The organism is Acidovorax sp. SDU_ACID1 (assembly GCF_045291395.1).
Lineage (GTDB): Bacteria > Pseudomonadota > Gammaproteobacteria > Burkholderiales > Burkholderiaceae_C > MR-S7.
The window spans coordinates 4,705,065-4,762,735 of sequence record NZ_CP152342.1 but is presented as its reverse complement, the minus strand read 5'-3'; the positions used below and the strand labels follow the sequence as shown (position 1 = coordinate 4,762,735).

Annotated in this window: 44 protein-coding genes, 1 tRNA gene and 4 pseudogenes (2 of these 49 cut by a window edge); 21 read left to right on the top strand and 28 right to left on the bottom strand. The window is 67.3% G+C overall.

The genetic code is table 11. The features are described 5' to 3' along the window. Nucleotides 1-66 (bottom strand) — tRNA-Arg (locus tag AAG689_RS23180); it reaches 11 nt to the left of the window's first position. A 54-nt stretch (nt 67-120) separates the two neighbouring features. Between AAG689_RS23180 and AAG689_RS23175 the strand changes: the two genes are divergently transcribed. Continuing rightward, entirely contained in the window at nt 121-528 is a 408-nt protein-coding gene (locus AAG689_RS23175; RefSeq protein WP_406623968.1) for a hypothetical protein, read from the top strand. 26 nt (nt 529-554) lie between these two features. Here the strand turns inward: AAG689_RS23175 and AAG689_RS23170 are convergent, their stop codons facing one another. From AAG689_RS23170 to sucC, 16 genes and pseudogenes are all read right to left on the bottom strand, one after another. After that, nucleotides 555-1,910, bottom strand: coding sequence for an IS5 family transposase (locus AAG689_RS23170; protein WP_406626394.1), 1,356 nt, complete (start codon nt 1,908-1,910; stop codon nt 555-557). Between the two features lie 128 nt (nt 1,911-2,038). Beyond that, nucleotides 2,039-3,028, bottom strand: a complete 990-nt coding sequence (locus AAG689_RS23165; RefSeq protein WP_406623967.1) for a glycosyltransferase — start codon at nt 3,026-3,028, stop codon at nt 2,039-2,041. Further along, on the bottom strand, nt 3,009-3,398 hold the full coding sequence (locus AAG689_RS23160; RefSeq protein WP_406623966.1) for a GtrA family protein: 390 nt from the start codon (nt 3,396-3,398) through the stop codon (nt 3,009-3,011). Before AAG689_RS23160 ends, AAG689_RS23165 begins: the two co-directional genes overlap by 20 nt. A gap of 34 nt (nt 3,399-3,432) precedes the next feature. Beyond that, the gene (locus AAG689_RS23155) at nt 3,433-3,774 is read right to left on the bottom strand and encodes a hypothetical protein (RefSeq protein WP_406623965.1); all 342 of its coding nucleotides are present in this window, start codon (nt 3,772-3,774) and stop codon (nt 3,433-3,435) included. Between the two features lie 13 nt (nt 3,775-3,787). After that, complete coding sequence (locus AAG689_RS23150; RefSeq protein WP_406623964.1) at nt 3,788-4,930, bottom strand: hypothetical protein; 1,143 nt, start codon at nt 4,928-4,930, stop codon at nt 3,788-3,790. A gap of 2 nt (nt 4,931-4,932) precedes the next feature. Further along, nucleotides 4,933-5,988 (bottom strand): FAD-dependent oxidoreductase, encoded by a 1,056-nt coding sequence (locus AAG689_RS23145; protein ID WP_406623963.1) that lies wholly within the window; start codon nt 5,986-5,988, stop codon nt 4,933-4,935. Nucleotides 5,989-6,011: 23 nt separating this feature from the next. Beyond that, nucleotides 6,012-6,527 (bottom strand): annotated as a pseudogene (locus tag AAG689_RS23140) (NAD(P)-binding protein); the annotation flags it as partial. 67 nt (nt 6,528-6,594) lie between these two features. Continuing rightward, nucleotides 6,595-7,029: a GtrA family protein gene (locus tag AAG689_RS23135; protein ID WP_406623962.1), complete on the bottom strand. Its 435-nt coding sequence runs from the start codon at nt 7,027-7,029 to the stop codon at nt 6,595-6,597. A 414-nt stretch (nt 7,030-7,443) separates the two neighbouring features. Next, a complete protein-coding gene (locus tag AAG689_RS23130; RefSeq protein ID WP_406623961.1) occupies nt 7,444-9,375 on the bottom strand; it encodes a hypothetical protein in 1,932 nt (643 codons plus the stop codon). A 31-nt stretch (nt 9,376-9,406) separates the two neighbouring features. Then, nucleotides 9,407-9,895 carry a pilin gene (locus tag AAG689_RS23125; protein ID WP_406623960.1) on the bottom strand — a complete coding sequence of 163 codons (489 nt, stop codon included), beginning with the start codon at nt 9,893-9,895 and terminating at the stop codon, nt 9,407-9,409. 338 nt (nt 9,896-10,233) lie between these two features. Further along, a complete protein-coding gene (locus tag AAG689_RS23120; RefSeq protein ID WP_406623959.1) occupies nt 10,234-10,872 on the bottom strand; it encodes an FHA domain-containing protein in 639 nt (212 codons plus the stop codon). 52 nt (nt 10,873-10,924) lie between these two features. Continuing rightward, nucleotides 10,925-11,731 carry a Stp1/IreP family PP2C-type Ser/Thr phosphatase gene (locus tag AAG689_RS23115; protein ID WP_406623958.1) on the bottom strand — a complete coding sequence of 269 codons (807 nt, stop codon included), beginning with the start codon at nt 11,729-11,731 and terminating at the stop codon, nt 10,925-10,927. Then, nucleotides 11,728-12,987 (bottom strand): protein kinase domain-containing protein, encoded by a 1,260-nt coding sequence (locus AAG689_RS23110; protein WP_406623957.1) that lies wholly within the window; start codon nt 12,985-12,987, stop codon nt 11,728-11,730. Before AAG689_RS23110 ends, AAG689_RS23115 begins: the two co-directional genes overlap by 4 nt. 375 nt (nt 12,988-13,362) lie before the next feature. Then, nucleotides 13,363-14,046, bottom strand: coding sequence for a TerC family protein (locus AAG689_RS23105; RefSeq protein WP_020228808.1), 684 nt, complete (start codon nt 14,044-14,046; stop codon nt 13,363-13,365). A 152-nt stretch (nt 14,047-14,198) separates the two neighbouring features. Continuing rightward, nucleotides 14,199-15,092 carry a succinate--CoA ligase subunit alpha gene (sucD, locus tag AAG689_RS23100; protein ID WP_406623956.1) on the bottom strand — a complete coding sequence of 298 codons (894 nt, stop codon included), beginning with the start codon at nt 15,090-15,092 and terminating at the stop codon, nt 14,199-14,201. Between the two features lie 17 nt (nt 15,093-15,109). Then, nucleotides 15,110-16,270: an ADP-forming succinate--CoA ligase subunit beta gene (gene sucC / locus AAG689_RS23095; RefSeq protein WP_406623955.1), complete on the bottom strand. Its 1,161-nt coding sequence runs from the start codon at nt 16,268-16,270 to the stop codon at nt 15,110-15,112. 151 nt (nt 16,271-16,421) lie between these two features. Here sucC and argC point away from each other — a divergent pair, with 151 nt between their 5' ends. Beyond that, entirely contained in the window at nt 16,422-17,333 is a 912-nt protein-coding gene (gene argC / locus AAG689_RS23090) for an N-acetyl-gamma-glutamyl-phosphate reductase (RefSeq protein ID WP_406623954.1), read from the top strand. A gap of 95 nt (nt 17,334-17,428) precedes the next feature. Here argC and dprA read toward each other — a convergent pair whose 3' ends face one another. Further along, on the bottom strand, nt 17,429-18,589 hold the full coding sequence (gene dprA / locus AAG689_RS23085) for a DNA-processing protein DprA (RefSeq protein ID WP_406623953.1): 1,161 nt from the start codon (nt 18,587-18,589) through the stop codon (nt 17,429-17,431). A 19-nt stretch (nt 18,590-18,608) separates the two neighbouring features. After that, entirely contained in the window at nt 18,609-19,808 is a 1,200-nt protein-coding gene (locus AAG689_RS23080; protein WP_406623952.1) for a LysM peptidoglycan-binding domain-containing protein, read from the bottom strand. Between the two features lie 202 nt (nt 19,809-20,010). Here AAG689_RS23080 and def point away from each other — a divergent pair, with 202 nt between their 5' ends. The 8 genes from def to AAG689_RS23040 all read left to right on the top strand — a co-directional run bounded on the left by def (nt 20,011) and on the right by AAG689_RS23040 (nt 25,677). Next, nucleotides 20,011-20,523 (top strand): peptide deformylase, encoded by a 513-nt coding sequence (gene def / locus AAG689_RS23075; RefSeq protein WP_020228814.1) that lies wholly within the window; start codon nt 20,011-20,013, stop codon nt 20,521-20,523. Continuing rightward, nucleotides 20,520-21,005: a hypothetical protein gene (locus AAG689_RS23070; RefSeq protein WP_406623951.1), complete on the top strand. Its 486-nt coding sequence runs from the start codon at nt 20,520-20,522 to the stop codon at nt 21,003-21,005. Before def ends, AAG689_RS23070 begins: the two co-directional genes overlap by 4 nt. Next, nucleotides 21,002-21,964: a methionyl-tRNA formyltransferase gene (gene fmt / locus AAG689_RS23065; protein WP_406623950.1), complete on the top strand. Its 963-nt coding sequence runs from the start codon at nt 21,002-21,004 to the stop codon at nt 21,962-21,964. The genes AAG689_RS23070 and fmt overlap by 4 nt, the downstream gene beginning before the upstream one ends. Then, on the top strand, nt 21,961-22,710 hold the full coding sequence (locus AAG689_RS23060) for an AzlC family ABC transporter permease (protein ID WP_406623949.1): 750 nt from the start codon (nt 21,961-21,963) through the stop codon (nt 22,708-22,710). The genes fmt and AAG689_RS23060 overlap by 4 nt, the downstream gene beginning before the upstream one ends. Continuing rightward, nucleotides 22,707-23,042, top strand: a complete 336-nt coding sequence (locus tag AAG689_RS23055) for an AzlD domain-containing protein (RefSeq protein ID WP_020228818.1) — start codon at nt 22,707-22,709, stop codon at nt 23,040-23,042. Before AAG689_RS23060 ends, AAG689_RS23055 begins: the two co-directional genes overlap by 4 nt. Nucleotides 23,043-23,100: 58 nt before the next feature. Beyond that, nucleotides 23,101-24,294: a phosphoglycerate kinase gene (locus tag AAG689_RS23050; protein WP_406623948.1), complete on the top strand. Its 1,194-nt coding sequence runs from the start codon at nt 23,101-23,103 to the stop codon at nt 24,292-24,294. 145 nt (nt 24,295-24,439) lie between these two features. Beyond that, complete coding sequence (locus tag AAG689_RS23045) at nt 24,440-25,126, top strand: hypothetical protein (protein WP_020228820.1); 687 nt, start codon at nt 24,440-24,442, stop codon at nt 25,124-25,126. Further along, entirely contained in the window at nt 25,123-25,677 is a 555-nt protein-coding gene (locus AAG689_RS23040) for a FlgO family outer membrane protein (protein ID WP_024001517.1), read from the top strand. The genes AAG689_RS23045 and AAG689_RS23040 overlap by 4 nt, the downstream gene beginning before the upstream one ends. A gap of 82 nt (nt 25,678-25,759) precedes the next feature. Here the strand turns inward: AAG689_RS23040 and AAG689_RS23035 are convergent, their stop codons facing one another. Further along, entirely contained in the window at nt 25,760-26,662 is a 903-nt protein-coding gene (locus AAG689_RS23035; protein ID WP_406623947.1) for a DMT family transporter, read from the bottom strand. Between the two features lie 62 nt (nt 26,663-26,724). On the opposite strand from AAG689_RS23035, the gene pyrF reads away from it, so the two are divergent. The 5 genes from pyrF to AAG689_RS23010 all read left to right on the top strand — a co-directional run bounded on the left by pyrF (nt 26,725) and on the right by AAG689_RS23010 (nt 32,690). After that, on the top strand, nt 26,725-27,549 hold the full coding sequence (gene pyrF / locus AAG689_RS23030; protein ID WP_406623946.1) for an orotidine-5'-phosphate decarboxylase: 825 nt from the start codon (nt 26,725-26,727) through the stop codon (nt 27,547-27,549). A 15-nt stretch (nt 27,550-27,564) separates the two neighbouring features. Next, nucleotides 27,565-28,458, top strand: coding sequence for a LysR family transcriptional regulator (locus AAG689_RS23025; RefSeq protein WP_406623945.1), 894 nt, complete (start codon nt 27,565-27,567; stop codon nt 28,456-28,458). Nucleotides 28,459-28,582: 124 nt separating this feature from the next. Continuing rightward, nucleotides 28,583-29,575, top strand: coding sequence for a Bug family tripartite tricarboxylate transporter substrate binding protein (locus tag AAG689_RS23020; protein WP_406623944.1), 993 nt, complete (start codon nt 28,583-28,585; stop codon nt 29,573-29,575). After that, nucleotides 29,572-30,546, top strand: coding sequence for a succinylglutamate desuccinylase/aspartoacylase family protein (locus AAG689_RS23015; RefSeq protein WP_406623943.1), 975 nt, complete (start codon nt 29,572-29,574; stop codon nt 30,544-30,546). Before AAG689_RS23020 ends, AAG689_RS23015 begins: the two co-directional genes overlap by 4 nt. 197 nt (nt 30,547-30,743) lie before the next feature. Beyond that, the gene (locus AAG689_RS23010; RefSeq protein WP_406623942.1) at nt 30,744-32,690 is read left to right on the top strand and encodes a methyl-accepting chemotaxis protein; all 1,947 of its coding nucleotides are present in this window, start codon (nt 30,744-30,746) and stop codon (nt 32,688-32,690) included. A gap of 149 nt (nt 32,691-32,839) precedes the next feature. Here AAG689_RS23010 and AAG689_RS23005 read toward each other — a convergent pair. Continuing rightward, nucleotides 32,840-33,760, bottom strand: a pseudogene (locus AAG689_RS23005) (mandelate racemase/muconate lactonizing enzyme family protein); the annotation flags it as partial. A gap of 143 nt (nt 33,761-33,903) precedes the next feature. Beyond that, nucleotides 33,904-34,902 (bottom strand): Bug family tripartite tricarboxylate transporter substrate binding protein, encoded by a 999-nt coding sequence (locus AAG689_RS23000; RefSeq protein ID WP_406623941.1) that lies wholly within the window; start codon nt 34,900-34,902, stop codon nt 33,904-33,906. A 94-nt stretch (nt 34,903-34,996) separates the two neighbouring features. On the opposite strand from AAG689_RS23000, the gene AAG689_RS22995 reads away from it, so the two are divergent. Beyond that, nucleotides 34,997-35,932: a LysR family transcriptional regulator gene (locus AAG689_RS22995; RefSeq protein WP_406623940.1), complete on the top strand. Its 936-nt coding sequence runs from the start codon at nt 34,997-34,999 to the stop codon at nt 35,930-35,932. Nucleotides 35,933-35,982: 50 nt separating this feature from the next. Here the strand turns inward: AAG689_RS22995 and uvrA are convergent. Continuing rightward, nucleotides 35,983-38,999, bottom strand: a pseudogene (gene uvrA / locus AAG689_RS22990) (excinuclease ABC subunit UvrA). 281 nt (nt 39,000-39,280) lie between these two features. On the opposite strand from uvrA, the gene AAG689_RS22985 reads away from it, so the two are divergent. The 5 genes and pseudogenes from AAG689_RS22985 (at nt 39,281) to AAG689_RS22965 (ending at nt 48,517) form a co-directional block, all read left to right on the top strand. After that, a complete protein-coding gene (locus tag AAG689_RS22985; protein WP_406626393.1) occupies nt 39,281-41,290 on the top strand; it encodes an EAL domain-containing protein in 2,010 nt (669 codons plus the stop codon). Nucleotides 41,291-41,603: 313 nt separating this feature from the next. Further along, on the top strand, nt 41,604-44,756 hold the full coding sequence (locus AAG689_RS22980) for a beta strand repeat-containing protein (protein ID WP_406623939.1): 3,153 nt from the start codon (nt 41,604-41,606) through the stop codon (nt 44,754-44,756). A gap of 133 nt (nt 44,757-44,889) precedes the next feature. Further along, nucleotides 44,890-46,067, top strand: a pseudogene (locus AAG689_RS22975) (MFS transporter). Between the two features lie 77 nt (nt 46,068-46,144). Next, entirely contained in the window at nt 46,145-46,687 is a 543-nt protein-coding gene (gene ssb / locus AAG689_RS22970; protein WP_406623938.1) for a single-stranded DNA-binding protein, read from the top strand. Between the two features lie 147 nt (nt 46,688-46,834). Further along, nucleotides 46,835-48,517, top strand: coding sequence for a hypothetical protein (locus AAG689_RS22965; protein WP_406623937.1), 1,683 nt, complete (start codon nt 46,835-46,837; stop codon nt 48,515-48,517). Nucleotides 48,518-48,835: 318 nt separating this feature from the next. Here the strand turns inward: AAG689_RS22965 and AAG689_RS22960 are convergent, their stop codons facing one another. From AAG689_RS22960 to bcsA, 5 genes are all read right to left on the bottom strand, one after another. Beyond that, nucleotides 48,836-49,882 (bottom strand): cellulose synthase subunit BcsC-related outer membrane protein, encoded by a 1,047-nt coding sequence (locus AAG689_RS22960; protein WP_406626392.1) that lies wholly within the window; start codon nt 49,880-49,882, stop codon nt 48,836-48,838. Between the two features lie 46 nt (nt 49,883-49,928). Further along, entirely contained in the window at nt 49,929-53,168 is a 3,240-nt protein-coding gene (locus AAG689_RS22955; RefSeq protein WP_406623936.1) for a tetratricopeptide repeat protein, read from the bottom strand. Further along, nucleotides 53,132-54,367: a cellulose synthase complex periplasmic endoglucanase BcsZ gene (bcsZ, locus tag AAG689_RS22950; RefSeq protein ID WP_406623935.1), complete on the bottom strand. Its 1,236-nt coding sequence runs from the start codon at nt 54,365-54,367 to the stop codon at nt 53,132-53,134. Before bcsZ ends, AAG689_RS22955 begins: the two co-directional genes overlap by 37 nt. A 115-nt stretch (nt 54,368-54,482) precedes the next feature. After that, the gene (gene bcsB / locus AAG689_RS22945) at nt 54,483-56,789 is read right to left on the bottom strand and encodes a cellulose biosynthesis cyclic di-GMP-binding regulatory protein BcsB (protein ID WP_406623934.1); all 2,307 of its coding nucleotides are present in this window, start codon (nt 56,787-56,789) and stop codon (nt 54,483-54,485) included. A gap of 17 nt (nt 56,790-56,806) precedes the next feature. Beyond that, on the bottom strand, nt 56,807-57,671 hold the end of the coding sequence (gene bcsA / locus AAG689_RS22940; RefSeq protein ID WP_020228840.1) for a UDP-forming cellulose synthase catalytic subunit. Its footprint extends 1,346 nt past the window's final position; 865 of the gene's 2,211 nt are visible here — the last part of the coding sequence; the start codon falls outside the window, past its right edge; the stop codon is at nt 56,807-56,809.

Below are 57,671 nucleotides of genomic sequence, written 5' to 3'. Positions count from 1 at the left end.
GAGGGACTCGAACCCCCGACCTATTGCTTAGAAGGCAATTGCTCTATCCGGTTGAGCTACGGGCAGTGAGGGCGGATCATACGGGGAAAGCTAGGTGGTCCGATCCACCCTATATCCGCATTGCCCGATGACATCCATATTTTGCCGAACCCGTCCCCCTTCGCCATGAGAACCCATCAAGCCCTCGACGAACACAGCCTGCAATTACACCAGCTCATCGCTGGCAAGCTGCGCCAACAACCGCATTTGTTCGAGCAGGTCACGGCCACCCTGAACCACTGGCAAGGCTGCGCAGACGTGCGCAGCCCTACGTGGAACACTGGCAGAAATTGGCGCGGCAAGGACTGGAGGCATGCCTTGATGCCGCCACCCAAACCACCGAGCAAGGACAAGCCTTGCGCCAAGCATCCCCTTCGCGGGCGTATTGACGCACAAGGAGCGGTTCGCCTTCTTGCGCCAATGGGCCGAGGAGCACAAGCATGCGGCGCGCTGAACTGGAACACATCATCCGCGCCGTATCGGCCATAACCAGTCCGCCCTGAACAATTCCGTTCTCAGCCGCAGGCGGGCTCGCGGCGACCGGGCGCGAAGAGCAGTGCTGCGATGACCGCCTGCATCGACAATCCGAAGCGGGCGCATAGAAGCCGCAGTGCGGCCAGGATCAAGCGCAGGTTGTGCCCGGCGCCGCACATCACCGCGTGCAGCGCATCGCCCAGCGCCCCCTTGAGCGGGTTGCGCCCCAGCCGTCCGTCCATCTTCATGTGCCCAATCGCTGGTTCGATGGCGCTTCTTCGTTTGATCATCGCTTTGAGCGTCCTCGTGATGCCTCGCTTCTGACCCGAGCGCAGGATGCGCACGCCTTCGATCTCCACGCCCCGATAGCCCTTGTCCACGATGGCCGTGGCCGGCAGCCTGTCTGTGCCGGTGAGGATGCCCACTTGCTCCAGCGTCTCGGCCAGAGTGTGGCCGTCGTAGGGGTTGCCGGGCATGGATCGCATGTCCACCACCAGACCTTCCTTCAACGTGGTGGCGGTGCTGACCTTCACGCCGAACTCGTACGGTGTCCTGGCCTTGCTTTTGGAGAAGCATTCCACCTCGGGCGCATGCAGGGCGTACAGCTTGTGCTTATCCTTCGTCCTTTGGGTCAGGATGCGGCCGGTGCGCTGCAGCAGGTCATGGACCCGGGCCTTGGCCGCTTCGGGTAGTCCATGCACTTGACGGGCGACTTCACGATGCACGCGGCCGACACGAGTGCGCAGCGTGCGCACAGCCTTGTGCATCCGCTTGAACTGCTTGGCGTGCGCATACCGCCCGATCTGCGCAGCCAGGCGTGGCGCCACGTGGTTGTAGTTCTGGCGCAACCGCAGGCCGTGTTCCTCAGCCACCTTCACCAGATGCTGGCGACTCTTGTCCAGCAGCCGGCTGTCAGTGGGATGGGCAATGGCCTTGGGCATGACGGTGGTGTCCACGATGACTTGCTGCACGCTGGAGAGCTTGACAACACCACCACGCCGGGCGGCATCGATGCTGGCCGCCAGCAGCGTCTCCACGCCTTCCTCTCCAACGCGCTTTCTCCAGCGCGTCAGGCTGGACGGGTCGATAGGCAGTTCGGTCTGCAGATAGGTCTCGCCGCAGAAGAACTGCCAGTACGGGTTCTCCACCCAGGTGTTCACCACGGCTTCGTCGGAGGCATCGAAGGTGTGCTGCAGGTACAGCAGCCCGGCCACCAGGCGCGGTGGCAAGGCGGGCCGGCCACGGCCCGAAGTGAATGAGACCGCGAACGTGCGCTCGATCTCGTCCCAGTCGATCAACCCGGCCAGGCGCACCAGCGGGGGCTTCATATTGATCTGCTCGTCCAGCCGGCGACGGAACAGTTCGGCTGTCTGTGGCTGCGAAGGCTTCGGACCCATCGGACTCCCCGGAACAATTTGCAAGAAAACAGGTACTGGCAAAACCATACCTTGCAAATCCTTCGCCCATCAACCCGCAGAACTACGCATCGGATCAACAGCTTGCGAGTTGTTCCAAGGCGGACCTTTTAGGGGTTTCCAAAAGCATCCGCAGACTGCCGCTCAACCGATGGGGAAGCAAAATTAATCCGCTCCGCCTCCACCACCAGCGGCATATTGCGAACCTGTATTTGAATCGCACCAATGTATTCTCCGAGCAGGCCCATGAAGAACAACTGAATGGCACCGAGGAAAAAAATTCCGATCAGAACAGGGGCCATACCGAAGGTAAAGCTATCCCAAAACAGCAGTTTTGCAAAAAAATAACCAATTGCCACCAAAAAACTAATGCAAGAGAGAAAAAAACCAAGCATTGTCATCATACGCAGTGGTATGCGAGAATGCTTAGTAACACCCAGCATTGCAAGATCATATAAGCTATAGAAACCCTGACTGCTCACGCCTCGTGCACGTCGTGGCTGTGCGAAGGAGACGGTGGCAATCGGGTAGCCAATTTCACATACGAGGCCCCGTGCATAAGGATAAGGGTCGTTGATACGACGCAGCACATTGAGTACCCTGCGATCATACAAGCCAGCACCCGTCGCATTCTTGACAAGTGGAATCTCGGAAATCTTGTTGATGAAATTATAATAAACTTTGCGCACCAGCATCATCAACGCCGGCTCATCACTCGTCGGCTTGACGGCCATCACTATCTTGAAGCCCTCTTCCCATTTTTTTATGAAATCGACTATCAGCTCCGGTGGATCTTGCAAGTCGCCTGCGATAACGACCGCACAATCCCCGCTGGCCTGCAGCAAGGCGTGATACGGTGAGCGGATATGACCGAAATTACGGGCATTGAATATAACCTTGAGTCGCGGGTCGTTGGCGGCCAGAGCGCGCAGCAGTGCCGGCGTGCGGTCTTGTGAGCAGTTGTCTATGCAAATATGCTCATAATCGTAGGGAAGCACCTGCATCAGCGTCCGGACACGGTGGCACAGTTCCTCTACATTATCCTCCTCGTTGAACAAGGGTGTGACAATGCTGATCACTTTAGGCTTGTCGAAAGACATAATTCCTGTTCAATATGTAGGACAGAACAGCGCAGGGAAGAATCAAAAACAAACCGCCCACCCATGCGTGAACACCGAAAAAAAGAAATATTTTCAACCCGAGAATATTGACCGCGTATACGAGTGCGTAAACCATAACAAACCTAGGAAGCCGACGAAGCTCCCTGCCTCCAAAAACTATGCACCCGGTGGCTATGAAGTTGAAAAAAATACCAAGCACCGTCGCCAAGCCAGCCGCCAGGGCATAGTGCATTCCCGACCACAATGCGATCAAGAACACACTGTAGCCAAAGGCCGTGTTCACCGCACCGACCAGCAGGAACTTGAAGAGCCTGGCACGGTCCGCCTGTATTCCGGGAGGCAGTCGCATGTTTTTCCTTGGTACCCATCCCACTTTTTGCACCTCAGAATGCCAGCCCTTTGCGCTCCGCCAATCTGGATGCATTCATAGGCGTTGATTTCCGCAACAGGGCCTGAACGCCATGGGAACTGACACGGGCAAAATAATGTGGGGCGAAAATATTTTTGGCGCGTGGATTTTCCGCCCGGATCGCTTCTGGCAGGTATTGGTTTCTGGCTTGCCAGCGGGGCTCCAGCAGCGCACGTGCAGGCTCCTGCAAAGCACCCAGTGCGCCAATGATAAGCACGCACGCCAATGCCGCGCGCATGAACGCATGCGACGACTGCAGAAGTGCCTTCACGGACGCCAGAGACAACACCATCAGCGACGGAATAGATGAACGCATGGCCAGATCATTATTAGGGCCGTAATGATAAAAAAGGCAGAAAAAACAGCACACACACAGCAATGCCCAGAGGCCAACTGATGCGCAAGATACCCAGCAGAAGGAGCACCAAGAAACCAAATTCGAGCATGCAAAACAGCGCATACCACAAAGCGAAAACATCAAAAAACATGAAGGGAAACACCTCCATTTGCCAGCCATGCGGAACGGAGGATGCATCCATACCCAAATACTGGGCCATCACCAATGCAAGGGGGGCGAACGGAAGACAGGTGCGCAGTGAAAACAGCAGACGGGAATCCCTGCGCCATGCCAGTCCCAACAGGAAAAAAGGCAGCAAGCCAATCGCGGCAAGTGGCGACCACAGAGGAACGACGGTCAGCAGCAGCGGCGCCGTGCGCGCTAACGTTGTATGGCGCCAATGTCTGATGATAAAGGCAGTGACCAGCCAGGATGGCAAGGCATGGTTTGGCACCCAGAAAAGAAGTGTGGTGTTCGACGAATACTGGATGCCTCTCCCCCACCCCTCTATATGCTCACCCAACGTCGGCTCTCCATACCTCCAGAGATAGCCCAGAACATCCATTCCGCCAAAAAAAGTGAGAATGAGCGCACAGAGGACGTACTGCCGCGGCGTATCGAATAATTTGCATGCGGACACCAGCACAAGCAGCCATCCCAACGCGGTCCAGAGGTAAAGCGCCATGTCTGCCGCGCTGGTTCCGAACGCATAACCGACAGCAGCGGCAGGCAGAAAATAGGCCACGGGTGCCCGAAGAATGAAAATGCCGGCACTGTCTGCATAGGTGGGCGGCCACGCCAGAACCGATAGATCATGCAGAACGGCATCACGTATGATCCAATCTGTATTGGCGTATACAAAGTGGCCTATACCTGACAGCGCGACCCATACACAAGCAAAGAGGCCCAAACCCATGAGCCATCTTCTTGAAATACCAAGACCCGTTGCGGGGCCTTGCAGGGTATAAAAAACCCCATACACCATGAGCAAAAATGCACCCACCGCATAGAGCGGCTCAAGCCAAAGGAAGAACAAAAAAATCGGAAACGCAAGATAGCCGATGGTGATACGGTCAATCCATTCCAGGCCATGACCCCGAATGATATTTCTGCTATTTTCTTGACAATCAGGCACGATCAGGCCATATTTTCCCGCGGGTTGCCAGAGCGCTCCTCATGGTATTCATCATCAACGTTGATTTCCCATATGGCACTCTTGTCGGTCTTGCCGGAAAGAATGGACTCGACGGCAAGCTTGGCAGTCAGCATCGAATGGTCTTGGTTGTTGTAGCGGTGCATACCATTGCGCCCCACCAAGAAAAGGTTGTCAAATCCATCCAGCCACTCCCTCACCCTTGGGAAATCCTTATAGGCCCCGAAATATGCCGGATACGTCTTCGGAACCCTGACCACGGTGGCATCGAGAACATCCGCCTTGTCAATCATGTCTATTTTTTCAAGCTCTTCCGAGGCAAAAGCAATCATCTCCGCATCACTCATGCTCCATAACTGATCGCCTTCCTGACAGAAGTACTCAAGGCCGAGCCACACCTTGCTCTTGTCATCAACCAAATCAGGGCTCCAGTTGTTGAAGACCTGAAGACGGCCGATGCGCACATCGCGCTCCTGAATATAAATCCAGTTGTCGGCAGGCATATTGGACGAAGACGCGGTACGAGCCTGGGCATTGGCACGCATGCGCCGCAGCAGCAGGCCGACGGTAATGAAATCGCGATAAGGCAGTTCCGATGCAATGGCGGCGACCGACATCGGCGCGGGCGGCTGCATGCCCGCCACCAGGTCCTTGATCGGCATAGTGGAAATAACATAATCTGCCGTGATCTCATTTTTTTCGCCATCGGCGTTTTCGGTGATGAGTGTGCAGACACGCCCGTTTTCATGGCGCAGCCCCGATACACGAACCCCGAAGCACAGTTCGCCCCCCCTGGCCTGCATTTGCACCGCGACCGCCTCCCACAATTGGCCAGGGCCAAGGCGGGGATAAAGAAAACGCTCGATCAGGCTGGTTTTCGTGGCCGCGGCATCTTTCTTCCACACGGTACGCCAAGCGTGCCGTACTGCCTCGGTGATTGAAAGCCCCTTGATGCGCTGCGCGCCCCATTCAGCGCTGATTTGATGGCATGCGGTTCCCCATACTTTTTCCGTATAGTCTTTGAAAAAAGTACGGTACAACTCCCCCCGAAGCGATTAATAAAGAAGTCCTCCAGGGTCTTTTCTTTCTTGCGCGGAAAAACCATTGACCACAGATAACTCAAACCAATGCGCACCAAGCGCACCGGCCCAAGATTGGCCATGGTCGTCAAATTCAGCTTGATAGGGTAATCAAAATATTTTCTCAAGAAATAAATGCGGGACAGCCGATCTCGCACCAGCATGACCTTGCCTTCGGCCTTCTCCTGCCCGCCGTCATCGGGCCTGACCATCCGGCTCTTTCCCTGGTAGGAGATCTTTACATCTGGAGAATTCGACTGAACCGGAAGAATTTCCTGCCACCAATTCATTACCCAATCGCTTTTAGAAAAAAAACGATGCCCCCCAATATCCATTCGGTTACCCTTATAGACGATGGTACGAGAAATCCCCCCCACACTTTCTGACGCCTCAATGACCAATGGTTTCATACGGCCGTCACGTGCCAGCTCCAAAGCAGCCGTCAGGCCTGCGGGGCCTGCACCCACAATGACAACAATCGGTTTCTTTTGATCTGACATTTTTGATGCTTGATATTATCAATCGAATAAAAAATTTCCACGAAACCCTGAGCGGCACCCAGCACGCTCAGAAAAGAAGCATTTTTCGCACGGAAAAATTAAAAACAAAAGTCAACCCGGCAGCAAAAAACTTGACGAACTCGAGATTGAGGCCTAGCCATAAGAATCCGATCTGCATCACCGCCTGCGTCAGCATCAGCCCAACAGCCCCAATGAGCAAAAAAATGATGAACTCTTGCCTTCCGTTCCCTTTGAACCTGCGCCAATCAAAAACCCATTTAATGCTGAGCCAGTAATTCACGCATGCACCCATCAGAAAGGCGATCCCCACAGCAAGCGGCAGGGGCAATGCCAGGATCCTTACCGCAACCGAGAGCATCCCCGTATCGACCAGCAAGGCAATGACCGCCACCAAAAAATACTTGACGAACTGCAGCGTCAGCGCAGCATGCGTGCCAGCATTCTTGGTCAGTGGCGCCTCCCCCGATTGGCCTTGTCTCATATGAAACCCTTGCATTTATATAGGTAAACCTGGGTACCAGCAGCTCCGCGGTCGAAAGAACGATCGAGCGCCCCTCAGAATATCGGACCCTTCGCTTGTCAACACCGCCACCCATTGTTTCATCAGGATGGCAGAGATAGAATTTTGAGAGGCAGCCTCTCCATGGTCGACACCCCTACAAAGGCCACAGGTCATTCGTGCGGCGGCGCCATATTGTCCGGCTTGGGACCTGACACCCTTGGAGTCTCTACTTCTCGCCAACGGGTCAATTAACTTCGAGCGTGGCAGAGTTCATGGGCCACGCCCATGTAAAACGGTTCAGCCAGCAACTGAATGCGGTGCCAGCCAAAATGGAAGCGATGCTAGCTGCCCGTACATTGACATAATTGCGGGTTAATGACCATGGGTATCGGGCTACACCAAATCTGCGCAACGGTAGAGATAGTGTGTTTTCTCGATACCCCGCACGCTGCGAAAAACGTAGCTTCCAACGGGATGAACATTGCCGGATTCATGGAGTCTCCCCGGGAAAATGACGTATTGCAGCGCAGAACCCGCCATGGCGCACATGTCCCCCACCAGTGCCGCATCCGGCAGGCAATTGGAGCGGATTTGAGCGCCTTTTTGGATGCTCTCGAAAATCATGCACAATTGCGCCTGCAGTTCCAGCGGCGCGATTGCGTCGCGTCGGCGGTATGACTCCAGCGCCGTTTCGCGGTTAAACAATAATCCACCCTGTTGTGATCCACTGAGATAGACGGCGCGATGCAGCAGCAGCCACGGCGCCAAATTTTCATTCGACCAATAGACGGTTGCATCCGGTTCGATCTTCCAGCCAAACATATCGGGATTGGCGGGCATAGATTCGATCAGATGGGTTTCCGGTGCGCGGCCATCCCAGCGCAAGACGAGGAATATGGCCAATACAGTACCCACAGTCGTCACTGGCAAACGCCAAAATTGGGCCAGCCGCTCCCAGGCCATCAATGCGGCCGCGAACAGCCCGACAGCGACGACGGGCTGAAACACTTTGGAAATTGCGATGCTTCCATCATCGCCGGCCAGAGCGATGCTTTCGTCGGTTCCTATGTAAAAAGCATGGCGTACGACAATGATCACCACGGCGGCGACCACTGCCGTGCGAAGCATGGCCTCATATCGAGTGCCAATGCGAAATTGTATGCTCGGCCAAGCGGTATACAGCAGCGCACACAGCAGTGCCGCATATGCCGTCTCAACAGGGCGAGTGGGTGCCGATAACAAAAAGGCGACCACAATAAAAATCAGCCGTGTAGGTGGCGTTCGAAAATTTGATTTTTCGAACCGTGCCCATGCACTCACTATGGCAACGAAACTTGCCACAGCGCACCAATGCAAAATCCATTGAGCACGCCAGAATTGGGTGCTTGTGGCCAGCACGAGACGCAGTCCGTCAGCGTATAGTAGCGCCACGACAAAGCCTAGTACGGCGGTCCATAGCACGGCGTCCAGCACTTTTTGCACTCGTGCAGACGCATGATCGCGTGCGAGCCGAACCAACCAGAAGTCCAGGCCTAAACGAATCCAATCAGCGACACTCCATTGCTGCAACAGAACGAAACCATTCGAATTCTCGACGGCATCCCACCAATACTCGTCATAAGTCGCAAGACCGGGCCAGGGCAAGCCCGCCCCTTGAATTCCAATGAGCAGGAGAAAACCGGCCACTAAGCCGATTAAGTAAAATTTCCTCAACCGCTCAGGAGTAGTGAATATTACCAATATGCCCGCGAGAGGAACCGCCTGCAGCGGGTGCAGCGCCGCAGCCAGCAAGCCTAAAACGCCAACAAGCCAGAATTTTTTCCGTATAAGCGCGCCCAACGCGAATATTATGAGCGGCTCGGCGAGACCGCGCGCCGTAAAATATGGTTCGGCATACGTGATTACCTGGTGATGCCCATAATACCCAGGCCAAAATATGGCGAGGCATATCGCGAACAGGCAGATCGTGCGGCTATCCTGCAACCAGGCAGAAAGGGTGTATGCGCAGGCCGCAGCGTAAAGCAGCAGCGAAAGAGCGCCGCCGAACCTCCATAGGGCACCAACGTCTGGGAAAAATCGGTTGGCGAAAGCTGCTAAGTGAGGGAAGAGCGTGAAATTAGCCTGCGAGCCATATTTAAAAAAGAGGTCATTCGAAAATGTCGACGGATCAATCACATAAAGCATTTGAGCCACATAAAGCGTGGCATCGTGGCGTATGCCTACATAACCCCGGTAGTAGGCAAGTGTTGCGATGACCAGCATGACCGCCGCCACCGCTTCAATGATTGACTGTTTTTTCATGCAGAAAAAAGGGATGGCCTTCAAGCAGGCCATCCCTTCATCGGGCTAGACAGTATTAGAACTGACCGCGGCAAGAACCCGGCAGGTACTTCTGCGGGAGGTCGGTGCCGTCGGCAGCAAGGCCGCAGCGCCAGCCAAACACCGTCACCTGAACGTCGCCATTTGCGATCGCGTTAGTTGCGTCTTTCATCGGAACCAACGTGACGGCCTTACTTGCAGCATCCTTCAGATCGGCCTTGTTGGAGGTCGTGATCGTTACTTTGCCAGCATTATTCGTAGCGACAGAATCCACATACTTGGTCACGCCACCGCTGGACTCGCAACCCCAGGCTCCAGCGGCCGGCAGCGTCGTGCCGACCGTGCTCTGCACGGTCTCGGTGATAGTGGTGCGGCAGGCGGATGCTGCCAAGATGACTTCGGACACCTTAGCGCGGACGGTGTAGTCCTGATACGCCGGCAGCGCCACGGCAGCCAGAATGCCGATGATCGCCACCACGATCATCAGTTCGATCAGGGTGAAACCTTGTTGCAGGGTGCGCTTCATAAATGACTCCTCGGGAGTTTGTGGACAAGCCCCCCGAAGAAACCGGGAGGGTGCTGTATTTCCAGCATTTTTCGTGCCAGGACGGGCATTGCAGCACACGCCCCTTTGTCCCTTCGGGCATCCACGTCCACCCCGAAGCAAGCCTCACAAAACGACACATTTGTCACCCAGGGATGTCCCTTTCGGTCAACAGGGTGTCGCCCCTGGCGCTCAAAAGCTCGCAGCGGCCGGCCGGGGAAAGAGGAGCCCCCGACCAGGAGACAAAGGTATTTTGTATGCTTTCTCCTATCTGGCAAGCGCGAATGCTCTCTTTTTTAGAGCAACTGCGGCCGCATGCGTTAGCCCTGGACAAACTCCATCTCGGTGCCCGCCAGAGCAATACGGTCGCCGCTTTGCAGGACGACGGGCTCGCCGCCAAGCGCATTGCCGTTGAGCAGCGGAAACTCCGCGCCTTCCACATGGGCCAGCACAAAGCCCTGATGCCGCTTGGTAATGGAGGCCACCGCCACGCCGGGTTTGCCGATGGTGGTGACCACCTTCAACAAGGCCACCTCGCGCCCGGCAGCGGGGCCGGAGAGGACGCGCACGGCAGCGCTGAGGACGACCGGGGCCGACGTGGCGGCCACGTGTTTCTGCGGAGCGAGAGTGCCCGGCTTGAAAAGCATGGTTTTCTCGAACCCCGGCGCTTCTTCCTCGCTCAGGAACCGGATCTTGTACTTGCCGACCTCCACGGTGTCGCCGCTGCGCAGCGCCTGGCGCTTGACGGCCTTGCCGTTGACGTAGGTTCCGTTGGTGCTGTTCAGGTCCTCGACCTCGGCTTCACCGCCCGCCAAATGGAACACCGCATGCTCGCCGCTGACGGCCAGATTGTCGATCACCACATCGTTATAAGGGCGTCGCCCCACGGCCGTGTGCTCCTTGACGAGCGGGGCTTCCTTGATGACGACTCCGTCGATAGAGACGACCAGTCTGGGCATGTTCTTTTTCCTTCTGCAGCCAATTATTCGGAAACAAAAGCAAGTTTCAGGCTCACGGCGCGCGAAGCAGCCGGGACATCAGTCCGCGTTTTCCGCCGGGCGCGGATGTCCGCACCAGCAGCACGCTGATGTTGTCGCGCCCGCCCAAGGCATTGGCCAGGTCGATCATGCGCTGTGCCTTGTCCTTCAATGGAATGGCTTGGCGGGCAATGGCGGCAAGGTCATCGTCGTCCACCATATCGGTCAGGCCGTCCGAACACAGGATGAACAGGTCCTGCTGCTCCACCGCGAATTCGTTGACCTCGATGTGCACCGTGCCTTCCACGCCCAACGCTCGCGTGACAAGGTTGCGCTGGCCTGATCTCGCAGCCTCCTCTGGGGTGAGAAGGCCCGCGTCGATCTGCTCCTGCAGCCAGGAGTGGTCCCGCGTGATCTGCTTCAGCACGCCTGCGCGCAACCGATAGCAGCGCGAGTCGCCTACGTGGCCCAGGATCAGGCGGTCACCAAGGAACACCGCCACGACCAAGGTGGTGCCCATGCCCATGTATTGAGGGTTGGCCAGCGATGCACCCAGGATAGCGTGATTGGCGTTGTCCACGCAGGCTTCCATGGCTCGGCGCACGTCGGCAGCATCGGCATTCGTGCCTTGCTCCTGCAGCCAGCGGGCCATCTCCGTGCCGATGTAGGTGGTGGCCATGCCGCTGGCCACTTCGCCGGCGTTGTAGCCGCCCATGCCATCGGCCAAGATGGCCAGTTGGGCCGATTCGTCGATGGCTACCGCATCTTCATTGTTCGAGCGCACGCGCCCGGTGTCCGTCAATGCGTGGAACTCGTAACTCAACTGGGGCAGAGCTTTCATAGAACATCCGAAAACCTGCCGCGCGATGAGGGGCCGGGTGGGGAGGACGGGTCCATGATCGTCTGCTGGAAATCGGCCATGGCATCGCCCGGTGCATCGGAATTCGCATCATAGACGAGGCTTTCGGCTGCTCCACGGGTTATCTGTTCAGGCAAGTACGTTTCGCAGGCGCGCAGATCCTGCGCCAGCTCGGCGCCGGTCTCATACCGGTCCTCGCGCGCCTTGGCCAGCAAGCGCGCCACGACGGCCGCCAGAGCCGGCGGCAATTCCGGGCGCACGTCGCGCAGGTTGGGAGCGGGCTCGTGGACGATGCGCTGCATCAGCTCTGCCATGGTGCGCCCCCGCAGTGGCAGAGTGCCCGTGAGCAATTGGAACAAGGTGACGCCCAACGCATACAGGTCGGAACGCCCATCCACGGCTTGTCCCATCAATTGCTCGGGCGGCATGAAGCTGGGTGTGCCCAGTACCAGGCCCGTGCGGGTCTTGTGGCCATCGGTGATGCGGGCGATACCGAAATCCATGACTTTGACCGTGTCCGTCGCTGCATCGAACATGATGTTGGCGGGCTTAATGTCACGGTGGATCACCTGGTGCGCATGGGCATAGTCCAGCGCCTCGGCAATGCGATCAGCGATACCCAACACTTGCCGCACCGGCAGCAAGCGGCCCGGCGCACAGGCAGCGGACAGGTCCTGCCCCTGCAGCCGCTCCATGGCTATGTAGGCCACGCCCTGCGCGTCGCCACTGTCGTGGATGCGCACGATGCACGGATGCTGCAAACGACCCGCTGCAGCGGCCTCGCGAAAGAACCGCTGGCGCGCCTCGTCCAGCGCGGTGCCTTCGAACTCCTGGCCCAGCGACAGAGTCTTGAGGGCGAGCTCCTGCCCTGTCGCAGGATCGCGCGCGAGGTAGACCGCCCCCATCGCGCCTCGGCCCAGGATGCATTCCGGTTGGTAAGGGCCCAGGCGTGGAAGCAGTGCTGAACCACTGCTCGGCAGGGCTTGCACTGCCGGTGCTTGAAGGGCACGCAGGGCGTGCTGGATATCCTTGGCACGCTGATGGCCTGTCCTGGCTGCTTCGTGATTCGCATCGCGCTGGAGCACATGCTTGAACACCTTGCGGGCCTTGCCCAGGTCCCGCTGACGCTCGAAGCCTCCTGCCAGCATGCACAAGCTCTGCAGCAGTTCAGGAGTTGTCGGCAGATGGCGAAAGAGGCCGAACGCCTCTTCCAACCGCCCTTGTTCCTGCAAGGCCATGCCTCGCTGGTACCGCCTCGCATGCGCCGCAGCACTACGGGACGATGGACGTTGCCCGGCCTTCCGCTGGCCGGAGGCCCATGCGCCCAACAGGCACAACGCCAGTACGCATCCCAGCAACGCCCAACGCCATTCCTGCCACAGCAGCAGCCCTCCCGCCAATACGAACAGGCAAGCGGCTGCCAAGGCCCACCCCCACCCTGGACGCACTTTCTGCGAAAGAGCCCTTGTCTTGGCCATTGCACCGACCGCCGAGCTGTTGGAAAACCTGCCTGGCTAGCAATTCACGCGCCGAGGCGCGCGCACCCTGAAACGGCCGGGGGCCGGCTTCAATCTACCATTTTTGTCACGCCATCCGCTGACGCGCGGAGTGCATTACGCCCGCTGGACTTCGCCGCGGGAATTCATCCATTTGCCCACCGCCACAACCAGGACCGCACCGGCCGCAGCCGCCACATAGTGCAGCCAGGGGTGGCCGATGGCGTAGTCGTGCAGCACGTTGTCGTGCACGATGGTTTCGCCGCCCACCCAGCCGATCAGGGCCGCGCCCAGCGTGACGATGACGGGGAAGCGGTCCATGAGCTTGATCATGAGCGTGGAGCCGAAGATGACCAGCGGAATGCTGATGGCCAGGCCCAGGATCAGCAGCAGCATGTCGCCCTGGGCAGTAGCGGCAACGGCGATCACGTTGTCCAGGCTCATCACGAGATCTGCGATCAGGATGGTACGGATGGCAGCGAACATGGTGCCGGTGCCTTTGGATTCGCCGTCCTCGTCCTCCTCGCCGGTCAGCAGCTGGTAGCCGATCCACAGCAGCAGCAGGCCGCCCACGATCTGCAGGAAGGACAGCTCCAGCAGCTTGGCGGCCACGACGGTGAGCACAATGCGCAGCACCACGGCCGCGCCGGAGCCGAACATGACGGCCTTCTTCTGCTGCTCGGGAGGCAGCGAGCGTGCTGCCAGGGCGATGACGACGGCGTTGTCGCCGGAAAGAATGATGTTGATCCAGACGATCTTCACCAGGCCGATCCAGAAATCGGCATTGCTCAGGTACTCCATGATGGCTCCAGTGTTATGAATCGAAAACGCCAGCCTGGATGTCCAAGCTGGCGTTTCTTTTGTGTTGGAACCGACAGTGTAGAGAGAGCAGGCCCTCTCGCGCGTGCGTAATTCTGCGTAACCCGGGCGCAGGCGCCCGGGCGGCGGTGGGATTACAGCAGGCCCTTGAGCAGGCGGCCCATCTCGGACGGGTTGCGGGTAATGGTGAAACCGCACTCTTCCATGATGGCCAGCTTGGCATCGGCCGTGTCGGCGCCGCCGGAGATCAGCGCGCCGGCGTGGCCCATGCGCTTGCCGGGAGGCGCGGTGACACCGGCGATGAAGCCGACGATGGGCTTCTTCATGTTGGCCTTGCACCAGCGGGCGGCCTCGGCTTCGTCGGGGCCGCCGATTTCGCCGATCATGATGACGGCGTCGGTGTCGGGATCGTCGTTGAAGGCCTTCATCACGTCGATGTGCTTGAGGCCGTTGATCGGGTCGCCGCCGATGCCCACGGCGCTCGACTGGCCGATGCCCAGCTCGGTGAGCTGTGCCACGGCTTCATAGGTCAGCGTGCCGGAGCGCGACACCACGCCCACGCGGCCCTTCTTGTGGATGTGGCCGGGCATGATGCCGATCTTGATCTCGTCGGGCGTGATCAGGCCGGGGCAGTTGGGGCCCAGCAGCAGGGTCTTCTTGCCGCCGGCGGCTTCCTTGGCCTTCATCTTGTTGCGCACTTCGAGCATGTCGCGCACGGGGATGCCTTCGGTGATGCAGATGGCCAGGTCAAGGTCGGCTTCCACGGCTTCCCAGATCGCGGCGGCGGCGCCCGCGGGCGGCACGTAGATCACGGAAACGGTGGCACCGGTTTCCTTGGCGGCGTCCTTCACCGATGCGTAGATCGGAATGTTGAAGATCGACTCGCCCGCCTTCTTGGGGTTCACGCCGGCGACGAAGCAGTTCTTGCCGTTCGCGTATTCCTGGCACTTTTCCGTGTGGAACTGGCCGGTCTTGCCGGTGATGCCCTGGGTGATGACCTTGGTGTCTTTGTTGATGTAAATCGACATGTTCTGCTCTCCAGGGCTTAACGGACGGCTTCGACGATCTTCGTGGCCGCTTCGGCCATGGTGTCGGCGCTGATGATGGGCAGGCCGGATTCGGCCAGCATCTTCTTGCCCAGCTCTTCGTTCGTGCCCTTCATGCGCACGACCAGCGGCACCTGCAGGTTCACGGCCTTGCAGGCGGTGATGACGCCGGTGGCGATGGTGTCGCACTTCATGATGCCGCCGAAGATGTTGACCAGGATGCCCTTGACCTTGGGGTTCTTGAGCATGATCTTGAAGGCTTCGGTCACCTTCTCGGGGGTGGCGCCGCCGCCCACGTCGAGGAAGTTGGCCGGCTCGCCGCCGAACAACTTGATGGTGTCCATCGTCGCCATGGCCAGGCCGGCGCCGTTCACCAGGCAGCCGATGTTGCCGTCCAGGCTGATGTAGGCCAGGTCGAACTTGGAGGCCTCGATTTCAGCGGGGTCTTCCTCGTCCAGGTCGCGCAGGGCCACGATCTCGGGATGGCGGAACAGCGCGTTGGAGTCGAAGTTGAACTTGGCGTCCAGCGCGGTCAGGTTGCCCTTGGAGTCGCAGTTCAGCGGGTTGATCTCGACCAGCGACGCGTCCGTGTCCATGTAGCACTTGTAGAGCTTGGCGAACAGGTCCACGGCCTGGTCCACCGAAGCGCCCGTCAGGCCGATGGCCGCAGCGACCTTCTTGGACTGGTCGGCGGTGATGCCGGTGAGCGGGTCGATCATCTCGGTGATGATCTTCTCGGGCGTGGAGTGGGCCACTTCCTCGATGTCCATGCCGCCTTCGCTCGACGCGATCAGGGCGACCTTCTGCGTGGCGCGGTCGGTGACGAGCGAGATGTAGAGTTCGTTCTTGATGTCGGCGCCGTCTTCGATGTACAGGCGGCGCACCTTCTGGCCTTCGGGGCCGGTCTGGTGGGTCTTGAGCTGCATGCCCAGGATCTCGCCGGCCAGCTTCTTGACGTCGTCGATGGTCTTGGCCACCTTCACGCCGCCGCCCTTGCCGCGGCCGCCGGCGTGGATCTGGGCCTTCACGACCCACACGGGGCCGCCGAGCTTCTGAGCGGCTTCCACGGCTTCCTGCACCGTGAAAGCGGGAATGCCGCGCGGAACGGGCACACCAAAACTGCGCAAGATTTCCTTGCCTTGGTATTCGTGAATCTTCATGAGGTCTCTCTCAGGGGAAGGATGGGTTGACCCGTTGCCGCCGAAACGCTCAAGCTGACCGCAGGCTCGGGACTGGCAGCCGGTAAATGTATCATGCTGCGGCGCACCATATCCATGGCGGCCATTACGTACTACCGAAGAGGAGCACCCCATGCCCAAGGTCTTTATCGATGGCGAGGCAGGCACCACGGGCCTGCAGATTCGCGAGCGCCTGCAGGCCATGCCGCAGGTCGAGCTGGTCAGCATCGCGCCCGAGCTGCGCAAGGATGCCGACGCCAAGCGCGCCCTGATGGCCGGCGTGGACCTGGTCATCCTGTGCCTGCACGACGACGCCGCGCGCGAGTCCGTGGCGCTCATCGACAGCCTGCCTGGCAAGAAGCCCCGCATCATCGACGCCAGCACCGCCCACCGCGTGGCCGAGGGCTGGACCTTCGGTTTTCCCGAGCTGTCGCGCGATCAGCGCGCCGCCGTGCAGCAGGCCGAACGCGTGGCCAACCCCGGCTGCTATTCCACGGGCGCGATCGCCCTGCTGCGCCCCCTGGTCGACGCGGGCGTGCTGCCGCCGGACTACCCCGTGACCCTGCCCGCCGTCAGCGGCTACTCGGGCGGCGGCCGCCAGATGATCGAGGCGTACGAAGCGGGCGGCGCGCCGGCCTACGAGCTGTATGCGCTGGGCCTGCAGCACAAGCACCTGCCAGAGATCGTGCGCTACGGCCGGCTCACGCGCCGGCCCATCTTCATGCCCGCCGTGGGCAATTTCGACCAGGGCATGCTGGTCGAGCTGCCGCTGCATCTGGATCTGCTGCCCGGCCGTCCCACGCTCGCCAAGCTGCAGGACATCTATGCACAGCACTACGCAGGCAGCGAATGGGTCACGGTGGAAGAGGCGCCCGCATCGGGCAAGCTGGACGCGGTCGCGCTGAAGAACACCAACCAGCTGGAGATCCGCGTGTTCGGCAACGAGGACGCGGGCCAGGCCGTGGCCGTGGCGCGCCTGGACAACCTGGGCAAGGGCGCCAGCGGCGCTGCGGTGCAGAACCTCAGGCTGATGCTGGGGCTGTAACGCAAAAACCATAGCTGGTTGCGCTTTTCAGCAACGGGTTTCAGCGCGAAAATACCCTGAAACCCTTGCATAGCAAGCGCAAGCCGCTCACTTTTTCAGGCACGCCCCATCCGCTGGAACAAGCCGCCCGGCAGGCGCGCCACCTGGCCGTCCAGCTCCAGCTCCAGCAGGCGCACCTGCAGCGCGGCGGCATCCAGGCCGGTGCGCGCGCCCAGTGCGTCCACCCCCATGGGGTCGAAGCCCAGCGCCTGCAGCACGGCGTCGCCGTGCGCCTGTGGCGCCTGCTCCTGCGCGACCGGCACGGGCGTTGCGGGCGGCAGGCGCAGCTCTTCCAGCACGTCCTGCGCGGTTTCCACCAGCTTCGCGCCCTGGCGGATCAGCGCATGGCAGCCGCGCGACTGCGGCGCGTGGACGGAGCCGGGGATGGCGAACACCTCGCGCCCCTGCTCCGCCGCCAGGCGCGCGGTGATCAGCGAGCCGGAGGCGAGCGCCGCCTCCACCACCAGCGTGCCTTGCGACAGGCCCGAGATGATGCGGTTGCGCTTGGGAAAGTTAGCCGGCAGCGGCGGCGTGCCCAACGGGTATTCGCTGACCACCAGCCCGTGGCGCGCGATGCGGTGCGCCAGCTCCCGATTGCGGGACGGATAGACCCGGTCCAGCCCCGTGCCGACGACGGCGATGGTGGCGGGCGTAGACGGATCGGGTTCGGCCGCATCCAGCAGCGCGCCCTCGTGCGCGGCCGCATCGACCCCCAGCGCCAGCCCGGAGACGATGCACAGGCCCGCACCGCGCAGCGCCCGCGCGAACTGCCGCGCATGGTCCACGCCCTGGGCCGTGGGATTGCGGCTGCCCACCATCGCCAGGCAGCCCGCAGGCGCGAACGCATGCGGCGCCTGCACGCAGCGCGGCGCGCCCAGCAGGTAGAGCAGCAGCGGCGGGTCTTCCGTGGCCAGCAGGGCCGGCGGGTAGGCGGCGTCGCCCAGCGTGACGATGGCGCGCGCGGCCTGGCCCTCGGCGGGCGCGCGCCCCTCCTGCAGCCATTGCCAGGTGCGCTCCAGCAGGGCGTCCAACTCCGGCGCCGGCGTGGCCAGCGCGCGCGCCTGCGCGGCACTCACGCAGGCCTGCCAGGCCTGCTCGTCCTGCGCAAAGATCCGCTGCGGCAGGCCGAAGGCGGCCAGCAGGCGACGCGCCGCACCGTTGCCCACCCCGGGGGCCAAGGTCAGCCGCAGCCAGGCCGCGAGTTCGTCGCGCTGCATGCTCCAGGCTGCGCGGAAATTATTCGGGATTGACCAGCCGGTCGCCCACCTGCACGGGCCGCTGCGACTGCAGGATCAGCGCGTAGGACACGCGGTCGAAGGTGAGGAACACCATCGCCAGGCCGTTGGCCTCGCTGGGCAGGCGGATCATGGCGCGCTCGCTGTCGGTCTTGTCGCGCACGCGCTCCTCCTTGGTCAGCAGCGTAAGCACGTGGCCCGCCTCCATGCCGTCGGCGGTGCCGCGGTTGATGGTGATGACCTGGTTCTGCGCCGCGTTGGACACGGTAGTGCTGCCGTAGAGCGACACCACGCGCGCGTCAACCTCTTCCCGCGGCGCGCGCGGCACATAGTTGACGAAGCCGCGCCGCGGCGCGGGCAACAGGCGGTCGCCCAGGCGGATTTCTTCCTTGGCACCGCTCAGGTCGACCGTGGCAGGCACGACCTCCACGCGGGAGGCATCGTCCGGTGCCGCTGCGGTTGTTTCACTGCGCACCAGTTCCGCGCGGCCCACGTACTGCGCCTCATAGCCCAGGACTTCGCCCGTCACAGGGTCCTTCAAGGCCACGGCGTTGCGGAACACGCGGTATTGGCGCGGGACGCCGGGCTCCAGTTCCAGCGGATGGCCCTGCGCGCCGCGCACATAGGCGCGGTCGCCATTGCCCATGATCACGCGCTCGTCGCGCGTGGCGACGATGCGAGGCGCCTGCTCCAGCGTCAACTCGTCCACCACCAGCGGCTGCACGAGGAAAGGCTCGATCAGGTGCGGCTTGAGCGTAGGCAGCGCCGTACCCACCAGACTGTCCGAACGCGTGCGGGGCGAAATGCGCACCGTCTCGTCGCCGCTACCGCCGGGGCTGGTGCGCAGGCGCGCGTAGCCGCCGTCCTTCTCCAGATACAGCGTCTGGCCGGGAAAGATCAGGTGCGGATTGGGAATGGACTGCAGGTTCATGCCCCACAGCTCGGGCCAGCGCCAGGGGCGCTTGAGGTACATGCCGGAAATACCCCAGAGCGTGTCGCCGCGCTGGACCACGTAGGTGTCGGGCGCATTGGGCGCCAGCTCGGACAAGGGGACGCCGCGCGAGGCCACCTGCTGCGCCGTGGCGCGCTGCGCGGGCGTGATGGGATAGTTCTGCGCCTGCACCGCCCCGGCCGCCAGGGCCCCCGCCAGCACGGCCAGCGTGCTGAAGGCCGTGGCGCGCACGCGGGCGGCTGCCGTCATATTGTTCCTCTTGTCATGCATGTGAAAGACGCCCCTCTCGCTGGCAGCGCAGTTAATTGATTTACAAAAGAAACTGCCGCACTACGTTACAAACCATTTGAGATTCTGTGCTCAAGCCCTTGATTCGGCAACGATTATTGCTCCGGCATACTGCAAGCCCCGGCAAAAGTGGCGAAAATAGCGACATATTCAGCGCTCTGCCATGGCCATTCTCCCCATTCTCTGTTACCCCGATCCGCGCCTGCACAAGGTGGCCCAGCCCGTGAAAGCGGTGGACGACCGCGTGCGCGCCGTGCTGGACGACATGCTCGCCACCATGTACGACGCCAACGGCATCGGCCTGGCCGCCACGCAGGTGGACGTGCACGAGCGCATCGTGGTGATCGACGTGTCCGAGGAGCGCGATACGCCATTGGTTCTCATCAACCCCGAGATCACCTGGGCCAGCGATGAAAAGCAGGTGGGCGACGAAGGGTGCCTGTCCGTGCCCGGCATCTACGACGGCGTGGAACGCTCGACGGCCGTGCACGTGCGCGCGCTGGACCGCGAAGGCCAGCCCCGCACGATCGAGGCCGAGGGCCTGCTGGCCGTGTGCATCCAGCACGAGATGGACCACCTGATGGGCAAGGTGTTCGTCGAATACCTCTCGCCGCTCAAGCGCAACCGCATCAAGACCAAGCTGCTCAAGCAGCAGAAGCAGGCCGAGCGCGCATGACCAGGCGCCTGGCCAGCCTGATGCTGGCCACCGTGCTGGTGGCGGGTTGCGCCGTGCCCGAGTGGCAGGCGCCCGGCACGCCCCGCGCCGAGGTGGAACGCGCCATGGGCCGCCCCACGCTCGCGGTGCCGCTCGCAGGCGGCGGCGAGCGCCTGGTCTACAGCCGCCAGCCCGCCGGGCAGCAGGTCTACCACCTGGACTTCGACGCGCAGCAGCGCCTCGCACGCGTCACGCAGGCGCTCACGCTGGAGGCGTTCCAGTCCTTGCGCAACGGCGAGGACACGCGCACCAGCGTGCTGCAGCGCTTCGGTCCGCCCGCGCTCGTGGAGCACGTGGCCCGCTTCACGGGCGACGTCTGGACCTACCGCATCCTCGAACACGGCATCCCGCGCCAGGCCCACGTGCACATCGACCCGGCCGGCGTGGTGCGCCGCGTCATGTTCACCGACGAACGCACTTTCGACCGGGACCCGGCACGATGAACGTCATTTTCGCGGGCACGCCCGATTTCGCGCGCGTGGCCCTGGAGCGGCTCCTGGCCGCCGGCTTCACCGTTCCCCTGGTGCTGACCCAGCCCGACCGGCCCGCCGGCCGCGGCATGAAGCTGCAGGCCTCGCCCGTCAAGCAGTGCGCGCTGGAGCACGGCATCGCCGTCGCCCAGCCGCGCAGCCTGCGCCTGGACGGCAAGTACCCCGACGAGGCCGCCGCCGCGCAGGCCGCCATCGCTGCCGCCGGGGCCGACGCGATGGTGGTCGCCGCCTACGGGCTGATCCTTCCGCAATGGGTGCTCGACGCCCCGCGCCTGGGCTGCCTCAACATCCACGCCAGCCTGTTGCCGCGCTGGCGCGGCGCGGCGCCCATCCACCGCGCCATCGAGGCCGGCGACGCCGAGACGGGCGTGACCATCATGCAGATGGACGCCGGCCTGGACACGGGCGACATGCTGCTCGTGGAAAAGACCGCCATCGCCCCCGCCGACACCACGGCCACGCTGCACGACCGGCTGGCGGAGATGGGCGGGCGGCTCATCGTGCAGGCGCTGGAGCAGGCCGCGCACGGCGGCCTCGCCGCCACGCCGCAGCCCGCCGAGGGCGTGACCTACGCGCACAAGATCGAGAAGGCCGAGAGCAGCATCGACTGGCGCCAGGACGCGGCGCGGATCGCCCGGCGCGTGCGCGCGTTCGACCCGTTCCCTGGCGCATCCACCGCACTGGGCACAGACGCCATCAAGGTATGGCGCTGCGAAATCGATAGCTGCCCGCGCTTGCTGGACAAGCGCGAAGGCCAGATTTTGCATATAGACGACGACGGCATCACCGTGGCCTGTGGCGAAGGCACGGCGCTGCGCCTGACCGTGCTGCAGCGTGCCGGAGGCAAGCGCCTGGCGGCTGCGGACTTCCTGCGCGGGTTTCCCCTGCAGCCCGGCCAGGTGCTGGGATGAACCTGCACACGCTGCGCGGCTGGCTGCGCGACCCGTGGTTCCGCACGGGCGTGGGCGACATGCTGGGCACCAGCCTGGGCATCGCCGCCTGGGGCCTGGTCACGGGCGTGGCCATGGTCAAGACCGGCCTGTCCGCGCCCCTGGCCATCTTCATGTCACTGGTGGTGTATGCCGGCAGCGCGCAACTGGCCGTGCTGCCGCTCATGGCGGCGGGCGCTCCGCTGTGGGTGATCTGGCTCACGGCCGCCTGCGTGAACCTGCGCTTCGTGATCTTCAGCAGCATGTGGCGCAGCTATTTCGCCTACCTGCCGCGCAAGCAGCGGCTGGCGCTGGGCTACTTCAGCGGCGACGTGATCTTCGTGGGCTTCATGAAGCGCTTCCCCAAGCTGGAATCGCAGCCCGAGCAGCTGCCCTATTTCTGGGGCGCGGCGTCGTCCAACTGGCTGGCGTGGCAGCTGCCCTCCATCATCGGCATCCTGCTGGCCAACGTGATCCCGCTCTCGTGGGGCCTGGGCTTCGCGGGCGTGCTGGCGCTGCTGGGCATCCTGCTGTCCATGCTGTCGGACCGTGCCACCTGGCTCTCCACCCTGGTGGCCGCCACGGCGGCCATCGCCACCTTCGCGCTGCCGCTCAAGCTCAACATCCTGGTGGCCATCGCCGCGGCCGTGGCGGCGGGACTGCTGGCCGAGGCCGCCGAGCGCTCGCTGCGCCGCGCCCGCGCGCACACGCCGGGAGGCGGCGCGTGAGCTGGGACTGGCTCTACCCTGCCGCCGCCATCCTGGGCCTGGCGGTGCTCACCGTGCTCACGCGGGCGTTCTTCATGATTCCCGAGCGCGACCTGCCCATGCCCGACTGGCTGCGCCGGGGCCTCAAATACGCGCCGCTGGCTGCCCTGGCGGCCGTGATCGCGCCGGAGCTGCTCATGAGCCAGGGCGCGCTGATCCAGACGCTGGCCGACGCGCGCATCCCCGCCGTGGCCTGCGCCGCCGGCTACTACTTCTGGCGCCGGGGCATCCTGGGGACCATCGTCGTGGGCATGGCGGTGTACCTGCCCCTGCACATCGGCCTGGGCTGGTGAGCGGGGTGCGCCGCCTACAATGCGGCGCGATTTCCAGCACTCCTACGCCCAGACAGCCATGCACATTCTTCGCTTCTCCGACCTCTGCGCCCAGGGCAAGGCCCAGGGCCAGCGCGTGTTCATCCGCGCCGACCTCAACGTGCCGCAGGACGATGCCGGCCGCATCACCGAGGACACGCGCATCCGCGCATCCGTGCCCTGCATCCGCATGGCGCTGGACGCCGGCGCCGCCGTCATGGTGACAAGCCACCTGGGCCGCCCCACCGAAGGCGAATTCAAGCCCGCCGATTCGCTCGCTCCCGTGGCCCGGCGCCTGTCGGAGCTGCTGGGCCGCGACGTGCCCCTGGTCGCCGACTGGGTGGACGGCGTGCAGGTGCAGCCCGGCCAGGTGGTGCTGCTGGAGAACTGCCGCGTGAACAAAGGCGAGAAGAAGAACAGCCCCGAACTGGCGCAGAAGATGGCCGCCCTGTGCGACATTTACGTGAACGACGCCTTCGGCACGGCCCACCGCGCCGAGGGCACGACCTACGGCATCGCCGAATACGCAAGGCAAGCCTGCGCCGGCCCGCTGCTGGCCGCCGAGATCGACGCCATCACCCAGGCCCTGGCCAATCCGAAGCGCCCGCTGGTCGCCATCGTGGCGGGCAGCAAGGTATCGACCAAGCTCACCATCCTGCAGAGCCTGTCGAAGAACGTGGACGGGCTGGTGGTGGGCGGCGGCATCGCCAACACCTTCATGCTGGCCGCGGGCCTGCCCATCGGCAAGTCGCTGGCCGAGCCCGATCTGGTGGGCGAGGCCAAGGCCGTGATCGAGGCCATGAAGGCGCGCGGCGCCGAGGTGCCGATCCCCACTGACGTGGTGGTCGCCAAGACCTTCGCGGCTGATGCGCCCGCCACCGTGAAGCAGGCCGCCGACGTGGCCGAGGACGACCTGATCCTCGACATCGGCCCCGAGACCGCCGCGCGCCTGGCCGCGCAGCTGAAGCAGGCCGGCACCATCGTCTGGAACGGCCCCGTGGGCGTGTTCGAGTTCGACGCCTTCGCGGGCGGCACCAAGGCGATCGCCCAGGCCATCGCCGAGTCCAGCGCCTTCAGCATCGCGGGCGGCGGCGACACGCTGGCGGCCATCGCCAAGTACGGCATCGAGAAAAACGTGGGCTACATCTCCACGGGCGGCGGCGCTTTCCTGGAGGTGCTGGAAGGCAAAAAGCTGCCGGCCTTCGAGATCCTGGAAAAGCGCGCGGCGTCCTGACAAAACAACAGCACTCAGGGTCGGGCGCGCCAAAAAACGACATTTCTCTTGTTTTTGGCGAGGGCTCCGCTCAGAATCGTGCGCAAACGTGTGAGATACGCAACATTCGTATCTCACATTTGTCTTTTGTGAGAAGGAGGGAGCCATGTCTTTCATCAAGACTCTCGGGTGGACCGTCACCGCAGGCACCATGTGCCTGCTGGCAGGTTGCAGCAACGCGCCGATTCCATTGGCCAAGAATTTCGAACTGACATCTCAGTACAAGGTGCGGTCGGCCGGCCACTGGGAGCTGGTATCGCGCGACGTTGCGGCCCAGACCCGCTCGGCCCTGGAAAAGGCGGGTTATGGCGCTGGCACCCCCATGCATGTCGCGCCTCCTCCGAACCCGACCGCATTCGATCTCGCATTCCGTGATTTCCTCATCACTGAATTCGTGCAAAGCGGCGCCACCGTCCACCAGCAGCCCGGCGCGGGCCTGGATGTGACCTACCACGCCCAGGTGGTCCGCCACAACAGCGACCGTCCGCACTTCATTCCAGGCCAGTACACCATGCTCGCAGCCGGCATCATGGCCGCCTACGGCCTGCGCCATGAGCATGTCGACACGCAGCTGCTGGCCGCACTGGGCCTCACGGCAGCGGCCGATTACGCAAGCAGCATCAACTCCGGCGGGCCGACGAACACCGAACTGGTCCTGACCACCACCGTTTCGCGTGGCGGCCAGTACCTGTCGCGCACAACCGATGTGTACTACCTCGAAAACGCCGACACGCCGCTGTTCCTGCGCCCCTCGCACTACCGCGCCGTCAACATGAAGGTGGTGTCGCAATGAAGCGCGCATTTCTATTGACCCTGGCCTCCTCGGCCCTCCTGCTGGCCGGCTGCGCTCAAAAAGCTCCCCCATTGCGCGCGGAGCCGAGCTACAAGGAGGCGATCAACGCCCCGCTGCTGCAGAGCAGCCGCGAAGCAGTAGGCCGCCTCGTGGCAAGCCTCGACACGGCCGCCACGGGCCCTGGCCCGGTGCTCGTAGCCACCGTGGTGGACGTGAATGACCTGAGCCGCTCGGCACCGCTGGGGCGTACGCTGTCGGAGCAATACGCCAACGCCATGGCCGCCACCGGCTTCGACGTGAAAGAGATCAAGCTGCGTGGCGATGTCTTCGTGAAGGAAGGCGCAGGCGAATTACTGCTCTCGCGCGAGGTCAAGGACATCGCTCGCCACCACAACGCTTCCATGGTGCTCGTGGGCACGTTCTCGCCTGCGGCGGACTACACCTACGTGAGCCTCAAGCTCGTGCGCACGGAAGACAGCCGCATCATCCGCGGCCACGACTACGCGCTGCCCAACGACCGCGACGTGCGCCGCCTGCTGGTCTCTCGCTGAAGCACGACTCCTCCTGCTCAGGCCGCCGTATACCGGCGGCCTTTCTTTTGCTATTTAAAAGTGAGCTGTTAGCGCTTACCCATCAAGCGCCAGAGGCCGTTTTGACTGATGAACGTGATGGCCACAGCACCGACGCGATGGCCACCACCATCAGCCCCACGGCCGTCCAGTCCTGCCAGTGCAGGACCTCGCCCAGCCAGAGCGCGCCGCTGAACACGCCGATCACCGGGATCATCATCACGCTGAGCGTGGAGGCCACCGGCGGCAGCGTGCGCACCAGGAAGAACCACGCCGTCTGCGCGAAGCCCAGCACCAGCAGGCCGTTGTAGAGGATGGCCGTCCAGGCCTGCGCGTCGGGAGCACGCCACTGGGACCGCTCGAACGTGACGGCCAGCACGGTGAGCACCGCACAGGTCAGCGCCACCATCCAGAACGACAGCGTGAGCAGCGGCACCGGCACGTGCAGCCGGCGCATCAATTGCGTGCCCATGGCCCAGCTCGCGGCCGAGACCAGGATCAGCACCATGCCCACGGGCCGGCTGCCCAGCGCGCCCACCTCGTGCCACAGCAGCAGCACCACGCCGAGCGCTGCGGCCGCCACGCCGCCCCAGGCGCGGCCGGCCAGCCGGTCGCCGAAGCACAGCGCGCCGATTACGGCCGAGAAGATCGGCATGGTGTAGCCCAGGATGGCCGCGCGGCCGCTGGACAGCAGCGGGATCGCCACGATCATCAGCACGTGCCACAGCACCATGTTCGTGAGCGTGAGCAGCACCACCCGCCCCCAGTGGGCGCGCGCAATGGCGAAGGGCGCCTTCTGCTGCCACATCACCAGCGCCAGGATGGGCAGGCCCATCCACAGCGAACTCATGCGGAAGGTGAGCGGCGGGAAATGCGACACGCCCATCTTCATCACCGGCCAGTTGAAGCCCCACACCAGGGTCAGGAGCACGAGGACGACGAGCTGGCGGCGGGAGAAGACGGGCATGGGCCGCGATTGTGCCGCCCGGCCACCGCCCGCGCTGGCCGGCCACCTAAAATCCCCGCCCTATGACCTTCCTCGACATGCTGCGCGACGCCACCACGCGCAACGACTCCCTGCTGTGCGTGGGCCTGGACCCCGAACCCACGCGCTTTCCCGAGGGCCTGCGCGGCGACGCGCACCGCATCTACGACTTCTGCGCCGCCATCGTGGACGCCACGTGCGACTTGGTCTGCGCCTTCAAGCCGCAGATCGCCTACTTCGCCGCGCACCGCGCCGAAGACCAGCTCGAACGCCTGATGCAGCACATGCGCTGCAACGCGCCCCACGTGCCCGTGATCCTGGACGCCAAGCGCGGCGACATCGGTTCCACCGCCGAGCAGTACGCGCGCGAGGCCTTTGAGCGCTACGGTGCCGACGCCGTGACGCTCTCGCCCTTCATGGGCTTCGACTCCATCGCGCCCTACCTGGAGTACCACGGCAAGGGCGCCTTCCTGCTGTGCCGCACCTCCAACCCCGGCGGCGACGACCTGCAGGCCCAGCGCCTGGCCAGCGTGGAAGGCCAGCCGCTGCTCTACGAGCACGTGGCGAGCCTGGCCCAGGGCCCGTGGAACAAGAACGGCCAGCTCGGCCTGGTGGTGGGCGCCACCTACCCGGCCGAGATCGAGCGCGTGCGCGCCCTGGCGCCCACGCTGCCGCTGCTGATCCCCGGCGTGGGCGCGCAGGGCGGCGACGCCGCGGCCACCGTGCGCGCGGGGCTGCGCGAGGACGGCCCGATCATCGTCAACTCGTCCCGCGCCGTGCTCTACGCCTCGGGCGACGCCGACTTCGCCGCCGCCGCGCGCAGCGCCGCCCAGGCGACGCGCGCCGCGCTCAACGCCGCGCGCGGCTAGCCCCCGCCTCCGGCCATGCAGCTCAAGTGGCTGGAGGACTTCATCGCGCTCGCCCAAGAGCGCAGCTTCACCCGCGCGGCCGAGCTGCGCCACGTGACCCACCCCGCGTTCGGCCGGCGCATCCGCGCGCTGGAGGCCTGGGCCGGCACGCCGCTCACCGAGCAGGGCGGCGGCCCCGTGCGGCTCACGCCCGCGGGCCAGGCCTTCCTGGAGACCGCGCAGCAGATGGCGCAGGGCCTGGCCCATTCGCACGAGGAGATGCACGCCATCGCCGGGCGGCAGGCGCGCACCGTCACCCTGGCCACCGGCCGCACCCTGGCACGCACGGTGGTGGCCGACTGGCTGGCCCGCATCCAGCCCCTGCTGGAGGGGGGCGAACTGCGCGTGCGCACCTGCGCTCTGGCCGAGTCGGTGGCGATGATCGAGCGCGGCGAGGCCGACTTCACCCTGGCCTACCACCACACATCGCTGGCCGTGCGCCTGGACGCGCGGCAGTTCACCCACCTCACGCCCGCCTCCGACCGCCTGGTGCCCGTGGCGCGCGCCCGCGCCGGCGGCGCGCCGCTGCACCACTTCGGCGGCACGGACACGGTGCCCTACCTCGCCTACTCGCACACGCTGGCGCTCGGCCGGCTGGTGGAGGACCACCTGGCGCACGACCCGCTGGCGCCGCGCCTGGTGCGCGTGGTGGAGTGCGACTCGGCCGACGCCCAGTACGAATACGTGCTGCGCGGCCTGGGCGTGGCCTGGCTGCCCTGGTCCATGGTGCACGCCGACTGCCAGAGCGGCCGGCTGGCCCCCGCGGGCGACCGGCGCATGGAGGTGCGCTTCGACGTGCGCATGTACCGGCCCAAGCGCCGGCTCTCGCCCTGGGCCGAGGCGCTGTGGGCCACGCTGGCGCGCAAGTAAGCCCCCGCACAAACCCGTAGGCTGCGTGCCGATAATGCACGGCTTCGTGCTACTTCGGCACCACGCCACGGCAGGGCCCTCCCACAATGCAGGCACCCACCTTGACCTGCCCATGGAGAACGCCATGCACCCTTCCCGCACTCCCGCCCCGCTGCGCCGCACGCTTCTGGCCGGCGCCGCGCTGCTCGCCGCCGCCAGCCCCGCCGCCTTCGCCCAGGCCCCGGCCTACCCCAGCAAGCCCATCACCATCGTCGTGGGCTACCCGCCCGGCGGCAGCACCGACCTGACGGGCCGTGCCGTGGGCGCGGAGCTGTCCACCCGCCTGGGCGTGCCCGTGGTGATCGAGAACCTCGGTGGCGCGGGCGGCGCCATCGGTGCGCAGAAGGTGGCCAGCAGCGCACCCGACGGCTACACGCTGCTGGTGGGCGCCAACAACGAGATCGCCATCAACAAGCTCGTGACCCAGAAGGTCAAGTACGACATCAAGGACTTCACCGCCATCGGCCTCGTCGCCTCCCAGCCCCTGGTGCTGGTGGCCGGCACGAACACCGGCGTGAAGAACCTCGCCGAGTTCACCGAGCGCGTGCGCAAGAACCCCGGCAAGTTCAGCTACGGCAGCTCGGGCGTGGGCACCTCGCTGCACCTGGCCGGCGAGATGATCAAGGAGCAGGGCAAGCTGTTCATGACGCACATCCCCTACCGCGGCGTGGCGCCGCTCACCAACGACCTGGTGGGCAACAACCTGGAATTCGGCGTGTTCGTGCTCTCCAGCGGCCTGCCGCACATCAAGAGCGGCAAGGTGGTCGCCCTGGGCACCACCGAGGCCAAGCGCTCGGCCGTCGCGCCCGACATCCCGGCGCTGGCCGAATCGGCACAGTACAAGAACGTGGACATCGGCACCTGGTTCGCCCTCATGGCGCCGGCCAACCTGCCCAAGCCCGTGGCCGAACGGCTGAAGAAGGCGCTCAACGAGACGCTGGAGTCGCCCGACTTCCGCAAGCGGATGGAGGCCTCGGGCTCCACCGTGGCATCCACCAGCGTTGACGTGGACCGGTTCCTCGCCACCGAGATCGCCAAGTACAAGAAGATCGTCGAATTCGCCAAGATCGAGGAATGATGAGCGCTCCCCTGACTTTCGCGCTGCCCGCGCCCGACCTCGGCGCCTGGCGCGCCGGCAACACCGGCACCGAGGGCGTGTGGCGCTTCGACTCCGGCGCGCCCGGCCGCCACGTGATGATCACCGCGCTGGTCCACGGCAACGAGCTGTGCGGCGCCTGGGCGCTCAAGGGCCTGCTCGAAGCCGGCGTGCGCCCGGCGCAGGGCACGCTCACGCTGGCGTTCTGCAACCTCGCCGCGTTCGGCCGGTTCGATGCGGCCGACCACGACGCTTCGCGCTTCGTCGAGCAGGACATGAACCGCCAGTGGAGCGACGCACGCATGGACGCCGCCGACACCCTGGAGCGCCGCCGCGCCGCGCAGCTGCGCCCCTTCGTGCGCGAAGCGGACTGGCTGCTCGACCTGCACTCCATGCACGAGCCCAGCGCGCCGCTGCTGCTCACCGGCCCGCACCCTCGCAACCAGGAACTGGCGCGCGCCATGGCCGCGCCCGAGCACATCGTGATCGACGCGGGCCACCAGGACGGCACGCGCATGCGCGACTACGGCCGCTTCGGGCTGCCCGACGCCGAGGCCGGCGGCAGCCGCTCGCTGCTCATCGAATGCGGCTTCCACGGCGACCCGGCCAGCCGCGCCGTGGCCCAGGATCAGTGCCTGCGCTTCCTGCAGGCCGCGGGCACGGTGGATGCCGCCGGCCTGGACCGCCTGCTGCCCGGCTGGCGCCTGCCCGACGCCCCGCGCCAGTGGGCGCTGGAAGTCACCGGCCCGGTGGTCGCCAGGAGCGAGCGCTTCCGTTTCGCCGCGCCCTACACAGGCCTGGAGGTGTTCCCGCAGGCCGGCACCGTGATCGGCGACAACGACGGCGAACCGGTCGCCACGCCCTACGACGACTGCGTGCTCGTCATGCCCTCCACGCGCCAGGCGCGCGCCGGCGTGACCGTGGTGCGCTTCGCGCGGCGGCGCCCGCTGTAGCGGCAATCGCTCCTCGATCGATAGCTGCCAGCGCTTTACCAGTAAGCGCTGGAGCCCGATTTGATCTGAAACCACCTCGGCGCACCGCCGCCGGCGCGGCCGGCACTTGACACAAGTCAATGCCACCGCATTCGGTGCGGCGCCGCCGCGCCGCGCTTCCTATACTGACGTAACCAGTTGTATTCCCGCGTTACGCCATGCCCCTGCTCCACCGCCTGCGCCTGTCGCACAAGTTCCTCATCCTGAGCTGCGTGGCCCTGGTCATGGCCGCGCTGCCCTCCACCCTCTACCTGCGCCAGCTGGGCCAGGACGTGCAGGCCCTGCAGGCGCAGGCGCGCGGCATGCCCGCGCTGCGCAGCCTCAGCCAGACGGTGCGGCTGGTGCAGACGCACCGCGGCCTGTCGGCGGCCATGCTGGGCGGCAACGAGCAGCTGGCCGCGCGCCGGCCCGGCGTGCGCGACGCGCTGAACCAGGCGTTCGACGCCGCCGCCGCGCAAGTGGCCACGGCAGCGCCCGCCCATGCCGGCGACCTGGACCGCCTGCGCCAGGACTGGCAGGCGCTGCGCCAGTCCGTGGACGATCGCTCCCTCCAACCCGCCCAGAGCATGGCCCGTCACACCGCGCTGGTAGCGCAGCTGCTGCAGCTGAGCGAGACGCTGCTGCACGCCAGCGGCCTGAGCACCAGCCCCCACCGCGACACGCAGGCGCTCATCCAGGCCACGCTGCAGCAGCTGCCCATGCTGGGCGAGCAGCTCGGCCAGATGCGCGCCATCGGCGCCGGTGCGCTGACGCGCGGCGAGCTGCCGCGCGAGGTGCGCGGCCAGCTGCGTGCCCAGCACGCGCGCGCCGACGAGCTGCGCACCGGCGCGCTGGACAGCCTGGCGCGCGCCCTGGAGCACAACGGCGCCTTCGCCGCCGCGCTGGACGCACCGCTCGCCACGATGAAGGCCCGCTCCGGCGAGGCGCTGCAGCGCGTGGCCACCGCCCTGCTGGACATGGCCGAGCTGCGCGATGACGCCACCGCCTACTTCGACACCCTCACCGCCGGCATCGACGCAGGCAACGCCCTGGGCGGCCAGGCCGTGGACCTGCTGCTGGCCCAGGCGCAGGAGCGCGCCGCCGGCGCCCAGCGCCACCTCCTGCTGATGGCCGGCGCCATCGCGCTGCTGGCGCTGGCCGCGGGGCTGCTGGCCATCGCCTTCGTGCGCTCCATCACCCAGCCGCTGGCCCAGGCCGTGGCGCTGGCCAACGCCGTGGCCGAAGGCGACCTGGGCGGCCAGGACGTGCCCCACGGCAGCAACGAGGTCGGCCGCCTCATCGCCGCGCAGCAGCAGATGCGCGCGCGGCTGCGGCCCGTCATCGGCCAGGTGCGGCGCGGCGCCGAGAGCGTGGCCACCGCCAGCAGCCAGATCGCGCAGGGCAACCAGGACCTGTCGGGCCGCACCGAGAGCCAGGCCAGCGCGCTGGAGCAGACCGCCGCGTCGATGGAGCAGCTCAGCGCCACCGTGCGCCACAACGCCGACACCGCGCGCGAGGCCAGCCAGCTCGCCGCGCAGGCGCGCGACATGGCGACCCAGGGCGGCACCGCCGTGGAGCAGGTGGTGGACACCATGCAGGGCGTGCACCAGGCGGCGCGGCAGATGGTCGACATCATCCAGGTGATCGACGGCATCGCTTTCCAGACCAACCTGCTGGCGCTCAACGCCGCCGTGGAGGCCGCCCGCGCCGGCGAGCAGGGCCGGGGCTTCGCCGTGGTCGCCGCCGAGGTGCGCAACCTCGCCGGGCGCAGCGGCGAGGCGGCCAAGCAGATCCGCACGCTGATCGACGACAGCAACGCCCGCGTGTCCGCCGGCAACGCCCAGGCCAGCGCCGCCGGCCGCACCATGGGCGAGGTGGTGCAGAGCATCCAGCGCCTGAGCGCCATGGTGGGCCAGATCAGCAACGCCAGCCAGGAGCAGGCCAGCGGCGTGGCCCAGGTGGGCGAGGCCGTCACGGCCCTGGACCAGGTGACGCAGCAGAACGCCGCCCTGGTCGAGGAGATGGCCGCCGCCGCGGGCAGCCTGAGCAGCCAGGCACAGGCCCTGGTACAGGCGGTGGCGGTGTTCCGCGAGGGCGGCGGAGCGCGGCCGGCACTCCCGAATTGATAGCATTCAGCGCTTGACCGGCCATCGCTGGAGACCGTTTCACCTATCGGCGCGGTAGCGCTCGATGACCTCCGGCCGCAGCCGCACGCCCAGCCCCGGGCCTGCGGCACTTTCATGTAGCCGTTCTCGATCTCGGGAAAGCCGTCGGGCAGCTCCCACAGCAGCGGGTCGCGCTTGCGGTTGGCGAAGATCTCTACGAATAGCCCGTGCGGGTTGGCCGCGAGCAGGTGGATCGCTACCTGCGGCTCCTCGTGGTGCGCCATCTCCACGTTCATCAGCCGGGCCATGTCGGCCACGCGCTGCCACTCGGTCACCCCGCCGCACAGCGTGCAGTCCAGGTTGAGGATGGAGACGCCGCCCTTGGTGATGAGGTCGCGGCAGGCGCGGCCGCTGATCTCGCCCTGGCCCACGTTGATCGGGATGGTGGTCTTGTGGGCCAGCAGCATCAGGCCGTCGGTCTGGTCGTACCACTTAACCGGCTCTTCCATCCAGCGCACGCCCAGGTCGGCGCGCTCCATGGCCACGCAGAATTTCACGGCGTCGAGCGGGTCCCAGCCCTGGTTGGCGTCCACGGTGATGACGAAATCCGCCCCGCCGGCCTTGCGCGCCGCGCGCACGCGCTCCAGGTCCAGCTCCAGGCTGGCGCGGCCGACCTTCATCTTGATGCCCATGCAGCCGGCGGCGCGCACCATGTCCACCTCCTCGGCGATGGCCTCCAGCGGATCCTGGCCGTTCTTGGGGTAGTAGCCGCCGATGGAGATGACCGGCACGCGCTCGCGCACGCCGCCCAGGAGCTTGTAGACGGGCGCGCCGTAGAGCTGGCCGCGTGCGTCCCACATCGCATTGTCCACGCAGCTGATGGCCTGCATGAGGATGCCGCGCGGGTGCATGTCGAGCTGGTGCAGGCCGCGGTTGCCCAGGTCGAGAGGCAGCGTGAACATCGCGTCCCACAGGCGCTGGAAGTCGCGCACGTCCTGGCCCGCGAGCAGCGGCGCGAAGTGGTCGCGCACCACCGCCACGATCTCCTGCTGCGTGTGCACCTCGTCGCCGCCGTAGGTCTCGCCGACCATGCCGTTGTCCAGGTACACGCGCGTGACGATGGTGGGGCGGGCCGTCACCTGGTAGGTGCCGCCGGTGAACACCTCCTCCAGCGCCATGTCGAGGGGAATGGCTTCAATGTGCTTGATCTTCATGGTTGTTCCTTTCGATGGCTTCAGGGTTGCGGCGTAATGCCCGCCTCGCGGATCACGCGCTCCCATTTCTTCTGCTCGCTCGCGGTGAAGTCGCGCAACGCGGCGGGCCCCACCTGGTCGCCGGGCAGCACGTCGATGCCCTGCTTGCGCAGTCCGTCGGTGAAGGCGGTGTCGGCCAGCGCCTTCATGTAGGCGCCGCGCATCGTCTCGACGACTGCGGCCGGCGTGCCCGCCGGCGCGTAGAGGCCGTACCAGGTGGAGGCCAGGAAGCCCGGCAGGTCGCCCTCGGCCAGCGTGGGAACGCCGGGGAACTGGGGCAGCGGCGACTGCGAGGTGAGCGCCAGCGCGGTGAGCCGCCCGCCCTGGATCTGCGGCAGCGAGACGTTGGTCTGGTCCAGCATGGCGTCGATCTGCCCGCCCACCAGGTCGGTCATGGCCGGGCCGGTGCCCTTGTAGGGCACGAAGGTGAACTTGACCCCGGCCGTGGCCGCCAGGTGCTCGGCCGCCAGGTGCGACGAGGAGCCGACCCCTGCCGTGCCGAAGGTCAACTGGCCGGGCCGCTTGCGCGCCTCCTCGAACAGGTCGCGGGCGCTCTTGAAGCGCGCGCCGTTGCGCACCAGCAGCACCATGGGCGTATCGGGGAAGCGGAAGATCGGCACGAAGTCGCGCAGCGGCTCGTACTTGAGCGACTTGAACAGGTAGGGCGCCGCGGCCATGGTGCCGATGTGGCCGACGAAGAGCGTGTACCCGTCGGCCTTGGAGCGCGCGGCGCGCACGGCGCCCACGGTGCCGCCCGCGCCCGCCGGGTTGTCCACGATGACCGGCTGGGGCAGCTCGGCCGACACGCGCTGCGCCACGGTGCGCGCGATGGCATCCGTCGGCCCGCCGACGGCGAAGGGAACGAGCCAGGTGACGGGCCGGCTCGGGTAGGGCTCCTGCGCGTGGGCGCCGTGCAGGCCGCCCGCGAGGGCGGCGGCCGCCACGGCGAGCCGCAGCGTGGTCTGGATCAAGGGGTGCATGGTGTCGTCTCCGGTGGTTGGCGTATGGCGACGATGGTATTCACGACGATCCGATTTAGAATCTGCCAAATTGGCACTTCATGATCCACGAATCGTGGCTGATATACCCAACCTTTCCGACCTGCGCCTGTTCGTGGACGTGGTGCGCCAGGGCAACTTCGTGCGCACGGCAACCGAGCTGGGCATGTCGCCCTCGTACGTGAGCAAGCGCATCGGCATCCTGGAGCACGACCTGGGCGTGCGCCTGCTGCACCGCACCTCGCGCCGCGTGAGCGCCACCGCGCAGGGGGAGAAGACCTACGAATGGGCGCGCGGCATCCTGGACGGCGTGCGCCAGATGCAGGAGGCGCTGGCCGAAGACACCGCCGAGCCGCAGGGGCGGCTGCGCGTGAGCTCCAGCTTCCGCCTGGGGCGCAACCACGTGGCGCCCGCGATCTCGCTGCTGGCCCGGCGCTACCCGCGCCTGGAGGTCTCGCTGACTGTGCTGGATCGCCCCGTGGACCTGCTCAGCGAGGGGCTGGATCTGGACATCCGCATCGGCGAGGTGCCCGAGCCGCACCTGGTCGCCCACCGCATCCTGCAGAGCCATCGCATCCTGTGCGCCGCGCCGTCGTACATCGCGGAGCGCGGCGCGCCCACGCAACTGGCGGAGCTGGCGCAGCACTCCTGCCTGGTGTTCCGCGAGCGCGACCAGCCTTTCGGCACCTGGCGCCTCACGGGGCCGAAGGGCCTGGAGTCCGTCAAGGTGACGGGGGCCCTGTCATCGAACAACAACGACATCATCCGCCAGTGGGCGCTGGACGGGCACGGCATCGTGCGCCTGGCCGAGTGGGACTGCATCAAGAGCCTGAACGACGGAGAGCTGGTGCACGTGCTGCCCGCCTACCGCTGGCCCGCCGATATCTGGGCCGTGACCACGGGCCGGCTGTCGCAGTCGGCCAAGGTGGGGGTATGCGTGCGCTTCCTGCGCGAGCAGCTCACCTCGGGGCCCTACGCGCTGTGGCCGCAGGGCGCGCGCCCTTTGCTTTAGTTTTGATAGCTGCCAGCGCCTTTCCAGCAAGCGCTGGAGGCCGATTTGGCTTATAAATACCGCCGCAGGTAGCGGCCCGTGTGGCTGGCTTCGTTCGCGGCCACGTCCTCCGGCGTGCCCTGCGCCAACACCGTGCCGCCGCCCGCGCCGCCCTCGGGGCCCATGTCGATGACCCAGTCAGTCGTCTTGATCACGTCGAGGTTGTGCTCGATCACCACGATGGTGTTGCCCGCGTCGCGCAACTGCAGCAGCACCTTGAGCAGCAGGTCGATGTCGGCGAAGTGCAGGCCGGTCGTGGGCTCGTCGAGGATGTAGAGCGTGCGGCCGGTGTCGCGCTTCGATAGCTCCTGCGCCAGCTTCACGCGCTGCGCCTCGCCGCCCGAGAGCGTGGTGGCGCTCTGGCCCAGGCGGATGTAGGAAAGGCCCACGTCCAGCAGCGTCTGCAGCTTGCGCGCGATGGTCGGCACGTCCTTGAAGAAGGCGTGCGCGTCTTCCACCGTCAGGTCGAGGATCTGCGCGATGTTGCGGCCCTTCCACTGCACCTCCAGCGTCTCGCGGTTGTAGCGCTGGCCGTGGCACACGTCGCAGGGCACGTAGACGTCGGGCAGGAAGTGCATCTCCACCTTCACCACGCCGTCGCCCTGGCAGGCTTCGCAGCGGCCGCCGGCCACGTTGAAGGAAAAGCGCCCGGGGCCGTAGCCGCGCTCCCGGGCGGTGTTGGTCTCGGCCATCAGTTCGCGGATGGGCGTGAACAGGCCCGTGTAGGTAGCCGGGTTGCTGCGCGGCGTGCGGCCGATGGGGCTTTGGTCGACGTTGATGACCTTGTCGAAGTAGTCGATGCCCTCGATGGCCTCGTGCTCGGCCGGCTCGTCGTGCGCGCGGTGGAGCTGGCGCGCCACGGCCTTGTGCAGCGTGTCGTTGACCAGCGTGCTCTTGCCCGAGCCGGAAACGCCCGTCACGCAGGTGAACAGGCCCACGGGGAATTCCACGCTCACGCCCTTGAGGTTGTGGCCCGTGGCGCCGATCACCCGCAGCGCCTGCACGTCGCCCTGGCGCGCGCGGTGCTCGGCCATGCGCTCCTTGCGGCGCTGGCTGGCGGCGGTTTCGGGGAAGCGTGACTTGGATTTTTCTCCGGCTCGCCGGCGTTGACCACGGGCAGCCATGGCGTGCGCCGCGCGGGCACGGGGATGCTGCGCGCGCCGCTCAGGTACTGGCCGGTGAGCGAATCGGGCGCGGCGCACAAGTCGGCGTAGCTGCCCTGCGCCATCACGCGCCCGCCGTGCACGCCCGCGCCGGGGCCCATGTCCACCACGTGGTCGGCGGCGCGGATCATGTCCTCGTCGTGCTCCACCACGATCACGCTGTTGCCGATGTCGCGCAGGTGCTGGAGGGTGGCGATGAGCCGGTCGTTGTCGCGCTGGTGCAGGCCGATGCTGGGCTCGTCGAGCACGTACATCACGCCCGTGAGGCCCGATCCGATCTGCGATGCGAGGCGGATGCGCTGCGCCTCGCCGCCGCTCAGGGTCTCGGCGCTGCGGTCCAGGCTCAGGTAATTCAGGCCCACGTCGTTCAGGAAGGTCAGGCGCGCGGCGATCTCGCGCACGATCTTGTCGGCGATCTCGGCCTTGGCGCCGGTCAGGCGCAGCGCGCGGAACCAGCCCAGCGCGTCGGCCAGCGTCTGGTGGCTCACCGCCTGGATGGACTGCGCGGCATCGCCCTCGCCCACCAGCACGTGCCGCGCCTCGCGCCGCAGGCGCGCGCCGTGGCAGTCGGGGCAGGGCTGGGTGCTGCGGTAACGCGCCAGATCCTCGCGCACCACCACCGAATCCGTCTCGCGGTAGCGCCGCGCCATATTGGGCAGGATGCCTTCGAACGGGTGGCTCTTGACGATGGGCTTGCCCTTGTTCGGGCCGCTGTCGAGCAGGTAGCTGAAGGCGATGTCTTCCTCGCCCGAGCCGTGCAGCACGGCGCGCTGCACGCGCTCGGGCAGTTGCTCGAAGGGCGTGTCCACGTCGAAGCCGTAGTGCCGCGCCAGGCTCTCCAGCATGGCGAAGTAGTAGCCGTTGCGCCGATCCCAGCCCTTGATCGCGCCGCTGGCGAGGCTCAAGCTGGGGAAGGCCACCACGCGCGCCGCGTCGAACACCTCCTGCTGGCCGATGCCGTCGCACGCCGGGCACGCGCCCGTGGGCGAGTTGAACGAGAACAGGCGCGGCTCCAGCTCGGGCAGCGAGAAGCTGCAGATGGGGCAGGCGAACTTGCTGCTGTAGAGATGCTCGCGGCCCGTGTCCATCTCCAACGCCAGCACGCGGCCGTTGCCTTCCGCGCCGCCCACGCGCAGCACGGCCTCGATGCTCTCGGCCAGGCGCTGCTGGGCGTCGGGCCGCACCTTGAGGCGGTCGATCACCACGTCCACGTCGTGCTTCTCGGTTTTCTTGAGCTGGGGCAGGCTCTCGTGCTCGTAGATCTGCCCATCGACGCGAAAGCGCACGTAGCCCAGCGCCTGCATCTGCGCGAACAGCTCGGTGAACTCGCCCTTCTTCTGCCGCGCCATCGGGGCCAGCAGCATCAGGCGCGTGTCCTCGGGCAGGGCGAGCACGGCGTCCACCATCTGGCTCACGGTCTGCGCGGCCAGCGGCAGGCCGTGGTCGGGGCAGTGCGGCGTGCCCGCGCGCGCGTACAAGAGGCGCAGGTAGTCGTGGATTTCCGTCACCGTGCCCACGGTGGAGCGCGGGTTGTGGCTGGTGGCCTTCTGCTCGATGCTGATGGCAGGCGACAGGCCCTCGATCAGATCCACATCGGGCTTGTCCAGCCGCCCGAGGAACTGGCGCGCGTAGGCTGACAGGCTCTCCACGTAGCGCCGCTGCCCCTCCGCGTAGAGCGTGTCGAACGCGAGGCTCGACTTGCCCGAGCCCGACAGCCCCGTGATCACCACGAGCTGGTTGCGCGGGATGTCCAGGTCGATGTTCTTGAGGTTGTGCGTGCGCGCGCCGCGGATGCTGATGCGCTGCTCGCGCAGGGCGCGGGCGAGGTAGGGGCCGTCGGCAGAGGAAGAAGCGGTGTCGGGCATCGGCGGGGCGCGAAAAAAGCGGAACCCACCATGATAGGTGAGCCCCCCGCCGCGCGCCGTGCCTCGTGCACATCACCCCATTCCCATCCCGCGGCGATTCCGATACGATGCTTACAAATACAAGCCTTTTTGGCCTTCAGCCCAATACTGCCAAGCGCAAGCAGCTATTTTTTCAATAGCAAACCACCCTCCTCGATGCGCCACGAAGCCTCGCCCCCGGCCTGCCCGCCGTGCGCCTGCTGCTCACCCAGCGGCTGGCCGCCCTGGCGGGCGCGGGCACCATGCGGGCGCTGCGCGAGGGGCTGCTGTGGCTAGTGCCGTGCCTGCTGGTGTCGGCGGCCTTCCTGCTCGCCTCGGCGCTGGCGCAGATGGCCGGGCTGCCCGCGCCGGTGGTGCAGTGGCTGGCGGGGCTGCATACCGAGATCAGCGCCGCGCTGCCGCTGCTGGTGGCCGCATCGATCGGCTACATGCTGGCCATCCGCCACCGGCTGCCGCGCCTGCCCGTGGCGTTCCTGTGCCTGGTGTACGTGGAGATCGCCGCCTTCGTGCTGCGCGGGCATCCGCGCGCGGCGGCCACGCTGGTGCTGTTCATCGCCATTGCGTCGCCGCTGATCAACGTGCCGCTGATGGCGCGGCTGCATGCCCGGCGCTGGACGCGCATCGCCCGCGGCGGGCTGGTGGGCGAGAGTGTGCGCGACGCGATGAACTTGGTCGTCCCCGGCATCGTCACCGCCGCGCTGCTGGCGGCCGTGCTGGCCGCGCTGGCGCAGGTGCCCGCGCTCACGCAGGCCGAGCTGCCGCTGGCCCTGGCCGCGCCCGAGTCGCCCTACCGCAGCGGCGTGCTGCTGGCCACGCTCAACTCGGTGCTGTGGTTCTTCGGCATCCACGGCTACTACGCGATGCAGCCGTTCTTCCAGGTGCTCGACCAAGCCGTGGTGCTGAACGCCGCTGACGCGGCCGCGGGCCTGGCGCCGCGCCATGCGCTGACCAGCGGGCTGATGGGCGCGTTCGTCTTCGTCGGCGGCGCGGGCGGCACGCTGTCGCTGTCGCTGGCGGCGCTGCTGTTCTGCCGGGGTCGCGGGCTGCGCCTGGTGGCGCTGGCCAGCCTGCCGGTGTCGCTGCTCAACGTGAACGAGATCCTGCTGTTCGGCCTGCCCGTCATCCTCAACCCGCGCCTGCTCGTGCCCTTCGTGGCCGTGCCGGTGCTCAACCTGGCGCTGTCGCTGGCCGCCGTGCAGGCGGGCTGGGTGGCCGCCGCCACGGTCCAGCTGCCCTTCACCATGCCCGTGCTGCTCAACGCCTACGTGAGCACCGGCGGCGACGCGGCCGCCGTGCTGCTGCAGGTGCTGCTGGTCGGCCTGGGCGCGCTGGTGTACGCGCCCTACATCCGCGCCATCGACCAAGCCGGGCGCGAGGAAAACGCCATCCACCTGCGCGCGTTCGACACCACCTTCACCCGCCTGCCCGAGGAAGCGGGCCTGGCCACCCGCGACCCGGTGGAGCAGGCCCACCGCGAGCAGGCACGGCGCGAGACCGTGCTGGCGCACATCCGGCGCATCAGCGAATACGACTTCCACCTCGAATACCAGCCCCAGGTGGCGCTGCCCGGCGGCCGCTGCACCGGCTGCGAGGCGCTGCTGCGCGCACGCGACCGCAGCGGAGCCTCGCAGCCGCCCGGCACCCTCCTGCCGTGGCTGGCCGAGGCCGGGCTGATGCGCGAGGTGGACCTGTGGGTGGCCGGCAGCGCCGTGCAGCAGCACCGGCAGTGGAGCGCGCAGGGCTTCGCGCTGCCCATCAGCATCAACGTGACCGGCGCCACCCTCACCTCGCCCGGCCACTGCGAGCGGCTGGTGAAGATCCTCGCCCGCGCCGGCGGGCAGGTGGGCATCGAGATCACCGAGGAGGCCCTGGCCGGCGACGTGCCCGCCATCCGCCAGGCCATCGCGCGCATCCACGCCATCGGCGCCAAGGTGGTCATCGACGACTTCGGCACCGGCTACTCGTCGCTCGCCTACCTGCACCAGTTCGACGTGGACGTGATCAAGATCGACCGCAGCTTCGTCATCGCCCGCGACGACCCCAAGGGCGCACAGGTGATGGACGGCCTGCTGCGCCTGTGCGAGGCGCTGCGCCTGCCCACCGTGGTCGAGGGCGTCGAGACCGAGGCCCAGTGCCGTGCGCTGCAGTCGCCCGCGGGGCTGATCGTGCAAGGGTGGCACTTCAGCCGGGCGCTGCCGGCGCAGGAGGTGGCGGCCTTCGCGCGGGGGCGTGAAATTCACCAATTTCAGTGATTCACAAAAATTCACACTCCTGATAGCCTGGATACAGGCCATTAAAGGCTTTCCGGCTGCCAGCGCTTACCCATCAAGCGCTGGCAGCTATGATTTTTGAAAACGAAAGCACCGCCATGCCGCCCACCACGCCCTTCCGCATGCATCGGGATACACCCTGCTTCCGCTGCTGAAGCGCTGGGCCGCCGCGCTGTTCCTGGGCTGCCTTGCCAGCCTGTTCAGCCTCAACGCGCAGGCCAGCACGGCGGGCACCACGGTTGATTTCTGGGGTGAAAGCAGCGGCACTCCCTACCGATGGAACGCCGACCCCTCCTTGGCGGTCGGCAGCGGCGTTGAGTTCGACACAGGCGCCTTCCGTTTCGACGTCGATCCGGCGGCCGGGACATTCACGATCGACGTTTACCAAGCGGATCCCGCCTATCGCGTCTGGGGTGGGCTGAACAACGACCGGCAGTTCTCTGTCGTTTTCAGCGGCGGAACCCTCTACCAGTTCACCGGCATCACACCTGCCGGCGGCACCGCGAGCGACGCGGGCAGCTACGCGGCCGCCTTCAACGGCAAGACGCTGACGTTCACCGTCCCTTCCAATACCCAGCCCGTGGCCCAAGGCACCATCGTTTTCACGTTCACCTCCACGACGACACCCACGCCCACCGTCACCGGCGCAACGCCGAACAGCGGCTCCACGGCGGGCGGCACCGTCGTCACCCTCACCGGCACCCACTTCACCGCCGGCGCGACGGCGGTGACGTTCGGCGGCAGCAGCGCCACGGGCGTCACCGTCCTCAGCGCCACATCGCTCACCGCCACCACCCCGGCGCACACCGCGGGCCCGGTGAACGTCAGGGTCACCACCCCCGGCGGCTACGCCACGCTGACCAACGGCTATACCTACGCGGTGCCGTCCAGCAATGCCAGCCTGTCGGGCCTGGCGCTGTCGGCGGGCACGTTGAGCCCGGCCTTCACAACGGGCAACACAAGCTACACGGCGGCGGTGAACGACATGGTGGCCAGCATCACCGTCACCCCCACGCTGGCCGACGCCAACGCCACGGTGACGGTGAACGGCGCGCCGGCATCCAGCCCCGTTGCGCTGAACCCTGGCGCCAACACCATCACCGTGCGGGTGACGGCGCAGGACGGCACCACCGTGCGGGACTACACCGTGACGGTGACGAAGGCGGCGTCAGGCCTTTTTGCGAATATTTCTTCCAGCACGCAAGTCTCCTGCACCGGCGGGAGCAATGGCACGGCCACGGCTCAGGCATACGGGGGCGTGCCTCCCTACACCTACTTGTGGTCGCCCGGCCAAGCACTCTCAGCAACAGCAACCGGCCTGCCCGCAGGCACCTACTCCGTTACGGTAACAGACAGGGCCGGCAGCACGTTCACCGTGGCGAACATCGCGATCTCGCAGCCCGCCTCTGCCCTGACGGGCTCCGCGAGCGTGGTTGCCCACCCCGTGGGCTCCAACGCCACCGGCCGCGCCAGCGTCTCCCCCAGCGGCGGCACACCGGGGTATACCTACTACTGGACACCGTCCAAGCAAACCACATTCACGGCCACGGGCCTGGCCGCAGGCACCCACACCGTCAGCGTCATGGATGCGAACGCGTGCCAAATCGACCGCAATGTCACGCTGATCGCCCAGGCGCCCACGGTGCAATCGGTGGCGGTGCCCGCCGACGGCACCTATGGCGCGGGCCAGGTGCTGGTCTTCACGGTGAATTACGACGCCCCCATCATCGTGAGCGGCACGCCCCGCATTCAGCTGACCATTGGCAGCAACATCCGTTATGCAACGTATGCCGGCGGCACGGGCACTGCGGCGCTCTCCTTTGCCTACACCGTGCAGGCTGGCGACGCGGACATGGACGGCATCGCCGTCACGGGCCTCGGCCTGAATGGCGGCACGCTGTCCAGCGGCGCGGCCAGCGCCGACACCACGCTGAACAGCCTTGGCAGCACGACCGGCGTACTGGTAGGAACGCCCCCCACCGTGACCGACGCGCGCATCACCCTCTCGGGCGGCACGGGCACCAGCGGCGCCTACAAGCAGGGCGACACGGTGAGCGCCACCTGGAACAACTCCGCCAGCGGCGACAACAACAGCGGCATCACCGGCGTGACGGTGGACTTCAGCGCGTTCGGCGGCGGCGCGGCGGTGGCCGCCAGCAACACCAGCGGCCTGTGGACGGCCAGCCACCCGCTGCCCGACGGCATGGTGGGGGCCAACCGCAACGTCTCGGTCACGGCCACGGGCGCGGGCGGCTCCACCACCACGGCAGACACGAGCAATGCCACGGTGGACACCGTTGCGCCCACGGTGACCGGCATCGCGCCAGGGGGCTCGCCCGGCCCCGCAGATGCGAGCGTGGCCTTCCTCGTCACCTTCAGCGAGCCGGTGACGGGCGTGGACAGGACCGATTTCTCGCTGACCAAGCTTTCGGGCACGGCGGCGGGCACGGTCCCCCAGGTGACGGGCAGCGGCGCAAGCTATACCGTCACCGTCGGCAACATCAGCGGCAACGGCTCGCTGCGGCTCGACCTCAAGGGCAGCGGCACCGGCATCGTGGACGCCGTGGGCAACCCGGCGGCGGGCTACGCCGGCGGCAGCGTGCACACGGTGGCCGTTCTCGCCGCGCCGGGCGCGCCCACGGGGGCGCAAGCCACGGCGGGCAACGGGCAGGCCACGGTGACCTTCACCGCGCCCGCCAGCGACGGGGGCAGCCCCATCACCCGCTACACCGCCACGGCCGCGCCGGGCGGCGCCACCGGGTATTGCGACGTGCCCGCAGGCTCGCCCACGGGCACGGTGTGCCCCATCGCCTTCACGGGGCTTGCCAACGGCACCAGCTACACCTTCACGGTCAAGGCCACGAACACGGTCGACACGGGGCCGGACTCCGGCGCGTCCGGCGCCGTGGTGCCGCGCCTGCTGCAGATCAGCGCGCCCGCGGGCGCCGTACCCGGCATGGCGGGCACGGCCACGGCCACGCTGTCGGGCGGCGGGACGGCCTGCACGCTGCAGGCCAGCGGCGGCTTTGGCGCGGCCGGCGCCAAACCGCCAGGCTTCGACGCACCCAACGGCCAGTTCAGCTTCACGGCAGAGCATTGCAGCGGCGCGGTGCAGATCGTGCTGCAGTACCCCGAGCCGCTGCCTGTGGGCGTGCGCTTTCGCAAACCCGACGGCGCGGGCGGCTGGTTCGACCCGCAGGACCCCGCCACGTCGCTGGGCCTGACCCTGACCAACAACCGCCAGACCGTGACCTACCAGATCACCGACAACGGCCGGGGCGACGCGGACAACACCCCCGGCACCATCGCCGACCCGCTGCTGCCCGTGGTGCCGCTGGCCGCGCCCGGCGGCGCGCAGGCCATCCCCACGCTGGGCGCCTGGGCGCTGGCGCTGCTGTCGGCCCTGCTGGGAGCGCTGGGCTGGCGGCGGGCCGCAACTATCAAATAAATAGCTGCCACCGCTTGCTGGGCAAGCGCTGGAGGCCTATTTGGCTCGATAGCCTGCGCCATGGGCGAAAATCCCCGCTTTCGCCCATCCGCCCCACCGCCTCCCCGTGCCTTCCCCCGCCGCTTCCACTTCCATGACCCCGCTGGAGCGCCGCTCCAGCATCAGCCTGGCGCTGATCTTCGCGCTGCGCATGCTGGGCCTGTTCCTCGTGCTGCCCGTGTTCGCGCTAGAGGCGCGTAAGTACCCGGGCGGCGACGACCCGGCCCTGGTCGGGCTGGCCATGGGCATCTACGGCCTCACGCAGGCAGTGCTGCAGCTGCCGCTGGGCCTGGCGTCCGACCGTTTCGGGCGCAAACGCGTGATCGTGGCCGGGCTGGTGGTGTTCGCGGCGGGCAGCCTGCTGGCGGCGCTGGCCGATTCGGTGACCGGCCTGGTGATCGGGCGCGCGGTGCAGGGCGCGGGCGCGGTGTCTGCCGCCGTCACCGCGCTGCTGGCCGACCAGACGCGCGACGTGGTGCGCACCAAGGCCATGGCGCTGGTGGGCGCGAGCATCGGGCTGATGTTCGCCATCGCCCTCGTGGCCGCGCCGCCGCTGGCCGCGCACATGGGCCTGGCCGGCCTGTTCGGGCTGACCTGCGCGCTGGCGCTGGCCGGGATCGCCGTGGTGCTGTGGGTGGTGCCGCCCGAGCCCGCGCGCCACGCCGGCGCGCCGCGCGGCCGCCTGGCCGACGTGTGGCGCCATGCCGATCTGCTGCGCCTGAATGCGGGCGTGTTCGCGCTGCACACGGTGCAGATGGCCATGTGGGTGGCCGTGCCCGCCATGCTGGTGCAGGCGGGGCTGCCCAAGGACGCGCACTGGCAGGCCTACCTGCCGGCCGTGGTGCTGTCGTTCGCCGCCATGGGCGGCCTCTTCGCCATGGAACGGCGCGGGCGCCTGCGCGCGGCGCTGCTCATCGCCATCGGCCTCGTGCTGGCCGTGCAGGCGGGCCTGGGCCTGCTGGCCGCCAGCGGCGCCACGCCCACGCTGGCGGTGCTGGGCACGCTGCTGTTCCTGTTCTTCTGCGGCTTCAACGCGCTGGAGGCCACGCAGCCCAGCCTGGTCTCGCGCATGGCGCCGGCGCCGCTGCGCGGCGCGGCGCTGGGGGCCTACAACACGCTGCAGTCGCTGGGCCTGTTCGCGGGTGGGGCCCTGGGCGGGCTGCTGGCCAAATGGGGGGGGCGCCGGGGCTGTTCGCCGCTACGTCCGTGCTGGCGGCGCTGTGGCTGCTGCTGACCTGGCCGCTGCGGCCCGTGGGGCGCGGGGGCCACTGAAGGAGCGTGCACAATCGGCCGTTTGGCGCGCTACAGTAGGCGCCAACCCCATTTCCCGAAGCGAAGGCACTAGCAGCATGGCATCCGTCAACAAAGTCATCATCGTCGGCAACCTGGGCCGCGATCCCGAAATGCGCACCTTCCCGAGCGGCGACCAGGTGGCCAACGTGCGGATCGCCACCACCGACCGCTGGCGCGACAAGAATACCGGCGAGAACAAGGAAGCCACCGAGTGGCACAGCGTGGTCTTCAACGGCCGCCTGGCCGAGATCGTGGGCCAGTACTTGCGCAAGGGCTCGCAGGTCTATGTGGAAGGCAGCCTGCGCACCCGCAAGTGGACCGACCAGAGCGGCCAGGAGCGCTACACCACCGAAATCCGCGCCGACACCATGCAGATGCTGGGCAGCCGCGGCGGTGCGGGCGGCGGTGCGGGTGGAGGCTATGACGACGGCGGCTACGGCGGCGGTGGAGACGGCGGCGGCTACGAGGCCCCGCGCCGCGCCGCGCCTGCGCCGCGCCCCGCAGCGCCCCCGGCAACCCGCCCCGCGCCGGCCCCGATGGCCCAGCCGCCGCGCGCGGCGTCGGGTTTCGACGACATGGACGACGACATTCCGTTCTGAGGCGGTGCGTCATCGTTTATTTCAATCGATTGCAGCAGCTATTGAAATAACATAATCGGATCGGCGCGCCGCCGCGATGCATGCGAAGGCGCGCCTGTCCGAACCGGGCGGCGTGGGTGCCGCCCTTCCCCTTGCAAGGCCGACCCCATGCGCTTTCCCTCCCTCGCCCGTCCCCGCTCCCTGCTTTCCCTGTGCCTGGCCGCGCTGGTCGCGGGCTGCGGCGGAGGTTCCGGCGGCGACGACGTCGGCCCGCCGGTGGGCACGCAGCAGTACCCCGCCGGGTTCTGGGAAGGCACGGTGGGCACGGGCTTGAGCCAGCGCACGATGGTGGGCTTCATCGACGGCGGCGAAGACGGCAAGGGCGGAGAGTTCTACCTCGCGCGCGGCGCTGCGGGCGCTGCGGGCTACGACGGGCTCTATGGCCTGCTGCGCACCAACGTGACGGCGGTGCAGGCCACGGGAGTGACCTACTTCTCCGTGCAGGACGGCAAGTTCGCCCCGGGCATCACGCTGCGCGGCACGGCCTCGCCCAACGCAGCCACGGGCAAGACGGTGCTCATCAGCGGCAACTACACCAGCCCGGCGGGCACGGCAGCGGCCACCGGCACGCCCACCTCGTTCAAGCTGAACTACAGCAAGCTCAACGACTATCCGGCCCGAGCCAACCTGATCGCTGGCACCTACCGGGGATCGGGCGTATTCGGTGGCCAATGGGTCTTCACGGTGACGGAGCGCGGCGTGCTGTCCGGCCGGGTGGGCGGCTGCAACGTGCAGGGCACAGCCACGCCGCGCTCGCAGGACTCGGCGCTGTATTCGGTGACGATGAACCTGACGGGCGACGAGACTTCGTGCGGCTACCGCAGTTCGCAGCAGTCGGGCGTAGCGGTGCTGCGCTTCGACGCCAACAACGTGCCCAACGGCATCTGGGTGTTCACGCGCAACTCCATCGGCACGGACAACACCTTCGTGCTCAACGGCCTGGCCGATCCGCGCCAGCCGACCACGCCCTCCCCCACGCCGCTGTCGGCCGCGGGCAACTGGGCCGGCACGCTGACGCTGCCCGCAGGCGTGACGGGCGATCTGGACATCCACGGCACGGTATTGCCCGACGGCGGCATGTTCTTCTACACGAACAGCAGCTTCAACCACAACGTGCTCTACGGGCGCCTGATCCGCTACAACAACGACCAGACGACCAACCGGTTCGTGACGGCCAACGACGGCGTGTTCTTCGACCGCCTGCTCGACGGTACGGGCGGCTACCTGGGCGGCTACGTCAGCGGCGTGCTGGTCGATGCCACGGTGGAGAGCGCCGCGGCGAACGGCATCGCGAATCGCCTGACGGGCACCTACAGCTACCCCACGCAGCCAGGCGGCTATCCGACACGATTCACGATGCAGCCCGACTCCATCTACACGCTGCCCACCCGCCGTGCCGGGCAAGCCGACATCAACATGATCGTCGGCAGCTACCGCATGGCCGGCAGCAGCTTCGGCGGCCACCAGGTGGACATCGACATCGCCGTGGACGGCTCCATCACAGGCGTCACCAGCAACGAGTGCCAGATCGTGGGCAAGCTGCTGGGCAACCTGGACGGGGGCAAGCAGAACCTGTACCGGGTGGAAGCCCTTGGCTTCCTGGATGACGCGAAGCCGGCCAACTCCATCGGCTGCGAGCTGTCGACCGGGCCGTCGCAATCGGGTTCGGCAGCTGCCATCTTCGATGCCAACGGCGAAGTGGTCGGCCTGCGCATCCTGACGGCGGGCCTGTTCCAGTCCGGCCAGCGCGCGCACACGGTGTTCGTGGGCACGAAACTTCCGGCACCTTGAGTACCGCATAGGCCCGTGGCGCTACGTTGCCGGTAGCGCCACGCGTCCACGACAAATGACAGATCCCTCGCCGCTATGCGAGGGATTTTTCTTTCGGGGGTAGCGTTCCCCCGCCAGGGCCCGAAGGGCGGTAGCAGCGTTTCGCCAGTGAAGCGTCGGCCGGCACATTCTGTCGATCAGCCAGCCCCTCGATCAGAAGGGCATGAAGCTCGTCCGCCTACATGCCCATTGAATCCACTCGCAGCGCTCGCCCCCTGCCCACGGGCGAAAAAATCCCTCGCGTGGCGAGGGATTGTTCTTTGGAAAGCCGCCTGCCGATCAGAACGAATACGGCGACTTCAGCGGACTCACCGGCAGCGCCTGGCGCCCCGTGTAGGGCTGCAGCGCATAGCGCACGTACAGCCCGCCCGTGAACTGGCGGTAGTTGCGCGCGTTGTCCAGCGACAGGTGGCTGCCGATGAACAGCTGCGGATGGAGCTGGTACTCCATGGCCATGCCCAGGTTGTAGCCCAGGCCGGTCTTGCTCTGGCCCGGATAGATGGCGGTGGTGTTGGCGCCCACCTCGCCGAACGCCTCAGCATCGCTCGCGGCCTGTGCGGCGGCGCTCTGGCGCGTGCGGCTGGTGGGGAAGTACGGCGCCGCGTCTTCCTTGAAATACTGCACGCCCAAGGCGCCCTTGATCTGGTAGCTCAGGCGGCCGCTGCGCTGCGCCCAGTCGAAGGGCACGCTCATAGCCAGGAACTGCTGCGGGCTGAAGTAGCCGCCGTGGCCGTAGGTGAAGTAGCGCAGGTTCTTGTCGTAGGCCATGCCCGTGAAATTCAAGCCCGCGGTGAAGGCCGAATCGGTGGTGCGATGAACGCGCCAATACATGCCGCCGCCCAGTTCCGCGCGGTAGTTGGACTGGACGTTGTGGCCCTGCAGGCTGTGCAGCGCGCCGATGGCGTAGGTGCCGAAGCTGCCGTCGTCCCAGGTCAGGTCCAGCCGGCCGCCGTTGGCGGACACCGTACCCCAGCGCTCGCCCGTGCGCGCGTCGCGCGCGCCGGCGAAGGAGAGCGCGCTGTCCGTCACCGGGCGGCGCGAGAGCTCGCCCGTGAGGGTGGTCTGGTCGCTCAGGCCCATGCGGTAGCGCACGCCGCCCATGATGTCGTTCTGGCGGAAGCCCAGCGGCAGCGTGCCCACGTCCACGGCCAGGTTGGCCGTCTCGTAGCCGATGCCCAGGCCCACGCCGTTGTCGTTCTGCGAGCCCGGCGAGCGCAGCGGCATGTCCAGCGCCGTGGCCGGGCCGCCGCCGAAGCGGCTGAGGGTGCCGTAGGTGGTGTCGGGCGTGCCGGAGCTGACGCCCGTGGGCGTGGCGCGCAGGGTCATCATGCCGTCGCCAGCGCCAAACTTCAGCTCCACCGGCGCCTGCATATCAGTCAGGCGGCTCATGCCGGACTCGCCCTGGCGCGCACGGCCGACCACGCCCACGGACAGCATGGGCGTGCGGCCCTCCTGCAGCTCGGACAGCTCGTCGAGCGCCGAGCGCGGGCGCGCGGGCTGCGGCACCCCGGCCGGGGCCGGCATGGGCGCCGCGGCCCACAGCGAAGGTGCAGGCGCCGCCTGCGCGGAGGCGGCATAGGCGGCCTGGGGCGTCACGTAGCCCGTGGCGGGCTGGGGCACGTAGAGCGGCGCCGGTGCGGCAGCGGGGGCCACGTAGCCTGCGGGCGCGGCAGCGGGTGCAGCGGGTGCAGCGTATGCAGGCGCCGCCGCGGCGGCGGTCCGGGCCGCCGGCAGCGCGGCGCGTGCCTGCGGAGCCGCCTTGGACGCTGCGCGGCCGGCGGCCGGCGGCCGGCTGGGGCGCTGCGGCAGCTGCGGACGGTGCCGCAGGAGCAACCGCGCCGTAGTAGCTGGTGGGCGTGGCCAGGGGCACGGCAGCGGGCGCGGCCATGGGGAAGCGCGCCGCCCCCGCGGGCTGGGGAATGTAGGGCTGCGGCCCGGCGGCCATGGCGGGCATGGGCTGCGCGGCGGCATACGCCATGGGCGCGGCGGCCACGGGCACGGCCGTGGGGAAAGGCGTGCGCCCGCCCCAGTTCGACAGGGCGGTACGGCGGAAAGGGTTGCCGCCCGGCGCCGCGGCGTTCCAGGCGGAGGCACCCTGCCCCGCCGCTCCGAGCAGCACCGCGCGCTGGCGGTTCTCGGCCTCGATGGCGGCCGCGAAATACTGCCCAGCCTTGGTGGACTGGCCCTTGGCGCGGTACAGGCGGCCGGCGGACGTCAGCACCTCGGGATCATTGGGAGCCAGCTGCAGCGCGACCTGGATGGCCGATTCCGCATAGGCGAAATCCTTGGTGGCCGTGGCCGCCGAGGCGGCCGGCAGCAGCAGCTTGAGGTTGCGCGGGTCCTTCTCCAGCAGGCGGTGGTAGAGCTGCATGGCCTGGGCGTGGTCGCCGTTGTCGGCGTACATGCGGGCCAGCACGCCGACCACGTCGGGATCGTTCGGGCGCTCGGCCAGCAGCGGGGCCAGGGTGTCGTAGGCGGCGGCGAGGTCGCCGGCCTCGCGCAGCGCGTCGGCCTGGCGCAGGATGTAGCCCACCCGGATGTCCTCGTAGCCGCGCCGCTCCTGCGCGGACATGGGCGTGTCCTGCAGCTGGCGCAGGATGCCGGCCAGTTCCACGTCCTGGTGCGTCTTGAGCAGCGCCGCGGCGTACTGCAGGCGCAGCCCGGTGTCGGGGCGGGGCGTGCGCGCCAGCATCTCGCGCACCATGGCCAGCGCGCGGTTGGGGTCGCCCGCGTCGGCATAGGCCAGGGCCACGGTGCCCAGCAGCTCCGGGTCCTGGCCCACGAAGGGCTCGGCCTGGGCCAGCACGGACTGGGCCTGCTGCACGCGGCCTTCACGGCCCAACGCGGCGGCGGCGTCGGCCTGCACGTGCACCCAGACGCGCTTTTGCAGCGCGGCGATGTCGCGCGTGCGGTTCTTTTCGGGAATGCGCTCCAGCGTGGCCAGCGCGCCGGTCCAGTCGCGCGCCTCGGAGGCGAGCAGCGCGCTCGCGTACAGCGCCTCGGGCATGTGCGGGTTGGACACCAGCAGCCCGTCCATCACGCCGCGCGCCTCGTTGATGGCACCCATCTTCAGGTACAGGCGCGCCAGGTCCAGCCGCACCCAGGGGTTGCCGGGGTCGTTGAGCAGCGCGTCTTCCAGGGCGACGCGCGCGGCATTGTCGTCGCCGCGCTCGGCGGCGGCGCGCGCCAGGCCCAAAGCCTGCGCGGCGCGCAATCGGCCCAGGGCGCCCACCTTTTCCTGCTGGCTGGGCGTGAGCTGCTCGACCAGCTGCAGCGCCTCGGCCGCCTTGCCGGTCTGCGACAGCACGCCCACCAGGCCGCGGATCGCATCGGGGTTGTCGGCCTGGCGCGCGAGCACGCGGCGGTAGGCGGCCTCGGCGGCTTCGAGCTGGCCCAGCTCGGCCAGCACGTCGGCCAGGTCGTTCTCGGCAGTGACTTCGCGGGCATCCAGGCGCACGGCCTGGTCCAGCAGCTGGCGCGCGTTGCCCAGGTCGCCCGCCTCGCGCGCGGCGCGGGCCTGCTCGATCAGTGTCCAGTAGGTGGCGCTGTCCAGCGCCTGCTTCCAGCGCGCGGGCGAGCCCTGGCGGGTGGCGCGCTCCAGGTAGCTGCGCGCCTGGGCGAACTCTTCCTGGCGCAGGCGCAGCACGCCCATGCCGCCGAGCGCGTCGCCGTCGTTGGGGCGGGTTTCGAGCACGCTGCGGAATTCGGCCTCGGCGGCTTCGAGGTCGCCGTCCTCCAGCGCCTTGAAGCCCTCGGTGCTGCGCTGGCGCAACGGGTCGCGCGCGGCGGCGGCACCGGCGCGCGCGGTGCGCTGGCGCGCCTCGATCTCGCGCAGGCGGGTCTGCATGGCCTCGTCGCCCGGATAGGCGCGCAGGAAGGCCTGATAGAGCGGAATGTCGGCCGCGCGGCTGCCCGTCCAGGCCAGGGCCTTGCGCCAGCTGTCGGTGGCGGCCTTGCCCACTTCGGGGTGGCCGGCCAGGCGGGCGAGCTGGGCGATGCCCTCGCGCCGCGTGGCTTCGCGGTAGGTGAGGTGCTGGGCCAGGGCCAGGGAGATCTTGGCGTCGTCGGGCGATTCGCGCGCCAGGCGCTCCAGGCCGCGGCGGGCCTCGTCCCAGCCGCCGGAGGTGCCGCCCAGCGTCTGGTAGTACTCCAGCGCCAGCGGGCCGGTGGGCGCCTGGTTGCCCAGCGCGGCTTGATAGCTGCCCATGGCCTGCTCGGCCTGGCCGGCACGGGCCAGGTCGCGCGCCTGCTGCACCTGCGCGCTGTTGCGCTGCACGCCGATCTCCTGCTGCAGCCGCTCCACCAGGCGGTGGCCGGGGTGGGCGCGGCGCAGTTGCTCCAGGTAGCGCTGGGCCTCCTCCACGTGCTGGCCCTGCATCTGCGCGCGGGCCATGCCGTAGAGGGCGTCGGGCTGGTTCGGGTCCACGCGCAGGAGCTTTTGCCAGCTCTCGATGGCGCGCTGGGCGTCGCCGCGCGACTGCCAGTACTGGCCCTGCTCGATCAGCGTCTTGGTGGCGGCGTCCTGGGCCTGGGCCGGAACGGCCAGGCCGCCGAGCGAGGCGACGAGGCCCAGGATCAGGGTGTGTTGGTGGTGGCGCTTCTTTGCGGACATGCCTTTTCCCAGCGTAATTGCAGCCTGCCGGAGGGCAGGAATTGGTAGCGTTGTTCCATCCAGCCCGTGCCGAAGAGGCCGAGGACCTGGTCGTAGTATGGCGGCTGGCCGCCGGGCGGCGCCTCCAGCAGCTGCGCGCGCACGCGCTCCTGCTGGGCCTTGAGCGCGGCCGTGGCGCCCAGCGTGCGCAGGTAGGGCAAGAGCGCGGCGGAAAAGCCCGCGGGACCCTGCCCTTCCATCTGCCCGGTGGCGGTCTGCACCTTCTCGGGAGGCACGGCGGCGGTGCGCAGCGCGGCGGCCATGCCGCCCAGGCGGCGGCGCAGCACGGGCGCGAGCGCGTCGCCGCGCGGCGTCATGCCGGCCCAGAGGTAGGTGCGGATGGCGTCGTAGCTGCCGGTGTCGCCCTTCTCGGTGTCGGCCACGAAGGCGCCGCGGGCGGCGCCCTCGGGCACCTCGTAGGCCACCCAGTCGGCGGCGAAGCCCTTGGGCGTGGTGCCTTCCAGCACGCGCTGGAAGCTGGCGCCGACGGCCTTCCACGGGCCCTGTGCGTCGAGCCGCTCGAATGCGCGCAGCAGCGGCACGGGCAGGTAGCTGGGGTTGAGCCGCCAGGTGCGGCTTTCGGGGCCGCGCAGCGCAAAGCCCTTGGACGCGGGCAGCAGCGTGGGGCCCAGGCCGGGCAGGTCGGCCACTTCCTCTATGGCGACCTGCGCCAGCAGCGTGCGCGCCTGGGCCGTGTAGCGCGGCTCGCGCCAGACGCGGCCGGCCTCGGCCAGGGCGTAGGCGAACCAGAGGTTGGCGTCCGAGGCGGGGTTGGCATCCACCACGCCCCAGCGGCCATCGGCCTGGCGCCCCCACTGCCACGCGGGCAGGCGCGCGCCGATGTCGCCGCCCGCGAGGTTGGCGATGCTCCAGGCCCAGAGCTTGTCGAAGCGTGCACGGTCATGCGCCACCAGGGCGAAGAACATGGCGTAGGACTGCCCTTCGGAGGTGGAATGCTGCTGCGCGGTGGTGTAGTCGATGACGCGCCCGTCGTCCTGCACGAAGCGCTGCACGAACTGGTCCCACAGCGGCCAGGCCGCGGCGGTGGTGCAGGCGTCCTGCGCCATGGCGCCGGGCAGCAGCGCGCACCACAGGCCCAGCGCGCGCAGCGCGTGGCGCGGCGCGCGGGCGGTGTCAGGGGTGCGGGAGGCGGGCAGCATGCGTGTTCGTATCAAATTCAGGAGCTGCTTGCGCTTGCTGCACCCGGGTTTCGGCACGAAAACGATCGAAAACCCTTTGCAGGCAAGCGCAACCAGCTCCTAAATTCGCATTGTCTCAACCTTTCTGGAGCCGCGCGCGGGCCTTGGCGCGCAGCACGATGTAGAGCATGAAGGCGATGAGGGCGGCCGCCGCCACGCCCAGCACGATGAGGGCCAGCGGGTGGCGCGACAGCCACCACTGCACGCGCGTGACCGGGTCCAGGTGGCCGACGTGGTAGGTCTGCTCGGCCACGAGGCTGTCCACCTGCTTGCCGCGCACGACCGCCGCGCTGCCCTGGATGTGCTGGAGCAGGTCGGGCGTGAGCAGCGCCGTGATGGCCTGCTGCAGGCCGGCGGGCTGGTTGCTGGCCAGCAGCACCACGCTGCGCCCGCTTTGCAGGGGCGATTCGAAGCCCGCGATCACCGCGTCGCTGCTGGCGCTGGTGAAGGTGATCGCGTTGCGGCCGGGCTTGGCGCGGTCGCGCTGGTCCGGGTCCCACCAGTTGAGCAGGCGCGACGCGTAGTCCGACAGGCGGAAGCCCTTGGTGTCGGCCTTCAGGCTGAACGGCAGGTAGCGGGCCCACTGCTCGAGCAGGGGCGAGTTGGCGTTGCTGGCGATGACCAGCAGGTCCTTGCCCGCCAGCGCGTCGAGCTGGCCGTTGCCCAGCGCCACGGTGACGGCGTGCGCGGGGTAGCCGGTGACGTTGCCCATCAGGCCCATCAGCGACAGGTAGGCGCTCAGGTCGCCCTGCTCGGGCTTGGGCGGCAGCACCACGGCCGATTCCGACAGGTCGGCCAGGCGGCTGAACGGGAAGCCGCTGTTGCCGAAGGCCGCCAGGTCGGGCATGGCCAGGAAGTGCGAGAAGCCGGTGATGTCGATGGTGGAGTCGGGCTCCACGGTGCCGCGCACGTTGTCCAGCAGCACGTCCTTGCAGGCGCCTTCCTTCTTGATCTCGTGGTAGTAGTGGAACTGCAGCTGGCTGCGCGCGGGCAGCTTGAACAGCGGCACGCGGAAGAAGTCCTCGGCCGGCAGCAGGTCGCCCGCGGCCAGTGCCGGCGCGGGCAGCACCCGGTCGAGCCAGCTGTTCACCCGGCCGGGCGGGGTGTAGTCGGCCGCGCGCAGCGGCAGCGCGCGCAGAAACTGTTCGTTGACGTTGATGTTCAGCGTGGACTTGTCGGCCCCGTTCTGCGGCGTGTAGCGGTACTTCACGTGCACGGGGATGTCCTGCTTGCGCCAGGCGAACAGGTCGGGCGGCACCTGGAAGTTCACGCGGATCAGGTCCGGCGAATAGCCCGACACGCTGAGCATCTCCGCCTGCGCCAGCTCGCCGAACTTGACCGGGCGGTCCTTGGACAGCCAGTTGGGTGCGTCGTAGGGCTTGCGCGCCTCGATCTGCTTGAACTCCGAGATCACGGCCGTCGGACCCGAGAGCGCCGGCGCGCCCACGGCCAGCGCCGTGGCGGCGCGCTTGAGCTCCTGCGCGTCGCGGCCGCTGATGACCAGCAGCTTGGCGGCGGGGTCGGTCGGGTGGCTGGCCATGGTGACCGAGGGGCCGCTGGCGGCGGGCAGGCTCAGGCCCGGCACGCCCTGCGCGCCCAGCGCCAGCACCACGGCATGGCCCTTGGCCGGGATCTGCCCCACGGCGGCCGGGAAGGACGCTCCGCGGAAGCCCGCCAGCGCGCCGAACCACGACGAGACGGTGCCCGCGGCCTCGAGCTGGGCGGCGTCGGGCGTGCCCGCGAACACGATGGGCAGGGTGAGCGGGCGGGAGTCGCGCCGGTCGAAGAACGGCTCGGGCAGGAAGGCCAGGTCGTTGGCCAGCGCCAGCGGGTTCACCGACAGCTCCAGCAGGCTGTCGTTGCCCACGTTGGCCCACAGGCTGGTGTGCGCCGGGTCCTCGCAGTCCATCGTGTAGTGGCCGATCAGCTCGATGTTCAGGCGGTTGAACTCGCCGATCAGCCGCGTGGGGATGTCGATCACCTTCTGCAGCGCCTGGCCCCCCTGCTCGTTGGGCACGGGAATGGTGGCGACGACCTGTTCGTTGACCAGCACGCGCAGGTGCGAGATCTCGGGCAGCAGCGCGGGCGAATAGGCGTAGTTCAGGTGCAGGCGCGCGCGCGTGACGACCTCGTCGCCGCGCACCCCGAACTGCACGCCGCCCGTGCCCTGCACGCCGCGCAACTGCAGCGGAAACACGGCGCCCAGCTGGCGGAACGTGACCTGGTAGTTGCGCCCCGCGGCGGGCGGCGCCTCGGGCTGGGCAGCTGCGGCGGGCGCAGGCTGGGCCAGCGCGCCGCCGGGCCCGGACAGGGGTGCCGACAGCAGCGCGATGGCGGCGAGGACAGGCGCCATGCGCCAGGGGGTGCGGGATTTCTCGGTCATGGCTGGTCTTCGATGGATTACTTGGTCACCACTTCGCGCCGTCCGCGCAGGATGTTCAGCGTGTTGGCTGCCACCTGGCCGAGGCCGCGCATGCCGATCACCATCACGCTCTTGAGCGAGGTGAGCGGCTTGTCGTGCTGGCGGTTGCCCCAGAAGCCGATCCAGGCGTCGGCGCGCGCGAAGGTCAGGCGCGCGAGGTCGGCCTGCTGGTGCAGGCTCAGCTCCCCGAAGCGCAGGCCCAGGCGGCCGTTGCCGCTGAAGGTGACCTGCGCGGGGAAGGTGCCCTCCTCGTCGGAGCGGAACAGCGACACCTCCACCTGGCTGCCGGTCTCCAGCTTCAGGCCTTGCGGCACCCGCAGGCCCACGCCGCTCTGGGAGAAGTCGTCGGTCTCGCACACCAGGGTCTTGCCGTCGGCGAAGCGCAGCGCCGCGGGCAGCGCCGCCGTCACGCGCGGCGTGCTGCGCACCTGGCGCGTCTCGCTGGCCACGGCCAGGCTGGCGCTGGTCAGGATGATGTTGTAGGCCGTCCAGACCATGTTGATGACCAGCGTGGTGAACACCTCGGACGACGGCCCCACGGCCACCATGCGCCAGATGCCCACGGCGAAGCCCAGCAGGTTGAGCAGCAGCAGGATCAGGTAGGGCCGCGCAATGGACCAGTCGAAATAGGACTGCTCGATCACCCCGCCCTTGGCCGTCACGTTGAACTTGCCCAGCTTGGGGTTCACGAAGGCCACGAGCACGGGGCGCATGATGTACCAGGCCAGCACCGACTCGTACACCTCGTTCCAGAACGAGTAGCGGAAGCGCCCCTGGATGCGCGAGTTGGTGATGCTCGCGTGCATCAGGTGGGGCAGTGCGTAGGCCGTGATCATGGCGGCC

Coding starts and splice junctions, on each gene's coding strand:
- AAG689_RS23170 (WP_406626394.1), bottom strand. CDS start 1,910: ATGGGTCCGAAGCCTTCGCAGCCACAGACAGCCGAACTGTTCCGTCGC.
- AAG689_RS23165 (WP_406623967.1), bottom strand. CDS start 3,028: ATGTCTTTCGACAAGCCTAAAGTGATCAGCATTGTCACACCCTTGTTC.
- AAG689_RS23160 (WP_406623966.1), bottom strand. CDS start 3,398: ATGCGACTGCCTCCCGGAATACAGGCGGACCGTGCCAGGCTCTTCAAG.
- AAG689_RS23155 (WP_406623965.1), bottom strand. CDS start 3,774: ATGCGTTCATCTATTCCGTCGCTGATGGTGTTGTCTCTGGCGTCCGTG.
- AAG689_RS23135 (WP_406623962.1), bottom strand. CDS start 7,029: ATGAGACAAGGCCAATCGGGGGAGGCGCCACTGACCAAGAATGCTGGC.
- AAG689_RS23125 (WP_406623960.1), bottom strand. CDS start 9,895: ATGAAGCGCACCCTGCAACAAGGTTTCACCCTGATCGAACTGATGATC.
- AAG689_RS23120 (WP_406623959.1), bottom strand. CDS start 10,872: ATGCCCAGACTGGTCGTCTCTATCGACGGAGTCGTCATCAAGGAAGCC.
- AAG689_RS23115 (WP_406623958.1), bottom strand. CDS start 11,731: ATGAAAGCTCTGCCCCAGTTGAGTTACGAGTTCCACGCATTGACGGAC.
- AAG689_RS23110 (WP_406623957.1), bottom strand. CDS start 12,987: ATGGCCTTGCAGGAACAAGGGCGGTTGGAAGAGGCGTTCGGCCTCTTT.
- AAG689_RS23105 (WP_020228808.1), bottom strand. CDS start 14,046: ATGGAGTACCTGAGCAATGCCGATTTCTGGATCGGCCTGGTGAAGATC.
- sucD (WP_406623956.1), bottom strand. CDS start 15,092: ATGTCGATTTACATCAACAAAGACACCAAGGTCATCACCCAGGGCATC.
- sucC (WP_406623955.1), bottom strand. CDS start 16,270: ATGAAGATTCACGAATACCAAGGCAAGGAAATCTTGCGCAGTTTTGGT.
- argC (WP_406623954.1), top strand. CDS start 16,422: ATGCCCAAGGTCTTTATCGATGGCGAGGCAGGCACCACGGGCCTGCAG.
- dprA (WP_406623953.1), bottom strand. CDS start 18,589: ATGCAGCGCGACGAACTCGCGGCCTGGCTGCGGCTGACCTTGGCCCCC.
- AAG689_RS23080 (WP_406623952.1), bottom strand. CDS start 19,808: ATGACGGCAGCCGCCCGCGTGCGCGCCACGGCCTTCAGCACGCTGGCC.
- def (WP_020228814.1), top strand. CDS start 20,011: ATGGCCATTCTCCCCATTCTCTGTTACCCCGATCCGCGCCTGCACAAG.
- AAG689_RS23070 (WP_406623951.1), top strand. CDS start 20,520: ATGACCAGGCGCCTGGCCAGCCTGATGCTGGCCACCGTGCTGGTGGCG.
- fmt (WP_406623950.1), top strand. CDS start 21,002: ATGAACGTCATTTTCGCGGGCACGCCCGATTTCGCGCGCGTGGCCCTG.
- AAG689_RS23060 (WP_406623949.1), top strand. CDS start 21,961: ATGAACCTGCACACGCTGCGCGGCTGGCTGCGCGACCCGTGGTTCCGC.
- AAG689_RS23050 (WP_406623948.1), top strand. CDS start 23,101: ATGCACATTCTTCGCTTCTCCGACCTCTGCGCCCAGGGCAAGGCCCAG.
- AAG689_RS23045 (WP_020228820.1), top strand. CDS start 24,440: ATGTCTTTCATCAAGACTCTCGGGTGGACCGTCACCGCAGGCACCATG.
- AAG689_RS23040 (WP_024001517.1), top strand. CDS start 25,123: ATGAAGCGCGCATTTCTATTGACCCTGGCCTCCTCGGCCCTCCTGCTG.
- AAG689_RS23035 (WP_406623947.1), bottom strand. CDS start 26,662: ATGCCCGTCTTCTCCCGCCGCCAGCTCGTCGTCCTCGTGCTCCTGACC.
- pyrF (WP_406623946.1), top strand. CDS start 26,725: ATGACCTTCCTCGACATGCTGCGCGACGCCACCACGCGCAACGACTCC.
- AAG689_RS23025 (WP_406623945.1), top strand. CDS start 27,565: ATGCAGCTCAAGTGGCTGGAGGACTTCATCGCGCTCGCCCAAGAGCGC.
- AAG689_RS23020 (WP_406623944.1), top strand. CDS start 28,583: ATGCACCCTTCCCGCACTCCCGCCCCGCTGCGCCGCACGCTTCTGGCC.
- AAG689_RS23015 (WP_406623943.1), top strand. CDS start 29,572: ATGATGAGCGCTCCCCTGACTTTCGCGCTGCCCGCGCCCGACCTCGGC.
- AAG689_RS23010 (WP_406623942.1), top strand. CDS start 30,744: ATGCCCCTGCTCCACCGCCTGCGCCTGTCGCACAAGTTCCTCATCCTG.
- AAG689_RS23000 (WP_406623941.1), bottom strand. CDS start 34,902: ATGCACCCCTTGATCCAGACCACGCTGCGGCTCGCCGTGGCGGCCGCC.
- AAG689_RS22985 (WP_406626393.1), top strand. CDS start 39,281: ATGCGGGCGCTGCGCGAGGGGCTGCTGTGGCTAGTGCCGTGCCTGCTG.
- ssb (WP_406623938.1), top strand. CDS start 46,145: ATGGCATCCGTCAACAAAGTCATCATCGTCGGCAACCTGGGCCGCGAT.
- AAG689_RS22965 (WP_406623937.1), top strand. CDS start 46,835: ATGCGCTTTCCCTCCCTCGCCCGTCCCCGCTCCCTGCTTTCCCTGTGC.
- AAG689_RS22960 (WP_406626392.1), bottom strand. CDS start 49,882: ATGACCCTGCGCGCCACGCCCACGGGCGTCAGCTCCGGCACGCCCGAC.
- AAG689_RS22955 (WP_406623936.1), bottom strand. CDS start 53,168: ATGTCCGCAAAGAAGCGCCACCACCAACACACCCTGATCCTGGGCCTC.
- bcsZ (WP_406623935.1), bottom strand. CDS start 54,367: ATGCTGCCCGCCTCCCGCACCCCTGACACCGCCCGCGCGCCGCGCCAC.
- bcsB (WP_406623934.1), bottom strand. CDS start 56,789: ATGACCGAGAAATCCCGCACCCCCTGGCGCATGGCGCCTGTCCTCGCC.